General features: G+C 68.6%; 46 protein-coding genes and 1 tRNA gene (1 of these 47 running past the window's edge). 5 read left to right on the forward strand and 42 right to left on the reverse strand.

Annotated features, from left to right (window positions below):
- Nucleotides 1-188: 188 nt before the first annotated feature.
- Both HNQ61_RS21515 and HNQ61_RS21520 read right to left on the reverse strand, forming a co-directional pair.
- Nucleotides 189-1,844, reverse strand: coding sequence for an ATP-binding response regulator (locus HNQ61_RS21515; RefSeq protein ID WP_170035535.1), 1,656 nt, complete (start codon nucleotides 1,842-1,844; stop codon nucleotides 189-191).
- A 660-nt stretch (nucleotides 1,845-2,504) separates the two neighbouring features.
- Complete coding sequence (locus HNQ61_RS21520; protein ID WP_170035534.1) at nucleotides 2,505-4,634, reverse strand: bi-domain-containing oxidoreductase; 2,130 nt, start codon at nucleotides 4,632-4,634, stop codon at nucleotides 2,505-2,507.
- 435 nt (nucleotides 4,635-5,069) lie between these two features.
- Here HNQ61_RS21520 and HNQ61_RS21525 point away from each other — a divergent pair, with 435 nt between their 5' ends.
- Entirely contained in the window at nucleotides 5,070-7,784 is a 2,715-nt protein-coding gene (locus tag HNQ61_RS21525) for an N-6 DNA methylase (RefSeq protein WP_170035533.1), read from the forward strand.
- Nucleotides 7,785-7,997: 213 nt separating this feature from the next.
- On the opposite strand, the gene ychF is transcribed toward HNQ61_RS21525, so the two are convergent.
- The 7 genes from ychF to HNQ61_RS21560 all read right to left on the reverse strand — a co-directional run bounded on the left by ychF (nucleotide 7,998) and on the right by HNQ61_RS21560 (nucleotide 16,483).
- Complete coding sequence (gene ychF / locus HNQ61_RS21530; protein ID WP_170035532.1) at nucleotides 7,998-9,098, reverse strand: redox-regulated ATPase YchF; 1,101 nt, start codon at nucleotides 9,096-9,098, stop codon at nucleotides 7,998-8,000.
- Nucleotides 9,099-9,284: 186 nt separating this feature from the next.
- Nucleotides 9,285-10,592, reverse strand: coding sequence for a PIN domain-containing protein (locus tag HNQ61_RS21535; protein ID WP_170035531.1), 1,308 nt, complete (start codon nucleotides 10,590-10,592; stop codon nucleotides 9,285-9,287).
- Nucleotides 10,593-10,665: 73 nt separating this feature from the next.
- Complete coding sequence (pth, locus tag HNQ61_RS21540) at nucleotides 10,666-11,238, reverse strand: aminoacyl-tRNA hydrolase (RefSeq protein ID WP_170035530.1); 573 nt, start codon at nucleotides 11,236-11,238, stop codon at nucleotides 10,666-10,668.
- A 58-nt stretch (nucleotides 11,239-11,296) separates the two neighbouring features.
- A complete protein-coding gene (locus tag HNQ61_RS21545; RefSeq protein ID WP_170035529.1) occupies nucleotides 11,297-11,899 on the reverse strand; it encodes a 50S ribosomal protein L25 in 603 nt (200 codons plus the stop codon).
- A 70-nt stretch (nucleotides 11,900-11,969) separates the two neighbouring features.
- Nucleotides 11,970-12,920 carry a ribose-phosphate diphosphokinase gene (locus HNQ61_RS21550; RefSeq protein ID WP_240978486.1) on the reverse strand — a complete coding sequence of 317 codons (951 nt, stop codon included), beginning with the start codon at nucleotides 12,918-12,920 and terminating at the stop codon, nucleotides 11,970-11,972.
- 720 nt (nucleotides 12,921-13,640) lie between these two features.
- Entirely contained in the window at nucleotides 13,641-15,140 is a 1,500-nt protein-coding gene (locus HNQ61_RS21555) for a M16 family metallopeptidase (RefSeq protein ID WP_170035528.1), read from the reverse strand.
- Nucleotides 15,140-16,483, reverse strand: coding sequence for a M16 family metallopeptidase (locus tag HNQ61_RS21560; RefSeq protein ID WP_170035527.1), 1,344 nt, complete (start codon nucleotides 16,481-16,483; stop codon nucleotides 15,140-15,142). Before HNQ61_RS21560 ends, HNQ61_RS21555 begins: the two co-directional genes overlap by 1 nt.
- Nucleotides 16,484-17,101: 618 nt before the next feature.
- Between HNQ61_RS21560 and HNQ61_RS21565 the strand changes: the two genes are divergently transcribed.
- Nucleotides 17,102-18,490: a M28 family metallopeptidase gene (locus HNQ61_RS21565; protein ID WP_170035526.1), complete on the forward strand. Its 1,389-nt coding sequence runs from the start codon at nucleotides 17,102-17,104 to the stop codon at nucleotides 18,488-18,490.
- Between the two features lie 266 nt (nucleotides 18,491-18,756).
- Here the strand turns inward: HNQ61_RS21565 and HNQ61_RS21570 are convergent, their stop codons facing one another.
- Nucleotides 18,757-19,221: a hypothetical protein gene (locus HNQ61_RS21570; protein WP_184430771.1), complete on the reverse strand. Its 465-nt coding sequence runs from the start codon at nucleotides 19,219-19,221 to the stop codon at nucleotides 18,757-18,759.
- 293 nt (nucleotides 19,222-19,514) lie between these two features.
- On the opposite strand from HNQ61_RS21570, the gene HNQ61_RS21575 reads away from it, so the two are divergent.
- Nucleotides 19,515-21,659 carry a PAS domain-containing sensor histidine kinase gene (locus tag HNQ61_RS21575; protein ID WP_183685798.1) on the forward strand — a complete coding sequence of 715 codons (2,145 nt, stop codon included), beginning with the start codon at nucleotides 19,515-19,517 and terminating at the stop codon, nucleotides 21,657-21,659.
- A 370-nt stretch (nucleotides 21,660-22,029) separates the two neighbouring features.
- Here the strand turns inward: HNQ61_RS21575 and HNQ61_RS21580 are convergent, their stop codons facing one another.
- Both HNQ61_RS21580 and HNQ61_RS21585 read right to left on the reverse strand, forming a co-directional pair.
- A complete protein-coding gene (locus tag HNQ61_RS21580; RefSeq protein WP_170035523.1) occupies nucleotides 22,030-22,512 on the reverse strand; it encodes a DinB family protein in 483 nt (160 codons plus the stop codon).
- Between the two features lie 91 nt (nucleotides 22,513-22,603).
- Nucleotides 22,604-23,071, reverse strand: coding sequence for a MarR family winged helix-turn-helix transcriptional regulator (locus HNQ61_RS21585; RefSeq protein WP_170035522.1), 468 nt, complete (start codon nucleotides 23,069-23,071; stop codon nucleotides 22,604-22,606).
- 288 nt (nucleotides 23,072-23,359) lie between these two features.
- Between HNQ61_RS21585 and HNQ61_RS21590 the strand changes: the two genes are divergently transcribed.
- Nucleotides 23,360-24,304: a YihY/virulence factor BrkB family protein gene (locus HNQ61_RS21590; protein ID WP_170035521.1), complete on the forward strand. Its 945-nt coding sequence runs from the start codon at nucleotides 23,360-23,362 to the stop codon at nucleotides 24,302-24,304.
- A 109-nt stretch (nucleotides 24,305-24,413) separates the two neighbouring features.
- Here HNQ61_RS21590 and HNQ61_RS21595 read toward each other — a convergent pair whose 3' ends face one another.
- From HNQ61_RS21595 to HNQ61_RS21710, 24 genes are all read right to left on the reverse strand, one after another.
- A complete protein-coding gene (locus tag HNQ61_RS21595) occupies nucleotides 24,414-24,740 on the reverse strand; it encodes a hypothetical protein (RefSeq protein WP_170035520.1) in 327 nt (108 codons plus the stop codon).
- Between the two features lie 46 nt (nucleotides 24,741-24,786).
- Nucleotides 24,787-25,413 carry a hypothetical protein gene (locus tag HNQ61_RS21600; protein ID WP_170035519.1) on the reverse strand — a complete coding sequence of 209 codons (627 nt, stop codon included), beginning with the start codon at nucleotides 25,411-25,413 and terminating at the stop codon, nucleotides 24,787-24,789.
- Between the two features lie 672 nt (nucleotides 25,414-26,085).
- Nucleotides 26,086-26,156 (reverse strand) — tRNA-Gln (locus tag HNQ61_RS21605).
- A 25-nt stretch (nucleotides 26,157-26,181) separates the two neighbouring features.
- Nucleotides 26,182-27,087: a 4-(cytidine 5'-diphospho)-2-C-methyl-D-erythritol kinase gene (gene ispE, locus HNQ61_RS21610; RefSeq protein ID WP_170035518.1), complete on the reverse strand. Its 906-nt coding sequence runs from the start codon at nucleotides 27,085-27,087 to the stop codon at nucleotides 26,182-26,184.
- Nucleotides 27,080-28,141 carry a lysylphosphatidylglycerol synthase transmembrane domain-containing protein gene (locus HNQ61_RS21615; RefSeq protein WP_170035517.1) on the reverse strand — a complete coding sequence of 354 codons (1,062 nt, stop codon included), beginning with the start codon at nucleotides 28,139-28,141 and terminating at the stop codon, nucleotides 27,080-27,082. The genes ispE and HNQ61_RS21615 overlap by 8 nt, the downstream gene beginning before the upstream one ends.
- Before the next feature lie 13 nt (nucleotides 28,142-28,154).
- The gene (locus tag HNQ61_RS21620; protein ID WP_170035515.1) at nucleotides 28,155-29,591 is read right to left on the reverse strand and encodes an Hpt domain-containing protein; all 1,437 of its coding nucleotides are present in this window, start codon (nucleotides 29,589-29,591) and stop codon (nucleotides 28,155-28,157) included.
- A gap of 17 nt (nucleotides 29,592-29,608) precedes the next feature.
- Nucleotides 29,609-30,334, reverse strand: coding sequence for a pyridoxine 5'-phosphate synthase (locus tag HNQ61_RS21625; protein WP_170035513.1), 726 nt, complete (start codon nucleotides 30,332-30,334; stop codon nucleotides 29,609-29,611).
- The gene (locus HNQ61_RS21630) at nucleotides 30,331-31,218 is read right to left on the reverse strand and encodes a Rossmann-like and DUF2520 domain-containing protein (protein WP_170035511.1); all 888 of its coding nucleotides are present in this window, start codon (nucleotides 31,216-31,218) and stop codon (nucleotides 30,331-30,333) included. Before HNQ61_RS21630 ends, HNQ61_RS21625 begins: the two co-directional genes overlap by 4 nt.
- A gap of 6 nt (nucleotides 31,219-31,224) precedes the next feature.
- Nucleotides 31,225-32,508: a GTPase HflX gene (hflX, locus tag HNQ61_RS21635; RefSeq protein ID WP_205761650.1), complete on the reverse strand. Its 1,284-nt coding sequence runs from the start codon at nucleotides 32,506-32,508 to the stop codon at nucleotides 31,225-31,227.
- A 45-nt stretch (nucleotides 32,509-32,553) separates the two neighbouring features.
- On the reverse strand, nucleotides 32,554-32,736 hold the full coding sequence (locus HNQ61_RS29900) for a type II toxin-antitoxin system HicB family antitoxin (RefSeq protein WP_170035995.1): 183 nt from the start codon (nucleotides 32,734-32,736) through the stop codon (nucleotides 32,554-32,556).
- Complete coding sequence (locus HNQ61_RS21645; protein WP_170035509.1) at nucleotides 32,732-32,935, reverse strand: type II toxin-antitoxin system HicB family antitoxin; 204 nt, start codon at nucleotides 32,933-32,935, stop codon at nucleotides 32,732-32,734. The genes HNQ61_RS29900 and HNQ61_RS21645 overlap by 5 nt, the downstream gene beginning before the upstream one ends.
- 33 nt (nucleotides 32,936-32,968) lie before the next feature.
- Complete coding sequence (locus HNQ61_RS21650; protein WP_170035507.1) at nucleotides 32,969-34,741, reverse strand: TonB-dependent receptor domain-containing protein; 1,773 nt, start codon at nucleotides 34,739-34,741, stop codon at nucleotides 32,969-32,971.
- Nucleotides 34,742-34,890: 149 nt separating this feature from the next.
- On the reverse strand, nucleotides 34,891-35,376 hold the full coding sequence (locus tag HNQ61_RS29700; protein WP_170035505.1) for a PIN domain-containing protein: 486 nt from the start codon (nucleotides 35,374-35,376) through the stop codon (nucleotides 34,891-34,893).
- Entirely contained in the window at nucleotides 35,346-35,618 is a 273-nt protein-coding gene (locus HNQ61_RS21660; protein ID WP_170035503.1) for a UPF0175 family protein, read from the reverse strand. Before HNQ61_RS21660 ends, HNQ61_RS29700 begins: the two co-directional genes overlap by 31 nt.
- Complete coding sequence (locus HNQ61_RS29905) at nucleotides 35,615-35,791, reverse strand: UPF0175 family protein (protein ID WP_170035501.1); 177 nt, start codon at nucleotides 35,789-35,791, stop codon at nucleotides 35,615-35,617. Before HNQ61_RS29905 ends, HNQ61_RS21660 begins: the two co-directional genes overlap by 4 nt.
- A gap of 68 nt (nucleotides 35,792-35,859) precedes the next feature.
- The gene (locus HNQ61_RS21670) at nucleotides 35,860-37,812 is read right to left on the reverse strand and encodes an ABC-F family ATP-binding cassette domain-containing protein (protein WP_170035499.1); all 1,953 of its coding nucleotides are present in this window, start codon (nucleotides 37,810-37,812) and stop codon (nucleotides 35,860-35,862) included.
- The gene (locus HNQ61_RS21675) at nucleotides 37,809-38,321 is read right to left on the reverse strand and encodes an LEA/WHy family protein (protein WP_170035497.1); all 513 of its coding nucleotides are present in this window, start codon (nucleotides 38,319-38,321) and stop codon (nucleotides 37,809-37,811) included. Before HNQ61_RS21675 ends, HNQ61_RS21670 begins: the two co-directional genes overlap by 4 nt.
- 444 nt (nucleotides 38,322-38,765) lie before the next feature.
- The gene (locus HNQ61_RS21680) at nucleotides 38,766-39,485 is read right to left on the reverse strand and encodes an ABC transporter ATP-binding protein (protein ID WP_170035495.1); all 720 of its coding nucleotides are present in this window, start codon (nucleotides 39,483-39,485) and stop codon (nucleotides 38,766-38,768) included.
- Nucleotides 39,482-40,720, reverse strand: coding sequence for a hypothetical protein (locus HNQ61_RS21685; protein ID WP_170035493.1), 1,239 nt, complete (start codon nucleotides 40,718-40,720; stop codon nucleotides 39,482-39,484). The genes HNQ61_RS21680 and HNQ61_RS21685 overlap by 4 nt, the downstream gene beginning before the upstream one ends.
- Before the next feature lie 8 nt (nucleotides 40,721-40,728).
- Nucleotides 40,729-42,066, reverse strand: a complete 1,338-nt coding sequence (locus HNQ61_RS21690; protein ID WP_205761641.1) for an AAA family ATPase — start codon at nucleotides 42,064-42,066, stop codon at nucleotides 40,729-40,731.
- Nucleotides 42,063-42,794: a ZIP family metal transporter gene (locus HNQ61_RS21695; protein WP_170035492.1), complete on the reverse strand. Its 732-nt coding sequence runs from the start codon at nucleotides 42,792-42,794 to the stop codon at nucleotides 42,063-42,065. Before HNQ61_RS21695 ends, HNQ61_RS21690 begins: the two co-directional genes overlap by 4 nt.
- A gap of 68 nt (nucleotides 42,795-42,862) precedes the next feature.
- Nucleotides 42,863-43,249 (reverse strand): holo-ACP synthase, encoded by a 387-nt coding sequence (locus HNQ61_RS21700; RefSeq protein WP_170035491.1) that lies wholly within the window; start codon nucleotides 43,247-43,249, stop codon nucleotides 42,863-42,865.
- A gap of 981 nt (nucleotides 43,250-44,230) precedes the next feature.
- Nucleotides 44,231-45,286, reverse strand: coding sequence for a C40 family peptidase (locus HNQ61_RS21705; RefSeq protein ID WP_170035490.1), 1,056 nt, complete (start codon nucleotides 45,284-45,286; stop codon nucleotides 44,231-44,233).
- Complete coding sequence (locus HNQ61_RS21710; RefSeq protein WP_170035489.1) at nucleotides 45,283-46,479, reverse strand: aminotransferase class V-fold PLP-dependent enzyme; 1,197 nt, start codon at nucleotides 46,477-46,479, stop codon at nucleotides 45,283-45,285. The genes HNQ61_RS21705 and HNQ61_RS21710 overlap by 4 nt, the downstream gene beginning before the upstream one ends.
- Before the next feature lie 94 nt (nucleotides 46,480-46,573).
- Between HNQ61_RS21710 and HNQ61_RS21715 the strand changes: the two genes are divergently transcribed.
- Nucleotides 46,574-47,218: a regulatory protein RecX gene (locus HNQ61_RS21715; RefSeq protein ID WP_170035488.1), complete on the forward strand. Its 645-nt coding sequence runs from the start codon at nucleotides 46,574-46,576 to the stop codon at nucleotides 47,216-47,218.
- A gap of 60 nt (nucleotides 47,219-47,278) precedes the next feature.
- On the opposite strand, the gene HNQ61_RS21720 is transcribed toward HNQ61_RS21715, so the two are convergent.
- The 6 genes from HNQ61_RS21720 to recA all read right to left on the reverse strand — a co-directional run.
- Complete coding sequence (locus HNQ61_RS21720) at nucleotides 47,279-48,118, reverse strand: energy transducer TonB (protein WP_170035487.1); 840 nt, start codon at nucleotides 48,116-48,118, stop codon at nucleotides 47,279-47,281.
- A gap of 390 nt (nucleotides 48,119-48,508) precedes the next feature.
- On the reverse strand, nucleotides 48,509-51,211 hold the full coding sequence (locus HNQ61_RS21725; protein WP_170035486.1) for a DUF5916 domain-containing protein: 2,703 nt from the start codon (nucleotides 51,209-51,211) through the stop codon (nucleotides 48,509-48,511).
- Between the two features lie 471 nt (nucleotides 51,212-51,682).
- Nucleotides 51,683-52,435 carry an SDR family oxidoreductase gene (locus tag HNQ61_RS21730; RefSeq protein WP_170035484.1) on the reverse strand — a complete coding sequence of 251 codons (753 nt, stop codon included), beginning with the start codon at nucleotides 52,433-52,435 and terminating at the stop codon, nucleotides 51,683-51,685.
- Between the two features lie 363 nt (nucleotides 52,436-52,798).
- Nucleotides 52,799-54,691, reverse strand: a complete 1,893-nt coding sequence (locus HNQ61_RS21735) for a KUP/HAK/KT family potassium transporter (RefSeq protein WP_205761639.1) — start codon at nucleotides 54,689-54,691, stop codon at nucleotides 52,799-52,801.
- Nucleotides 54,692-54,751: 60 nt separating this feature from the next.
- Nucleotides 54,752-56,647 carry a KUP/HAK/KT family potassium transporter gene (locus tag HNQ61_RS21740; RefSeq protein WP_205761637.1) on the reverse strand — a complete coding sequence of 632 codons (1,896 nt, stop codon included), beginning with the start codon at nucleotides 56,645-56,647 and terminating at the stop codon, nucleotides 54,752-54,754.
- Nucleotides 56,648-56,895: 248 nt separating this feature from the next.
- On the reverse strand, nucleotides 56,896-57,671 hold the 3' portion of the coding sequence (recA, locus tag HNQ61_RS21745; RefSeq protein ID WP_170035483.1) for a recombinase RecA. 265 nt of this gene lie beyond the right edge of the window; only the last 776 of its 1,041 coding nucleotides appear in the window; its start codon lies off the right edge, out of view — the gene reads right to left on this strand; it ends in the stop codon at nucleotides 56,896-56,898.

Raw genomic sequence — 57,671 nt, forward strand, 5'->3', positions numbered from 1 at the left:
GCATCTTGATCAACAGGCAGCTAGGACGACAGCCGCTCGCTTTTGCCGATCTGCTCGGCTGGTGAGAAACTCACACCAAGCGTTTCAGTCGCCCCAGCCTCTTCCATCGTCAACAACGAATCGCCCGGCGGACACGAATGTCCGCCGGGCGATCTCCCATCCCTCCCCTTACATCGATTCAGCCGCGATCACCGCGGCAGGCGGATGCGGAATGTGCTGCCTTCGCCCTCGCGGCTCTCCGCCCAGATCTCGCCCCCGTGCTGCTCCACGATGCTCTTGCAGATGGCCAGCCCCAGCCCCGTACCGCCCTTGTCGCGCGAATCCGACGCGCGCACCTGCCGGAACCGGCCGAACACCGACTTCAGCTGCCCCGCGGGAATCCCCCGCCCCTGGTCGCGCACGGAAAGAACGACGCCGCCCTGCGGCCCCTTTTCCGCCGCCACCCACACGCACCCGCCGCGCGGCGAAAACTTGACCGCGTTGCTCAGCAGGTTCACCAGCACCCGCAGCATGCGGTCCGGATCGATGCACGCCGTAAGCGTCGTGGGCCGCACGATCAGCAGCACATCGGCCGCTTCGGCGGCGGCGGCGACGGTTTCCGCCGCCTGCCCCATCACCTCGGCCAGCTCGTACGGCATGCGGTCCAGCACCTCGCTGCCGGACTCCAGCCGCTCCAGGTCCAGCATCTCGTTCACCAGGCGCATCAGGCGCTCGGCGTTGCGGCTGGCCAAGGCGATGGTCTCCTTGGCGCGCTCCGGCCGGCTTTCCAGCAGCCCGCCATCCAGCAGCGACAGCGCGGCGCGGATGGAGGTCAGCGGGCTGCGCAGCTCGTGGCTGGCCACGGCGATGAACTCGTCCTTGAGCCGCTCCAGTTCGTGCCGCTCGGTGACGTCGCGGGCAATGGCCTGCACCGACGAAATCCCCTGCCGGTCAAAGCTCATGCGCACGCTCAGCCCGATCCACCGCTCCGTCCCGTCCGGCCCGACAGCCGGGAACTCGTTGTACGACAGCGCGTTGCGCTGGCGCTTCTGCCGCAGGTAGAAGCGGCGCAGCGCCGCGTGTGCGTCCGGCCGCACGAACAGCAGGTACGGCAGCCCGCGCAGTTCATCCACCGGAAGCCCCAGGTGGTCGGCGGCGATCTGGTTGACGTAGCGGATGCGGCCCGACGCATCCGTCTCAAAGATCATGTCGCTGGCGTTTTCCACCAGGTGCCGGTACCGCGCCTCGCTTCCCTCCAGCTCGCGCTGCACCGCCTCGCGCCGCGCGATGTCGATCTGCAGCTCCGCGGTGCGAGCGGCCACGGCGCGCTCCAGCGACGCGTTCTGCTCGCGCTGCTGCTGATAGAGAAAGCGGATTTCCAGCAGGTTGCGAATGCGCAGCAGCACCTCGGACAGATCGAACGGCTTGGTGATGAAGTCGCTCGCGCCGCCCAGCAGCGCCCGCTGCCGCGCCACCGCGCTGTCGTCTCCCGTCAGCATCAGTACGGGGTGCAGCGCCCGCTCGGCGCGCAGGTCGCGCACGGCGTTCAGCACCTCGGCGCCGTCCATTTCCGGCATGCGCAGGTCCAGCAGCATCAGGTCCGGCATGCGCTCGCGGTACAGGCGCAGTCCTTCCACGGCGTCGGTGGCGCTGAGCACCGTGGCGCACCCGGAACGCGACAGCATGCGGGTGAGCATGCGCACGTTGGCCGGCTCGTCGTCCACCACGAGCACCGTGGCGCGGGCCAGCAGCGCGCTGGTCTGCTCGTCGCCGCTGGCGCCGGTATCGTGCGAAACAGGTTCGGCCGTGCGCTGCTGCTCGAGCAGTGCCTGAACCTGAAGTGCGCGGCTTGTATCGAGAATCATGTTCGTCGGAGGCTGGGGGTACCCGCTGACAGGGCATACACCGCGCCACGTTTGATTACCATCTAAATCAATATACTACATATACTTAGACCAGTCTACGCGAACCGGTCGAATTGACCGGATTTCGTACAGTCGGGGATGGATGGCAGGCGATACGCCGGATTGCGCGCGAAGAACGGGAGTGTACGAAATCCGGTCACTGTACGTGGATCGGGCAGAGTTGGCGGGGCGCGTGGCGGGAATCGTGAGGGAGATGGGCAGGTTTCGCGGGTGAGCCCCCACCCGGGCCGGAAGCTCGCCGCGGACGAAGAAAATCGTCCCGCGCGAAGTAGGTTGAGCGAATGAATTCGCCGCTCAAACAGCGCTAACCCCCGACACCGGCCGCTGGCGCGTCCGGTTCGGGGCTTCAACGGCGCCAAAGCGTCAGGATCAGGCCGCAGCCAGTGCCCGCGCTGAGGTCTCCCCCTCTCCCGCTTGCGGGAGAGGGGGCCGGGGGGAGAGGGGTGCCCGCCGCCGCGCCACACCCTCCGAAGCAGACCGGAGTGCAGTTCTCCCCCTCCGTGCACAAAGCCGTGGAAAGCCGAAAAACAAAGCAGCCATGCCGCCCGAAGGCCGCATGGCTGCTCGTCATACACCCCGCACGGACCGGCCCGCGCGGGATCAGCCGGCGTCGCGCGCCATGCGGCCGGCGCGGATGGACCAGCGCGACACGTCCCACAGTTCATCCATCGGAATCGGCGGCGGCCCGCCCGCGCGCACCGCATCCATGAACAGCCGCACCTCGGCCGCGTGCCCCTTGTCCATCGTCTTCGCGCGCTCCCACCACGGCCCCGCCACCCCGAAGCGGTGCAGCCGGCGCCAGTTGTCGATCGCCACCGTGCGCCCGTCCCAGAAGCACTCGATGCGCTCCTTGGGATAGCTGCGCGCGCCGTTGGACAGGTAGTGCACCACCGCCGTGGAGCCGTCGGCAAAGGAAAGGGAGATGTGCGCGATATCGTCGATCGCGCGGCCGGTGGCGTCGCGCGCCGGAACCGCGTGCACTCCCACGATGGGCGAGCCGGCCAGGTAGCGGCACAGGTCGATGAAGTGGCACCCCTCGCCGGTGATGCGCCCGCCGCCCGCCTGCGGGTCCTGCGTCCAGTGGTCGCGGGGGATGGCGCCCGCGTTCACCGTCGCCACGATGGACACCGGCCCCGCGCGCCCGCGCAGCATTCCGCGCACTTCGCCCGCCAGCGGCGCAAAACGGCGGTTGAAGCCCACCGTCAGCAGCCGCCCGGACGATTCCACCGCGCCGGCCAGCCGGTCCAGCTCCTCCTCGTGCAGCGCCAGCGGCTTTTCCACAAAGACGTGCTTGCCCGCCGCCAGCGCGCGCTCCGCCAGCCCGGCGTGGCTGTCGTGCCGCGTGAGCACGAAGACCGTGTCGATTTCCGGCGTCGCCAGCAGCGCGTCCACGTCCGTGGTCACCCGCTCGAAGCCGAACTTTTCCCCCGTGACCGCGCCGCTGGTTCCGCCACTGGACGCGATGGTGTGCATTCTCGCCCCGGTGGACTGCAACGCGGGAAGCAGCGTGCGCAGCGCGAAATTGCCCGCGCCGATCATCCCGATCACGCCACGCGAGGCCACGCCCGCGGTGACGAACGGCGCGGAGAGGCTGCGCGACGAGGGCTGCGGAAGCACGCCGCCGCGGTCGGGATAGGTGAGGACGACGCCCAGGCTGGGCGCCGAGCCGGAGATCACCTCGTACGCCTCGGGCGCGCGGTCGAACGCAAAGCGGTGCGTGACGAGCGAGAGCGGATCCACCGCACCGTCTTCCATCAGCTGAAGCACCGCCTCAAAGTTGCGCTGCTCGGTCCAGCGCACGTACGGCAGCGGATAATCCTGCCCGCCCTCTTCGTACGCCGGATCGTAGCGCCCCGGGCCGTAGCTGCACGACACCGCGAACGACAGTTCCTTCTTGAAGAAATCGTCGCGGCGCAGGTTGAGGCCGGTGACGCCCACCAGCACCAGCCGGCCGCGCTTGCGGGCCATGAGCGCGGACTGATGGACGGGATCGTCGGAGTCCGACGCCAGCGTCAGCAGCACCGCGTCGGCGCCCACGCCGCCGGTCTGCGCCAGCACCGCGTCCGCCACGGAGCCCGCGGAACCGTCCAGCGCGATGGCGCCGTACTTTCGCGCCAGCTCCAGCCGCCCCGCGTCACGGTCGATGCCGATCACGCGGCAGCCGTTGGCGCGCAGCAGCTGCACCGTCAGCAGGCCGATGAGCCCCAGCCCGTACACGACCACCGTTTCGCCCAGCGTGGGCGCGGCCAGCCGGATGCCCTGCAAGCCGATGGCGGCCAGCGGGGTGAACGCGGCCGCCTCGTCCGACACGTTGTCGGGGATCAGCGCCGCGAGCGTGTGCGGAACGCGGACGTACTCGGCGTGGTTGCCGTTGGTGACCACGCGGTCGCCCGCGCGAAAGCGCCCGGCGGCGGGGCCCGCCTCCACCACCACGCCGGCGTGGCAGTAGCCCAGCGGAATGGGGGCGTCCAGCTTGGCGCGCACGGCCTCCATCGTGGGGCCCAGGCCGTCGGTGCGCACCTTGTCCAGCACCTGCTTCACCTTGTCGGGCTGGCTGCGCGCCTTGTCCAGCAGGTTGGCGCGGCCAAACTCCACCAGCATGCGTTCCGTGCCGGCGCTGACCAGGGTGGCGCGGGTTTCCACCACCAGGGAGTTGCCCCCGGCGCGCGGAACCGGCACGTCTACCAGGCGCGTTTCGCCGGTGTTCAACTGCTGCAGCAACTGCTTCATTCAGCAATCCGGAAAATAGTCATCTCGGCGCGTCTGCTCTCGCGAAACAGACGCGGACGAATTCGTCGTTGTCAGGCCTTCAGGCGGTCCCATCGCTCGTACATGCGGCGCAGACCGCCTCGCCAAGATGCTGGTGCGCGTGGACGGAGGCAACTGCGGGCACCGGACCGGCCAGCGCCTGCGCAGGACGCTGCCGCTACAGCAAAGAATCTCGCGCACCTCAGCTTGGTGTCAGAGTGCGATACTCCAAAGTCAAAAATCGGACCGGGTGAAACACTCGTTTCCACGCCTGCGCACCAAGATGGCTCGAACCACTCATTCAACTGAGCGACAATTTCCAGATAGTTGCGGCTGATACGCCAGTCCAGTAAAGTTCCGGAGTAAGGCACTCTGCTTTTTTTGACAAACCTATATTTCACATCACCGGAGCGATGCATGCCCTTCCCACCCACTAACTTCTCCTCTCCCGATGAGGTTGCTGCGGATCCACTGGTGATGGAGGCTGTTCGACGAGGCTTCATCACGATCAAGCCAAGACGCGTGACCTACTCGCTCGCTAGCGAGCGCCAGTATGAGTGGACTGATCCGGAAGAGTGGGTACGTTGCTTCTCGATTGCGTTTCTGGTGTTGGTGAAAGAATATCCCACACACCGGATCAAGACCGAAGTGTCGGTCCCTCGTCGTACTCCGAACGACTGGGCGGACATCGTCGTGTACGCCGACGACGCGTGCCGCATACCGTACCTAGTTGTGGAAAACAAGCGGAGTGACGTCAGCGCCTCGGATCGAACACAGGCGATTGAGCAGCTATTTGGCAATGCGAATTCGCTTCGCGCACCATTCGGGCTCTACGATGACGGAGGGGAATCGATTTTCTTTGATGTGGGCAACTTCCCGTCGACCGAGCGGATTGCGAACGAGCGGGGAGACCGGGACAACTTGGCGGCTCAGTACGGAGCCCAGCCAGAGTTCGCTCACTGGGTTGGGCGGGCTGGAGACATCACAGCCGAACCAAGAGCCGTGGTGGAGAGAAAAATCCGCTACGCGCACTCGCGTATCTGGGCCGGAGGCAAACGGGATCCTCTCAAAGCTTTTGACGAGTGGAGCAAGCTTCTGTTCGCAAAGGTTCACGACGAGCGATGGACCCCGCAGGACGGGCCGCGACGATTTCAGGTCGGAACAGACGAAACCAGTGCAGCTGTCGCGAATCGTGTGCACAGGCTCTTCGATCGAGCCAAGGGTGAAGATCCCAGCATTTTCGACGAGAACGTCAAGATCGAACTCCCCGATCGAAAGATCGTCGAGGTAGTTAAAGCGCTTCAGAAGATCTCCTTCGTGGATACCACCGTCGACAACATCGGTGCTGCCTTCGAAGATTTCTTCGGATCCGTGTTCCGCGGAGAACTGGGGCAGTACTTCACGATGCGTCAGATCGCCAGGTTCGCAGTAGCGGTCCTGGAAATCAGCCCAGATGATTACGTTCTGGATCCGACGGCCGGCAGTGGTGGCTTTTTGCTCGAAGTGCTTCTTCAGGTGTGGCACAACATCGACAACACCTATCCTGCAGGACGAAGGGAGCGGCTTAGGAACGACTTTGCCCTCAGCCACGTTTTCGGAATCGAGATCCACGACATCCTCGCGAGGATTTGCAAGATCAACCTCCTCCTCCACCACGACGGCCACACAAACATCGAGGGTGACCGCAGCTGCCTGGACGCAGTGTTTACCAAGGCACGACTGAACCCTCCGCGGGAACAGTTTACGCGAATCGTGGGCAACCCTCCTTTTGGCGACGAGGTGGTGCAGGGCGATGAAGATCAACTTGGTTCGAACACTCTCGAATCGTTCTCCGTAGCTCACGGGCGTGACAGCATTGCATCTGAGCACGCGATTCTCGAACGGTGTGTCGAACTGCTCACGCCGGGAGGCCGACTTGGGTTGGTTCTTCCTGATGGAGTGTTCAACAATCAGGGGGAAACGTCGAACTGTCCACGAATGCGGCGGTATCTGGCCAGCAGCGGCGTGATCGAGGCGATTGTATCGCTGCCCGACCATGCGTTTCGACGCGCCGGAGCACAGAACAAGACCTCCCTCCTGTTCTTCCGGAAATTCACGGAACAAGAGTCCGCCCGGTTTCGCCGTGCGCACTCCGAGCAGTTGGAAGCAACCGGTGAGACAGACATCGCTATACGCGCCGGATTGAATGCGCTCGGCTACTCCGTTTTTTTGGCAGAAGCAACCCACATTGGGTACACCACGACAGGATCACCGAGCAACCGCAACGACCTTTACAAGGGCAGTTCTGGCGGGCGCTTAGACGACGCGCAACCAGATACCATCCTGGGCGAGTATAGAAGGTTCCGCCAGAATCCTGGGACCTATCCCGGCCGGACTTCTCCGGACTGCATGGCGATCAATGCGGCGGAAATGTGGAGCGCTCACCCAAGCCGCCGGCTGGACCCGAAGTACTTCTTGTTCAAGCGAGAAGAGCGCGGGGTAACTCCAGAAGGCTGGCATCGCTCCCCTTTGCGGGACGTAATGCGCAGGCGAGAAACCGTCGTTTCGCCGGAAGACAACCCGGAGGAGCGCGTTCAGGTCATGACGATCTCGCAAACCGGCGAGATTCGACCGCGAGAGGCAGGCAAAGGAAAGAACCCTCCCGAATGGCTGGGTATGTACTTCGCGGAAGGATCGTCCACCTGGTATGCTGCGCGAGAAGGGGACGTCGTGTTCTCCTCAATCGACTTGTGGAAAGGATGCATCTCAGTGGTGCCTCCTGAATTCGACGAAGCACTCGTCACCAAGGAATTCCCCATCTACGAAGTTACTGATAAGAGGTTGGATCCGGGTTTTCTCTGGTGCCTTCTTCGCAGCCGATACTACCAGCGGGCGTTCCGGGCCATCACGACGGGGCACAGCAACAGGCGCCGTACCCAGAAAGAGGACTTTGAGTCGCTGGAAATCGTATTTCCCGAAGATCCTCAGATACAGCGGGCGCTCGTGCGAGAGATTTTCAACGCTCGCCAAGGGCAACGTGATGCTGGAGACCACCTCAGGCGCGCCATGATGAACTTCAGCGACGCGATCGACGGAAGGTTCGGGGAGGAACTCCCCGAACCGGAACTCGCCGGCTCGGAGGAGCAGGACTGACACCATCCGCATTCGGATAGCTATGGACAAGGTTCCCGGCGGACGTTAAGCAGAGAACCAGTGAGCCGGGGAAGGTACGAGGAGCATTCTTCCGGAGTCCGGATTCAGCACGCAATCCAGTCCGGGATTGATCGACAAGAAAGAGCCCGCTGGACCGGTGACGGAAGCGGGCTCTCACCATGTACTGACAGTTGACTCTGCCCAGCGAGCCGATCAGACGTTGAAGCGGAACAGGAGGATGTCACCGTCCTTGACGACGTACTCCTTGCCTTCGGAGCGCATCAGCCCCTGTTCCTTGGCCGCCTTGACGCTGCCGGTCTTTACGAAGTCTTCCCAGCCCACCGTCTCCGCACGGATGAAGCCGCGCTCAAAGTCCGAGTGGATGACGCCGGCAGCCTCGGGGCCCTTGGCACCGACCGGGATTTCCCACGCGCGGACTTCCTTTTCGCCCGCAGTGAAGTACACCTGCAGGCCCAGCAGCTTGTAGCCGGCGCGGATCAGCGTGTGCAGCCCCGGTTCCGTCAGCCCCAGCGACGACAGGAACTCGGTGCGCTCCTCCGCGGGAAGCTCGGCCAGTTCGCTTTCGATCTTGCTGCTGATGGGGACGATGTCGGCGCGCTCACCGCTGGATTCCACCGCGGCGCGCAGGGCGCGCACGTGGGCGTTGTCGCCCTCCGGCAGGTCCGATTCGGCCACATTGGCCAGGTACAGCACCGGCTTGCTGGTGAGCAGGTTGTACGAGCGCAGGATCTTCTGCTCCTCGTCGTTGGCCTCCACCACGCGGGCCGGCTTACCCTCACCCAGCGCCGTGTTCAGCCGCTCCAGCAGGCCCAGTTCGGCCAGCGCGTCGCGGTCGTTGCCGCGGGCGGACTTCTTGGCCTTTTCCAGCCGCTTCTCCACCACGCCCAGGTCGGAGAGCGCCAGTTCCAGGTTGATGATCTCGCGGTCGCGGGCCGGGTCCACGCCGCCCATCACGTGCACCACGTCGTCGTCGTCAAAGCAGCGGACCACGTGCACCACAGCGTCGGTGTCGCGGATGTTGGCCAGGAACTGGTTGCCCAGCCCCTCGCCCTCCGACGCGCCTTCCACCAGCCCGGCGATGTCGACGAACTGCACCGTCGCGCGCTGAACGCGCTGCGGCTGCACCTTTTCCGCGAGCAGGTCCACGCGGGGATCGGGGACTTCCACCATCCCCACGTTCGGCTCAACGGTGCAGAACGGGTAGTTGGCGGCGTCGGCGCCCGCGGAGGTGAGCGCGTTGAACAGCGTGGACTTGCCCACGTTGGGCAGCCCCACGATTCCGAGCTTCAGCATATGGAAATCACCCGAAGGATCATCGGCAAAACGAAGAAGCCGGCACCCCGCCACGGGGAACCGGCCTGCGCAAAACTACCCGCCCGGCCGCCGTTCGTCAACGCGCACGGCGGATCACAGCCCGCCCAGCTCCGCGCGCGTCCCCGCGAACCAGTTGAGGTCCACGTTGCCGCTGATGCCACCAGTCTACCAAACGTGCGCGTCGACCGATGAAATGGGAACAAACTCCCCATCACCTCGGAGGTAACCTACAACCAAACCATTACCTGGCGAGGTACCACCCATCTGCGCTGCCACTTTGGTAATCGCATTGGCTACTCGCGAATCGGGCGCTATAAGCACCACATCAACGGCAAGGTAGCCCTCGTCACTCCTAAGCCCCCGGGACACACTTAGAAGATGATTGATGGTAGCTTCGGCTGCGCTTGCGTCAAGCATGAAGCGAGTCTCTACTCCCATCCACCCAACCTCAGTTTTGACCGTCAAGTCGGGAAAGAATGTATACTCAACATCCCGGTCGGGGTACAAAGTTTCGAGCCATCGCCGCATCAGCGGATATGTCGAGCTTGCCCGCCCTACCGTAATTTCCGGATGTTGGGCCTCGCTCACGCGCACCTCATTCACCACCTCGGGTTGTGCGCCGACGAGTTCCAGAAACTCTGAAAAACGAACTACGTGAAGCGTTTTCCCCCCGGAGATCCGCCGGAACTCCTCAACGAGTTCAAAGCGGGGATAGAGTTGCTGTTTCTCGCTTTGATACCACCAGTCGTTCTTCACATCGTTAGAAACAAAGATCACGTCCAACCCACGTGCTTTCGCAGCAGCCAGGATCGTGTGCCAAATGATCAAGTCACCAACACCCCCGTCAGGTTTGTTGGAATCTTTGAAACCGGGCGGGATCCGATGAGCTTGACGATGCGCCAAATCTTTGCGCAACTCTTCTCTGTCCAACTCAGGATCGAATACCACTCCGGCAGAGAATAGCTCTCGATACAGAGCGCTAACCGGGTCGTTCCAATTCCAGTTCCGGATGACCTTCAGCAATTGGTCGACGCTGCTCCGGTACTCGGTAAGCTGTTTAGCAAGCGCAGCCTCCGCCGCCTTCACAGCTTGATACTGGTCTAAGGACTCGAGCAATGGGTAGGACTGCGATTTCAAATCCACATCCCGCTTCCGAGAGATCTGTTGAAATAGATCCTTGAGCTTATCGGAACGGTTCTTAGCAAATTCTCGTGCGACCTGCCCAGGTACCATCAAGCGCTTCTCTACAACGTAGCGCCGGTAGGTTGAAGCGATCTCGGCGAGGCTATTCTTGCCAGTGTTGTAAGGGAGGAGAAGCACATTTGTGTCCAGTACAATGAGCGACTCCGGCGCGATTACCAGCAAGGGACGCGGCTCGAAAGAGAAGATACTCTCCGCGTCAGGGAAGAGATCTTTTAAAACGAAAGCGTCGTAATCGCTGGATTCGCCACTATTAGCCGGATTCTGGGCCATTGCCGATCAGATGAAGTGCGTGGATGGAGCTACTTATCTTCAGGGATCTTGGACCCGCAGGCTCCGGCGCGGTTCAGCGGTTGTATCGGTCCATCGCGGCTTCCACGCCGTCGCGCATCCAGACTTCGACGGCGTCGCACAACTCCGGCAATCGCTCGTCGATCAGCTTGCGGTCGGGTTTGGGCAACGGAGACAGCACCCAGTCCGCCAGGTCGCGCCCCTCCGGCTTGGCCCCCACGCCGATCCGCAGACGCGGATAATCGCGGGAACCCAGCGCCTGCTCGATGGACTTGAGCCCGTTGTGCCCGCCCGCGCTCCCCGTCGCGCGAAACCGCACGCGGCCGGGCTCCAGCGCGATGTCATCCACCAGAACCAGAAGGTCCTTCGACAGATCCAGCGCCCCCATGCGCTTGAGGCCCACCAGCACGCCGCCGCTGCGGTTCATGTACGTCAGCGGCTTGATGAGGCGAACCTGGTGCGGCTCCACGCGCGTGGTGGCGTTGGCCTGCGTCTTTTCCGCCCGGAACTTGGGGACGCCCCAGCGCTGGGCCAGGGCGTCCAGAAGCCACCATCCCGCGTTGTGGCGGGTGTTCTCGTACTCGCGGCCGGGGTTTCCCAGCCCCACGATCACCTTGGCGCCGGCCACATCGCCTCCATGATCACCCGCGAGCCACGCGCGCACCCGCTCCAGCACGGAACCGAGATCACGCCTCGGCGGCCGCTTCGGCTTCCGCCGCGGTCGGCTCGGCCGTGCGCGGCGCGATCACCGACACGATGGGCAGATCGCCATCCTGCAGGATCTTGTAATCGCCGGTGGCCACGTCGCTCACGCGGATGGACTCGCCCACGGCCAGGCCGGACACGTCCAGCTCCAGCACGTCCGGAATGCGGTCCGGCATCACTTCCATGTCCAGGTCGTACAGCACCTGGTCCATCACGCCGCCGCCTTCGCGCACGCCGGTGGGGATGCCGGTGAGCGACACGGGCACGCGGACGTGCACGCGCTCGCCGGCGTGAACGTGGAAGAAGTCCAGGTGAAGGACTTCCGGGCGGTACGGGTGCATCTGCACTTCGCGCAGCAGCACGTCCTGCGTGGCCTGGCCGTCAAGCTCCAGGCGGACGATGGCGTTCACGCCGCTGGCCGCCATGAGCAGCTCCAGCTCGTGGCCGTCGACCGAAATGCCGAGCGGCTTGTCGCCGTGGCCGTAGACGACGGCGGGCACGCGGCCCTGCTGGCGCAGCTTGCGGGCGACGCCCTTGCCGCTGGCGTCGCGGGCGACGGCCTTGAGGGTCTTGGGACTGGCCATGTTGATACTCCTTCAGACGTGCGCGGCGCGCTTCCGGACCCGTGTGGCCGGAACACGCGAGGCGTCGTGTTTACTCGAACAGGCTGCTGACCGACTCGTTGCTGTGCGTGTAGCGGATGGCATCGCCCACCAGATCCGCCACGGACAGCACGGTCAGGTTGGCGAAGCGCTTTTCCTCGGGCACATGCACCGTGTTGGTGACCACGATCTCCTTGAACGGGGCGCTGGTCAGGCGCTCCACCGCCGGCCCGGAAAGCAGGGCGTGGCTGGCGCAGGCGTAGATGTCGCGCGCGCCGCGGTCCTTCAATGCGCGTGCCGCTTCGGCCATGGTTCCGGCCGTGTCGATCATGTCGTCGCTGAGCAGGCAGTCCTTGCCCTCCACTTCGCCGATCACGTTCATGACCTCGGCCACGTTGGCGGCCGGGCGGCGCTTGTCGATGATGCCCATGGTGGCGTCCAGCCGCTTGGCGAAGCCGCGCGCCATCTTGGCCGAGCCCACGTCGGGCGACACCACCACCAGGTTGCTGAGCCCCTTCTGCCGGAAGTACCGGGTAAAGACGGGCGCGGCGTACAGGTGATCCACCGGCTTGTCGAAGAAGCCCTGGATCTGGTGCTGGTGAAAGTCCACCGACAGGATGCGGTCCGCGCCGGCGCTGACGATCATGTTGGCGATCAGCTTGGCGCCGATGGCCACGCGCGGCTGGTCCTTGCGGTCCTGGCGCGCGTAGCCGAAGTACGGCATGACCGCCGTGACCCGCGCGGCCGAGGCGCGCTTGACGGCGTCGGTCAGCAGCAGCAGTTCCAGAATGCTGTCGGCCGGCGCGGTGGTGCTCTGGATGATGAAGATGTCGCGGCCGCGGACATTTTCATCGATGCGCACAAAGATTTCGCCGTCGGCGAAACGCTTGATGGTCACCTCGCCCAGCGGCACGCGCAGGTGCGCGGCGATTTCTTCGGCAAGCGGGCGGTTGGCCGTGCCGGCCAGCAGCATGGGGCCACCACTCGCGAACGCTTCCGGCATGTCCTGACGGGGTTGCGTGGAGACGGATTGCGAGCCGGGAAGATACCCTGCGCGCACACGCGCCGAAAGTGCGGGGGTGAAAAGACGTGCTGCTACGCGGGATTACGGCCGGTTTGACGAGTCCAAGGAGAGGTCGGACGTGCATCTCGGGATTCCGCGCGTCCGGCGGGGAGGCCCCTCCCCCGGCCCCTCCCCGTGCAAACTGCGCACGGAGAGGGGAGAACCGCGGATCCGTGTGTTCCGGAGAGCCCGGCGCGGCGGCGGGCACCCCTCTCCCCACGGCCCCCTCTCCCGCAAGCGGGAGAGGGGGAGACCTCAGCGTGGATGCCGGCTGGCGCTCGGGCCGGCGGCCATTGTGCCGGCGGTTGAAACCGCGCCTCGAAAAACACGAAGTCCGCCTGCGCGGACTGTGGCGGCGGACCTTATTCATCCCCGCGATGCAGTTGAAGCCCCGAACCGGACGCGCCAGCGGCCGGTGTCGGGGGTTCCCGCTGTTTGAGCGGCGGATTCATTCGCTCCCGGTATCCGCCGCCACGCGCGACTCCGCTTCCCGCACCAAACTCTCCGCCCGCTCCAACCCTCCCCCAGTCCGTTTTGGGGGAGGGTGGGCCGGTGGTGCCGGCCCGGGTGGGGGCCGCCGTGAAAATCGCCCGGAACGACAAAGGCCGGCTCCCGCGCGGGGAGCCGGCCTCCGTTCATCCATCCAGCGTCCGGAAAAGACTACTTCACGAACTCGGACACGTCGCGCACCACCACGGTGCCCACGTTGGCGGCGCGGAGACCCGCCTCCACCTTGCTGCGGTCACCCACCACGACCACCACCGACTGCCCGGGGCGCACGTACTGGTTGGCCACGCGGCGCAGGTCCGCCGCGGTCACCGCCATCGTCCGCTCCACGTACGTTTCCAGGAACGACGGGTCGATGCCGTACGTTTCCAGGTTGCCGTATTGCGCGGCGATGTCGGAGGTGGTTTCCAGCTGGTCCGGCAGGCGCAGCGCCACGTAGCGGCGCGCCTTGTCCAGCTCCGCCTCGGTGACGTCTTCCGTGCGGATGCGGTTGAGCTCCTTGAAGAACTCCACCACCGAGCTGTCCGTCGCATTGGTCTGCACGCCCGCGCGGGCGGTGAACGGACCGGCGCCGCGCAGCATCTGGTAGCCGCTGCTGGCCCCGTACGCCCAGCCGTGCGTCTCGCGCAGGTTGGTGTTCAGCCGGCTGGTGAACGACGCGCCCAGAAGCGTGTTCATCACCAGCAGCGCGTAGTAGTCCGGCGTGTTGCGCGCCACACCCGGGTGCCCGATGCGGATTTCCGACTGCGCCGCGCCCGGCTTGTCGACCAGGTACACCGTGGTGCGGTTCAACGCCGCCGGGGTGGCCGGCGTGGCCGTGAGCGACGGGCCCGTGCCCGTGGCGCGCCACGAGCCGAACGCCTGCTCCACCAGCGGCTCCATCTGCGCCGGATCCACGTCGCCCACCAGGATCAGCGTGCTGTTTTCCGGCCGGTAGCCGCGCGCGTGGAACGCCGCCACCGCCGCGCGGTTCAGCCGCTCCGTGGTGGCCTGCGTGGGATAGCGCCCGTACGGATGCTGCTCGCCGTACACCAGGCTGCTGAACGCGTAGTTGGCGATGGTCGTCGCCTCGTCGCGGGCGCGCGCCAGCTGCGTCAGGCGCTCCTGGCGAAGCCGGTCAACCTCGCGCTGCGGAAAGTCCGGGCGCGTCACCACGTCGGCCATCAGCCGCAGCGCCGCGGGAAAGTTCTGCTTGAGCACGTACAGGTTGGCCTGCGCGGCGTCCACCCCGGCGCTGGTGGTGAGCGACGCGCCCAGCAGGTCCAGCGCGTCGGCCAGCTGCAGCGAGTTCTTTCCGCCCGCGCCCTCGTCCAGCATGCTGGCCGTGAACGAGGCCAGCCCCGACGCGTTGGCCGGCTCGTCGCCGGTGCCCGCACCGCGGGTGAGCATCAGGGCGCTTACGACGGGCAGTTCGCGCTGCTGGATGTACACGACCTTGAGGCCGTTGGGCAGCGTGCGGCGCACCGCGTCCGGCAGGTCGATGCGCGGCGCGGCCGAGGTGGACGGCGCCGTGGTCGGAAACGCCGCGGCCGCCGGAGCCGCGGGCTGCTGCTGCGCGGGCGACGGGGCCGGCGCGGTCTCCGGCTCCTGGGCGGCCGGGGCGCAGGCCGACAGGGCGGCGCCCGCCGCGATCGTCGCGAGAGTCCTCTTCATTACTGGTTCTCCTGGGCGGCGAGCGCCGTCTTGCCGGTGGGCACGAAGCTGATCACCACGTGGTTGCGTCCGGCCAGGTACCGCTGGGCCGCCCGTTGCACGTCGGCGGGGGTCAGCGCGCGGTAGCGGGCCAGGTCCTCTTCGGCGTGGTCCGGGTCGGCGGCGTAGTACAGGTACTCGTTCAGGCGGTCGGCCTTGCCTTCCACCGTTTCCAGCGCTCCCACGAAGCCGGTGACCATGGTGTTCACCACGCGGTCAAGCTCCTCCTGCGAGGGCGGCGTCTGGGCAATGCGGGCCACTTCCTCGTTGACGGCGGCCTCGATGCGGTCCAGGTCCACGTCGGGACGGGCCCGCACGCGCACCCAGAAGTCGCCCGACAGCAGCGACGCATCGTTCCACGCCGAGGTGAAGGCGGCGATCTGCTCGTCGTACACCAGGCGCTTGTACAGGCGGGCGCTCTTGCCCTGCGTCAGCACCGAGGCCAGCGTGTTGAGCGCGGCCTCATCGCCCGAAAAGCGCTTGTCGCTACGCCAGATCATGGTCAGCTCGGGGAGCGTGACCCGGTCTTCGCGCGTCGTGTACGTGGTGGCGGCCAGCTGCGGAAGCGCGATCTGCGGGCGCTCCACGTCGGCGTTGCGCGGAATCCACGAGAAGTAGCGCGTTACCCACTGCCGCACCTGGTCGGTGTTCACGTCGCCCACGATGGAGATGGACGCGTTGTTGGGCGCGTAGTAGCGGCGAAAGAACTCGTTGACGTCGTCCACGCGGGCCGAGTCCAGGTCGGCCATGGAGCCGATGGTGGTCCACGAGTACGGGTGGCCGGCCGGGTACAGCAGCGTGGAGGCCGTTTCCCACAGCATGCCGTAGGGCTGGTTCTCGTAGCTCTGGCGGCGCTCGTTCTGCACCACGCCGCGCTGTCCCTGCAGCTTGGACGGGCTCATGGCGTCCAGCAGGCCGCCCATGCGGTCGGCCTCCAGCCACAGCGCCAGTTCCACGGCGTTGGACGGCATGACTTCGTAGTAGTTGGTGCGGTCGGTGTTGGTGCTGCCGTTGTTCCGGGCGCCGGCCGCTTCCAGCAGGTTGTCAAAGTCGCCCTCGGGGACGTTCTTCGATCCTTCGAACATGATGTGCTCGAAGAGGTGGGCAAAGCCGGTGCGGCCCGGCTTTTCGTAGCCGGAGCCCACGTGGTACCACACGTTCACCGACGCCACGGGCGTCGAGTGGTCCTCCGCCACAATCACCTGCAGCCCGTTGGGGAGCGTAAAGGTGGTGTGCGGGATGCTGACCTGCTGCGCCGCCGCCGGCGCCGCGACAAGGCTCAGCAGCAGGACGATGCGTTTCATCATTCTGCCCTTCAGATAGGGTTGGTCGAATCCGGTCACGATAACGCGCCGCGCGGGCCGGGAACAGGGCGCGCCGGGACGATGCTAAAATATTGGCATTCCGCCGCGCGGCAATGCTTGCGGACAGGTTTCGCTGATACCGTGGATGGAGACGGATGTTTCCGGGAGGCCCCTCCCCGTGCAAACTGCCGCACGGAGAGGGGAGAACTGCGGGTTTGGCGTGCTCCGGACAGTTTGTCCCGGCCGCGGGCACCCCTCTCCCCCCGGCCCCCTCTCCCGCAAGCGGGAGAGGGGGAGACCTCACCCCCGTGGCAGGCTCCGGTGCGCGTCCGCGACTTTCGCTCGACGATCGAATTCGCGTCTCAAAAGATACGATGTCCGCCTCCGCCGGCTGCGGCGGAGCGTTTGGTCGAGTATCCCGCAATGCAGTTGAAGCCCCGAACGGCGCCTGTGGGCGTCGTGTCGGGGGTTCCCGCTGTTGGAGCGGCGGATTCATTCGCTCTCGCGGGGGAAGGGTGGGGCCGCCCTGAAGCCCGTAGCGCTTGCTCGCCCTCCATCCCCCGGCGCATCTTTCCCATCCACTCCCGGTCATCCACTCCACCCGCCTCCATCGCACCCATGCGGAACCGACCGTTGTACCTGGCCCTGGCGGCCGGCGTGATCTGCGCCGCGCCGCTCGCCGCGCAGGGAGAATCGCTCACCACGCGCTACCAGGCGCGCGCCGACAGCCTCATCCGCGGCGCCACCCGCGACAGCACCGCGTGGAACCGCATGGCGGAACTGGTGGACCGCTTCGGGCCGCGGTTCAGCGGCACGCCGGAACTGGAGCAGGCCATCGACTGGGTGGTCGCCCGCATGCGCGAGGACGGGCTGGAAAACGTGCACACCGAGCCGGTGATGGTGCCGCGCTGGGTGCGCGGCCAGGAATCCGCCACGCTCACCTCTCCGCGGTCCATGGAGTTGCACATGCTGGGGCTCGGCGGCAGCGTCGGCACGGCGGCGGAGGGCGTGGAGGCCGAGGTGATGGTCGTCGGCAGCTTTGACGAACTGACGCGCCGCGCGTCCGAGGCGAGGGGCAAGATCGTCCTCTTCGACGTTCCCTTCACCACTTACGGCCAGACGCAGCCGTACCGCGGCCGCGGTGCCATCGAGGCCGCGCGCGTGGGCGCCGTCGCCAGCCTGATCCGCTCGCTGGGGCCGTTCGGCATGCAGTCGCCGCACACGGGCGGCATGCGCTACAACGACTCCATCGCCAAAATCCCCGCCGCGGCGCTGTCGATGGAAGATGCCATGCTCATCCACCGCCTCATCGACCGCGGGGAGCGGCCCCGCGTGCGGCTGCGGATGGGCGCGCAGACGCTGGCGGACGTGCCCTCGCGCAACGTGGTCGCCGAAATCCGCGGGAGCGAGCTACCCAACGAGGTCGTGGTGATGGGCGGCCACATCGACTCGTGGGACGTGGCGCCCGGGGCGATGGACGACGCGGGCGGCTGCGTGGCGGCCTGGGAGGCGCTCCGGGTGATGAAGCGCCTGGGGATGCGTCCGCGCCGCACCGTGCGCGTGGTGCTGTGGACTAATGAGGAAAACGGAACGCGCGGCGGAACGGCGTACCGCGACGCCCACCGCGCGGAGCTGCCCAACCACATTCTTGCGATTGAATCGGACGAGGGGGTGTTCGCGCCCAAGGGCTTCAGCGTGACGGCGACGGAGCCGGCGGTGGCGCAGGTGCGGCAGATCGCGGCGCTGCTGCGGTCCATCGGCGCGGACAGCGTGGAGCTGGGCGGCGGCGGCGCGGACATCGGGCCCATCATGCAGCAGGGCGTGCCGGGCATGGGGCTGATGGTGGAGCAGGAGAAGTACTTCTGGTATCACCACACCTCCGCCGACACGCCCGACAAGCTGGACCCGGTGGACATCGCCCGCTCCGTCGCGGCGATGGCGGTGATGTCCTATGTCGCCGCGGATGCACCGGTGCGCATCGCTTTCGGCCGTCCGCCCGCCAACTGACGCGCGGTTTCGGTGGATGACAAACGGGGCGCGGCGATCTTCGCCGCGCCCCGTTTGTCTTTTCATCCGCTGGATGATCCGCTCTTCATCCGACGGATGATCCAACCCGCCGCAACGCCCGAACGCGGGGGACCCACGCGACACTTTCAGCCACAGTCCGCGCAGGCGGACTTCGTGCCTTTCCAGCGGCGAATTCATTCGCTCCTGGACAGGCGGCCGCGCGGATGTGGTCGAGAACGCCCGGAACCTTCAGCCCAACCCGCGCCTCATCCCGCCGACGACGACGTTCCTGCCACGGCCGGCGCGCCGGTTCCGCGGATCATCTCGCGTGGCGGAAGCAGCGCGGCGATGCGGCGAGACATGCTCAGCATCTGCCGCGACTCCTGCCGAAGCTGCTCCACCAGCACGTCGCCCGGCTCCCCGCCCCGCTTTCCCTCCTCGTCCGCCTGCAGCCCGATGCGCTGGGCGCGGCGCTCCAGCAGGTCCACGTCTGCCCAGGTGAACCCGAACGGCTGCCCGAACAGCGCAAACGCCGCCGCCGCGTGGTAGCACTCCGGCGGAATGCGGGCGTGCTCGCCGTCCGCCAGGTTCAGGGTGATGGCCATGCAGCGGCCGTCCAGCAGCGCGTTCACATCCGCCTGCTGCGCCTCAGGCTCCGCCGCCGAGGCCGGCTCCTGCATCGCTTCCTTCCAGGCCTCGTCCGAAACGGCTGGTTTGAAGTAGTTGACCACGGGAATCGTCCACCGTCTGAGTACGAATTGGCGCGGGAGCGCGCCTCACCGCCCGCCTTCCGCAAGCCGCACTCCACCGCGCCCGCGCCCCGGCTCACCCTCGTCCACGACCGGCAACCGTACGGCGCATTGTACGCGAAACGTCACAAAGCCCGGTGCGACGCACGTGTCTTGCGTTGGACACAGCTTCCATCACGACTCGTCTGGACGGCCGGGTTCCGCCGTCCAGAAACTCACGCGCCAGGGAGCGGCGCCCGACGCGCGCGCGTTCAACCGAACCGGAACTCACCAAAATGCAACGCAGTACGCCGGACCGCCCTTTGAACGACGCGAACACCGCCGGAGAGGGGCCGGACTTCCGCGCCCTGTTCCACGCGCTGCCCGGGCTGTTCCTGGTGGTCCGCGCGGATGCGCCGAGGTTCACCATCGTGGCGGCAAGCGATGCGTACCTGCACGCCACCGTGACCCGGCGCGAAGACATCACGGGCCGCGGCATCTTCGAGGCGTTCCCCGATCGGCCCGGCGATCCGAACGCCACGGGAGAGCGGAACCTGCGGGCCTCGCTGGAGCGCGCCCTGTCTTCCGGCGCGCCGGACGCCATGGCGCGGCAGCCGTACGCCATCCGCCGTCCGGACGGCAGCTGGGAGGAGCGCGTGTGGAGCCCGCTCAACACGCCCCTCACCGACCCCGCCACCGGCCGCGTCACGCACCTGATCCACCGCGTGGTGGATGTGACGAAGGAGGAGCAGATCGCTGCCGACCACGCCCGGCTCCGCGGCGAAAGCGAGGAAGCCGACCGGGCACGCCGAGGCGCGGAGCAGGCATACCGGGAGCTCTCCCGCGAAAGCGCGTCGCTGCAGTGGGCCAACGCGCAGCTGCAGGACCAGGCGGCGGAGCTGGAGATGCAGTCGGCGGAGCTGCAGGCCACCGCCGCGCAGCTGGAGGAGCGCACCGAAGAAGCGGAAGAGGCGCGCCGCCGCACGGTGAGCATCCTGGAATCCATGGCGGACGCGCACTTCGAGCTGGACTCCGCGTTCCGCATCGTCGCGGTGAACGGGGCCATGGAGCGAGGGAGCGCGCTTCCGCGCGCGGAACTGCTGGGCCGCGTCTTCTGGGAGATGTTTCCCGGCGCCATCGGCACCGGCTTCGAGCGGCACTACCGCGCGGCCGTGTCGGAAAAGAAGGAGGCGCACTTCATCCACGACTACAGCGACGGGCGGCTGGAACTGGTGGTGGAGGTCGACGCGTACCCCACCGACCGCGGCGTCGCCGTCTTCTGGCGCGACATCACCCTGCGCATGCGGGCGACGGCGGAGCGTGAGCGGCTGCTGGCGGTAAGCGAGATGGCGCGCGGCGCGCTCGCCATCAGCGAAGAGCGCTACCGCACGCTCTCGGAGGCCGTACCCGTGCAGGTGTGGACCGCGCGGCCGGACGGGGCGCTGGACTTCGTAAGCGAGCGCACCGCCATCTACTTCGGCGCTTCCGCGGAGGAACTGCTGGGGGTGGGATGGGGCGCGTACGTGCACCCCGACGACCTGGACGTGGCGCTCAGCCGCTGGTCACGCTCGCTGGCGACGGGAACGCCGTACGAGGCCGAGTTCCGCCTGCGCGACGCCAAGGGGGAGTACCGCTGGCACCTGGCCCGCGCGCTGGCGGAATTTGATGACTCGGGCACCGTCACCGGCTGGGTGGGCAGCAACACCGACGTGGAGGGCGAGCGGCGCGCCCGCGGCGAGGCCGAGGCGGCCAACCGCTCCAAGAGCGAGTTCCTGGCGGTGATGAGCCACGAACTGCGCACCCCGCTCAACGCCATCGGCGGATACGCGGAGCTGCTGCAGATCGGCGTGCAGGGGGCCGTGACTCCGGAACAGGTCGATTACCTGGAGCGCATTCAGCGCAGCCAGCGGCACCTGCTGGGGCTCATCAACGAGGTGCTCAACTACGCCAAGGTGGATGCAGGGGCGGTGCAGTACGATCTGGGCGCGGTGGCGATGGCCGAGGTTCTGGCGGGATGCGAGGCGCTCACCGCGCCGCAGGTGCTGGCCCGACAACTCGATTTCCGCCACGTGCCGGCTAGTCCATCGGTGAACGCGCACGCGGATTCCGCCAAGGTGCAGCAGATCGTGCTCAACATGCTGAGCAACGCGGTCAAGTTCACCGAGCCGGGGGGCAAGGTGACGCTGGAGTGCGTGGCGGACGGCGGCCAGGTGCTGGTGCGCGTGGGCGATACCGGGCGCGGCATTGCCCAAGACCAGCTGGAGCGCGTGTTTCAGCCGTTCGTACAGGTGGATGCCCAGCTCACGCGCGCGTACGAAGGAACCGGGCTGGGGCTGGCCATCAGCCGCGACCTGGCGCGCGGGATGGGTGGCGATCTGGTGGCGGAAAGTACGCCCGGCGTGGGCAGCACCTTTACGCTCCGCCTGAACCGCGCGGCCTGACGCTGGCCGGAAGAGTGGGTTGATGATGGATGACGAGACGAGCCCCGAACCGCGCTGCCGGTCCGGGGCTCATCTCGCCGATGGCGCAATCCGGATCGATGAATCGCCCGAATCTGCGTCTCACCTTCCGCGGAGCCAACATCGCGCAACGCACGCCCGTTCTCGCGGACAGCCGATCCTTCGTCGGCGCCAAAGGACAGGGCGGCGGCAGGTGCATCCGGCGCCTCCTCAAGATCACGCCGATGGAGTTGCGTCCGCCTCCGGGCGTCTTTGTCGGTCCCCAGCGGGAAACGCGATCACGATGACGCCGACGGCGTAAAAGGCGAAGGCCCGCAGGCGGTTGTCCGCTGGCCCTCACCCGGAAGCTCGCTCAGGAGCGATCGTAGAACGCGGGCGGCTCGATCCCCAGCGCGCGCAGGTACACGAAGCCCTGCCCGCGGTGGTGGATCTCGTTGTCGATCACGTACAGGATGGTCTGAAACGCCGGGCCCGCGTACTGCCCGAACGCCATCACGTTTTCCTGCCACTTCTGGGCCGGAACCTGGGCCCAGAGCGTGTTGATCTCCTCCGTCGCCTCGTCCCACAGCGCCAGCAGTTCGGACTTGGTAGGCGGCACGTCGCGCGTCCCCATGGTCCAGTCACCGTTCACCAGGCCGCGCAGACACGGCACGGCCATGCTGATGACTTCCATCGCCATCTCGCCGAACGGCCGCATTCCGCCGAGCGAAAAGTTGCGCAGCTGTACATCGGAGAACGCCTCGATGGCGCGCCGCGTGACCCGGCGGTGCCCCTGCCAGTGCTCCAGCAGCTGTTCGGGGGTGATAACGCTCGCGGTCGTGTCCTGAATCGGCATTCGGTACCTCGATGGATGAGGAAAGAGACTGTAGAAGACCATGGGGTCGCGTCCGGCGCGAGTGGGGTCCGGCGGTACCCGGACCGGAGCGTCACGACCCGGATTCCGCCAGCGGCGAGTCCGGTTCCAGCGATTCGCGGATGCGGCCCATCGTGCGCACGGTGGCGCGAAGCGCCTCCAGCGGCAGAGCCTCCGCCAGACGGTTGGCCCACGCGGCCTGCCCGGCGGCGAGCCGTTCCATGGCCGCCAGCCCCAGGTGGGTGATGCGCATCAGGCGGGCGCGGCGGTGGCGCGGGTTCTCCACGAACTCCACAAAGCCCTCCGCCTCCAGCAGCGCCGCCGTTTCGCGCACGCTCTGCCGCGTGAGCCCCATCGCCCGCGCCACGTCGGCGACCGGGATGGGGCCGTGCTCCACCACGCCCAGAACCTGCCACCGCGCGGTGCTCAGCCCCGCCGGCGCCGACAGCTGGTCGCCCGCGTCCTGCAGCAGCCGGTTGACGCGGAATACCTCCAGCACCAGCGCGGTGAACGCCGCTCCGTTCTCGGTGTGCTCGCTCATCCCCGCATTCTAGGCAAATGACAGGCACCTGTCAACAAACCAACGTTCGCCTGTCATCCATCCCTCCCATCCAGCGGCCCGGACGCCGAGCGAGAGCCCGCGGACGGCCATCCATCGAGTGCTCCCCATGTCCGGAAAGGCGGGATTCGCCCCGTCGGACGACCCCGCTGGACGACGGGACCGCCGCGCCGCATCCCAATCCGCCATCCCCGGTGCTGGCCCGCGGATGGAACCCCGCTTGCGTTGCCCGGCATGCCCAGGCACCACCCCACCGCATCGCGAAACGGGATGAAAACCAAGGGAACGCTGGACCTGCTCAAGACCACCTTTCAGGAGTTCATGAAGGACGAGTGCCCGCGCATGGCGGCGGCGCTCTCGTACTACACCGTGTTCTCGCTGCCCCCGCTGATGATTCTGCTGCTGCTGATCGCAGGCACGGTGTTCGATCCGCAGCAGGTGCAGGCCGCCATCCACGAGCAGATCGGGATGCTGATGGGCTCCGCGGGCGCGGACGAAATCGCCGCCATCATCAACCAGGCGGAACGGCCAGGCGGGCGCGGGATCAAGGCGGTGCTGGGCGTGGGCGCCATTCTGTTCGGCGCGACGGGTGCCTTCATTCAGCTGCAGAGCGCGCTGAACGCCGCGTGGGAGGTGGAGCCGGACCCCAACCAGGGCGGAATCAGAAACTTCATCTTCAAGCGCCTGCTCTCGCTCGGAATGATTCTGGGGATCGCCTTTCTGCTCCTTGTCTCGCTGGGAATCAGCGCGGCGCTGTCGGCAATGGGTGGGGCGCTGGGCGGATTCTTTCCCGGCGTTCCAGAGCCGGTGCTCTACGCCGTGAACCTGGCGATCTCCTTCGTGGTGATCACGGCGCTGTTCGCCGCCATGTTCAAGGTGCTCCCCGACGCGCGCATCGCGTGGCGGGATGTGTGGGTGGGCGCGGTGGTGACGTCGCTGCTCTTCCTGGTAGGCAAGTTCGTGCTGGGCTTCTACCTGGGCCGCAGCAACCCGGGCGAGGCGTTCGGCGCGGCGGGCTCGCTGGCGCTGGTACTGGTGTGGATCTACTACTCCGCCATGATCCTGCTCGTCGGCGCGGAGTTCACGCAGACGTGGGCCGTCACCCGCGGTGGCGGCATCCGGCCGGAGAGCGGTGCGCGCTTCAAGGCGACGGAGCCCGTGGACCCGCGCGACACGCCGTCCGGCAAGGCCAGGGAGCAGGCGAAGCACCCCTGACCGCCCATCCGCTTCCCGCCAGCGGCCGGTCAACTCCGCCGGGACGGCAAGAACGCAGAGACCCCTGATCCGCCCGGATCAGGGGTCATGTCGATGGCGGATGGCGCGGTCAGCGCCCCGGCAGCAGCGTGGGGAGAAGAAGCTGGATCCACACCAGCGCCGGGATCATCAGAATCAGCCACGTGGGGGGAACGCGGTTGTTGCGCACGCCGTGGTACGCCGCCCACCCGATCAATCCCCATCCCGCCAGCAGCAAGACTTTTCGCGCGGTGCCCACCGGCGAGCCCGTCCCCCCGATTCCCGCCGTAAGCGCCACCCAGAACACCGCGTGCGCGCTGTTGGCGATCCCCACGATGGAGGCCACGCCCAGCACCAGAAGGATCCGCCGGAACGCCTGCCCGCCGGCCGTGTCGGGAATCTGCCGTGTGTGCATCATGAAAGTTCTCCGGTCATGAAAAGCGCGGCCCATCGGACCGCACGGCCTACGCGGTCGGCGCAAAGACGGCCGCGCTGCACGCCAGCGCCGCGCCGGCCAGCGCCCACCCGCTGATGGTGGTGGCCGACGACATCGCGGCGCGCGCGTCTTCGCGGCGCTGAATGGCCATGTCCAGCCGCAGCTGGTAGATGGCGAACATCTCGGCGGTTACGCTCTCCGGGTTGGCGGCCATCGCGTCCATGATGCGTTGCGCGGAAGTCACGTCCCGCTCCGCGTAGTACCAGGTGGAAAACAGGTCGGCGACCTGCGTAACGCTCAGTTCCGCGCCCACGATGGTGACGATGCACGCCGCCCAGAGCAGCGGCCCCGCCTGCTGCGGGGCCGGCCCGCCGCCTCCTCCACCCCCGCCGCTCCCGCCGCCTCCTCCTCCGCCCGGACAGTTTCCGTCGTAGAAGCAGTTGTAGGCGTAGTCCACGTCCACGGGCGTGCCGCAGTTGGGATAGATGCCGACACCGCCCATGCATGCCGTCGCCGTTACCGGTGCCAGCGGGCATCCCTCTTCCGGACACGAGAGGGTGCTGTAGCTCTCCGCGTCGCGGCGCGCGCTGAACATGCGGTCCATCCGCCGCGCGGCACGGTCCGTGGCGGGAATGGCGCACGCGGCCGTCTGCACCAGCTCTCCCCCCGCGCCGCCCCGGTACAGGTACGCGCGCCGCGCGCCTCCAGACCGCAGATCCGACGCAGGAAACTTTATCTCAATCTGTCTGAATTGGAAAGCCCCGTTTTGGCTCTTCCATCCCAGAAGGCAGGAATACGGCACCGCGGACCCGTTCACCTGCGTATTCCGCACCGCCGCCGGAGCCGCGTCCCCGGTGGCGGCCACGGGCCCGAGCACGGAGTTGTCCGCACAGCGCGCGCAGCTCAGAACCAGCAGAAACGCGGCCACGATCCGCCGGTGAGCCCCCACTTTTCTCGTCATCGCCTGTCCCTGTCGCATGAAGAAACCCCTATGATCTCCCAGGGCGCCGTACATCCAGAATTCCGGTGTTGAGGCGATCCGGCCCGTGGCCGAAAACAACCGGTACTGTTCCGGCAACGGCGCCAGAGGAGCTGTTCGATGCGCAATCCTAGATCGTTCACAGGATGGCGGAAAGAGCGAATACCGGTTCCGCCACAACACCGCCATCAGGTGGATAAAGTAGACACGAAACCGGAGAAAGTGGCGGATGACGGGTCCGCCTCGTGGTGTCATCCGGACGGGAAGGTGAACGACGACACGGCCCGCGCCGACGGTGCAGGACGCAAAAAAGCCCCGGCCGGGGCTTTCGCCGCGGTCCGGGGCCAGTTGCCCCTGGAGGATTCGAACCTCCACTAGAAGTTCCAAAGACTCCTGTGCTGCCATTACACCAAGGGGCACCACCACATTGGCGCTGGCAAAAAACTATCCGGACGCGGCACCGGGGTCAACCCGCGCCACCGGCTCCGCTTCCATCGTCTGCGCGGCCCACGTCTTCATCCGCAGCCCGCGGATCCGCTCGCCCGCGTCGTCGCGCTCGTCCTCCGAATCAAAGACGCCAAAGACCGAAGAACCGCTTCCCGCCATCATCGCGATCCGCGCGCCGGAACGCCGCATCGCCGCCACCGCCAGCCCCACGAACGGAATACGCTCCTCCACCACCGGCTGAAAATCGTTCTCCGCCACCGCTGCGACCGCCTCCCATGACGACAGCCCGTCTGCCGGCAGCGCGCGCGCCCGCGGCGTGTACCCCCCGCCCCGCCGCTCGGCGATGGCGCGAAAGGCTTCGGGCGTGGGCATGGCGACGCCGGGATGCGCAACCAGCACGGGACGGGCGGGAAGCGGGGAAAGGGCCATCAGCCGCTCGCCCCGGCTCCACGCCAGCGCCAGGGGCGAGCCGCAGAGAAAGAACGGAACGTCGCTCCCCAGTTCAATCGCAAGCTGCAGCAAGGCCGCGCGATCCAGCGGTTCGCCGTGCAGCGCGTTCAGCGCCCGCAGGGTCGCGGCTGCGTCCGACGAGCCGCCGCCCATGCCCGCCTGCGCCGGAATCCGCTTCACCAGTTCGATCTCCACCGCCGCGGGCGCGCCGATCCGCGCGTGAAACGCCTCCGCCGCACGCACGGCCAGGTTGCGCTCCGCTGGCCCGGTATCCACCCCGCCGTCCACCCGCAGCCGCACCCCCGTCCCGCCGCGCCGCACGGTGACGGCATCCGCGAGGGAAAGCGCGCAGAACAGCGTCTCCAGCCCGTGGTAGCCGGACGCTTCGCGCGCCAGCACGTGCAGAAACAGGTTCACCTTGGCCGGCGCATCCACCGAGACGGAATCAGACACGTCCCGCACGCCCCGCCACCGCCTCGCCGCTTTCGACCGCTTCCTCCACGCGCGTGTCGCTCCCGCGCAGGTCCCGCAGTCGCACGTTCAACCGCAGGGCGTAGAAGGCGCCCAGCCCGGTGACCGCGAACCATCCGCCCAGGTGAAATCCGATGGCGAACGACACGGCGCGCGTACGGTCCACCCCCCACAGCCCCAGCCCCCACACGCTTGCCGCCTCGAACAGCCCAAAGAACCCCGGCGCCGCGGGGATGGCCACCGCCAGCGCGATACAGGACTGCAGAAAGATCGCGCCCAGGTACCCCGGCTCGGTGATGCCGAACGCGCGAAAAGCGAGCAGGAATGAGACGGCCAGAAACGCCCACTGCCCCACCGCCCACGCCACGGAGATGGCCAGCAGCCTGGGCGACCGCAGCACGTCCAGCCCGCTGAGGAACGCGTGCAGAGCATCCAGCACCGGCCGCCGCACCCCGGCGGGGAGGATGCGTACCACCTTTTCCGCCAGCCGCACCGCGGGAGCGGGCGCAAAGGTCATCCACAGCAGCCCGGCCAGCATCACCGCCGTCACCGCGGCCACGAAGCGCACGGGGCCCTGGATGTCCACGTTGCCTACGGTCGTCAGCGCGGGAAAGCCCGGCAGCGACATGGACCCCAGCAGAAACGCGATGATGACGATGCCGTCCAGCGCGCGCTCCATCACCAGCGACGCGAAGGCGGCGGTAAGCGGAATTCCGGTCTGCCGGGCGAGCACCCACGTCCGCGCGAACTCGCCCAGCCGGGCGGGAAAGACGTTGTTGGCGCCAAAGCCGATGCACACGCCGGCGATCCGCGGCCGCCACGCCACCCCGGGCGCCACCGGCTCCAGCAGCGGCTTCCACCGCAGCGCGCGGACGTGCATCCCCAGCGCCGACAGCACGACGGCCGCGGCCAGCAGCGGCAGGTTGGCGGCGCGCACGTTGGCGAACACGTCCGCCCACTCCACGCCGCGCAGCGCCAGCCAGAGGAAAAAAACGGTCGCCGCGATGCCGGCGACCGTCTTCAGATGTCCCTTCATCCGCCGTTCCCCGTCATGAAGCGCCCGCCGCCACCTGCACCAGCCCGAACAGTTCGTCCAGTGCATCCCCCAGCGGCGTCCCCGGCGCGGCGCCGGCCAGGTCCTGGATCAGCCCACGGAGCGCCAAGGCCTCGCGGAGTGCCGCGTCCGGCGCGTAAAGAATGGTTTCGATCGGCACCACCCCGTCCTCCGCGTCCAGCGACGACGCTTCCGGCGCGACGGGCCCGGGCTCCGGAGGCGCCAGGCTGATGGAGGTCGCCGCCTCCACTTCCGGCACCGGCGCCGCGCCGGAAAGCGCGACCCGCAGCGCACGCAGCGCGTCGCGGGCCTCGTCCGGCGAAGCGGCCGCGCTCAGCCGCGTAGCCGCGAGTTCCGCGGAGGCCGCCATCCCCGCGACCGAATAGGTGCTGGCCAGTTCGCGCACGGACGCGGCCAGTTCCGCCACCTCGCGCGCGGTGCGCGCAAAGCGGCGCGGGCGCGCGGGAAGGCTGGCCAGCGAAGCCTCGGCGCGGTCCAGAAATCCGGTTCCTTCAATGCGGAGGAACTGCTCCACCTCCGGCGTCACCGTCCCGTCCTCCGCCGGCATCGGCGCCAGCGGCGACGACACCAGGTTCCGCGTCCCGCCGTCCAGAAACAGGCGGCTGACCGGGATGACCTCGGAGGCGCCCTCGGCCCCCGCGGCCTGGTCCGCCTGGTCGCGCAGTTCGCGGAACGCCACCAGCTGCGCCGATTCCCCCGGTGCGGAGCCGGTGGCCAGCACGGCGCCCGCGTCGCGCAGCGCCTCGCGCGCGGCGGAAAGCAGCGACAGTTCCACCGGCAGCACCGGCGACGCACGGCCCAGGATCTCGTGGGCGGCGTCCTCGATCCCTTCCAGCACCTCCAGCACGGGAGCGAGCACGTCCATTCCCGCCACCCCACGCACCGGCCGCATCCGCCGCAGCACGATCCGCAGCGGCTCGCGCACGGCGGGCTGCGCCGTCAGTTCGGCGAGGACCCGGTCCATCTCCGCCACCACCCCCGCCAGTTCCCGCTGCACGAACGGGAACAGCTCGTCCGCCCCGCCCGGCGAATCGTTGCGGCGGCGGCCGCCGCGCACGTCGCTCCACCGGTCCGCGGCGGCACGGGCGCGCAGGTCGTCGTCCGCGCTCCACCCCGCCCCGTGCCGCTCCACGAACGAACGCAGGTCCGCCGCCGTCGCCCGCGCACGGTCGCGCACCTCGGGGCTCCAGGCGAGAACGCCATCCCGCAGCGCCCGGGTCGCATCCTCCAGCCGCTCCGCCACCTCGGCAATGGCGTCTGCGCCCGCGAGCTGCGCGCTTCCGCGCACCCCCCGCGCCAGGCGAAAGAAGCGCATGAGATCGGGCCGCTGCTCGCCCGCGAGCAGACCGTCCATCTGGTCCAGAAACTCGGCGGCTTCCAGCCCGAAGTACTCGCGGAGGGGTTGCGACATGGATGGGTGTGCGGAGGTCAGCGGCGGGCGTGGCGGAGAATGCGGGCCATGTCGGCCACGGCGCGCTCCAGGCCGGTGAAAACGGCGCGGCTCACGATGGAGTGGCCGATGTTCAGTTCTTCGATCTCGGGAACCGCGGCCAGCGGCGCGACGTTCTCGTACGTAAGCCCGTGCCCCGCGTGCACGCCCAGCCCCAGCGCGCGTCCCAGCGCGGCGGCGCGCGCCAGCCGGGCAAGCTGCTCGCGCCGCTCTTCGCCGCGCGTGTTGGCGTACTCGCCGGTGTGCAGTTCGATGGCGTCGGCGCCCAGGTCGCGCGACGCACGCACCGCCTCCGGGTCCGGGTCGATGAACAGCGACGTGCGAATGCCCGCGTCGCGAAGCCGGCGCACGGCCGCGCTCAGCCACGTGCGCGTATCGTCGCCCTTGAGCGTAAGACCGCCCTCGGTCGTCACTTCTTCGCGCCGCTCGGGGACCAGCGTGGCCTGGTGCGGCCTCCACTTTTCCGCCAGCGCGAGCACGTCCGAAGCGGCGGCGAGTTCCAGGTTCACCACCGTCCGCGCGGTCTGCATCAGCAGGTGAACGTCGCGGTCCTGAATGTGGCGGCGATCCTCGCGCAGGTGCACGGTGATGCCGTCCGCGCCGCCCAGTTCCGCCAGCACGGCCGCGCGAACCGGGTCCGGCTCGTCGGTGCCGCGCGCCTGCCGCACCGTGGCGACATGGTCGATGTTGACGTAAAGCCTCACTCCGCCTCCCCCAGCAGATCCGCGAGCCGTGCCGCCGCCGCGGAATCCAGCCCCGTCTGGCGAGCCAGGTGCAGGGCCTCGCGGCCGAGCGAGCAATATAACGGGCGCTCCGCCTCCGACAACCGTTCCAGGTGCAGTGCCACCGTTTCCACGTCGCCGCGCGCAACGGGCCCGGTCAGCGCGGCAACGGGGCCGGAACGCGCCACGTTCTCCACCGCGCCGCGCGCGAGCCCCGCCAGCGCGGTGCGGGCCTCATCCCCCGCCACCCCCGCGGCATCCATCAGCCGCTCGGCCACCGCGAGCAACGCGACCGCGTAGTTGCTGGCGAACACGGCCGCTGCGTGGTACACCGGCTTGCCGCCGGGGGCGATGGCCAGCATCCGCCCCTCGCACGCGTGGACGACGGCTTCCGCCAGCGTGCGCGCGGCCCCGGTCCCCTCGATCCCCCACGCCACACCGCGCAGCCGTTCCGCGCCGGACACCGGATCGGCGATGGCGGCCAGCGGGTGCGCCGACCCCACGGGATGCCCGCGTTCGGCCAGCCCGCCCAGGACGTCCGTGGACCGGCTGCCGCTGGTGTGCAGCACGGGGGTGGAAGCGAGCACCGGGAGGGCCGCGATCCGGTCCGCCACTTCGCGGATGGCGCCGTCCGGCACCGCGATCACGATCCCGTCCACCGCATCCGGCACCGCGTCCAGCGAGCGCCGGTACTCCGCGTCCGCCGGAAAGAGCGGGTGCGCGGGCGCGGCGGGCCGGCGCCCGGTGATGGTCAGCCGCTCCACCGCCGCGTTGCGGTGAAGAAGGAGGCCCAGCGACAGCCCCGTGCGCCCGGAGCCGATGATCCACAGATGCCCGATCCGGCCCAGGGCACGTTCAGGAGCCAACGCGAATCAGCCCCAGCCGTAGATCTTGACGCCGCGCCCGCGCAGCCGGCCCAGCGCCGCCGGGGAAAGCCGCGCGCGCAGATGCACTTCGGTGCCGTGGTCCGTCCGCTCCAGCACTTCGCCTTCGCGATAGATCTCCGAAACCAGCGCCCCCTGCGCGGACGAGAGCGTAAGCCGGACCTCCGGGCGGATCTTGCGCAGTTCCGCGTGCAGAAGCTCGCGCGCGGGCTGCAGCTGGCCCTCTTCCACGGCGGAAACGAAGAGCGCGGGCGTGTCGCCGTAGCTGCGGTCGCGCAGCGCCTGCACGCCCTCGGGCGACAGCCGGTCGATCTTGTTGAACACCAGCACCGTGGGGTGCTCGCCCAGTCCCAGGTCGCGCAGCACGTCTTCCACGACCTCCTTCTGTTCCTCCCACTGCGGATGCGAGGAGTCGATCACGTGCAGCAGCACGTCGGCCTCGCCCGCCTCTTCCAGCGTGGCGCGGAACGATGCGACCAGGTGGTGGGGGAGCTTGCGGATGAAGCCCACCGTGTCGGTCAGCAGCACCTCGGCGCCTTCTTCACCCACCTCGATGGTGCGCGTGGTGGGATCCAGCGTGGCGAACAGCCGGTCCTCCACGAACACCTCGGTTCCCGACAGCGCGCGCAGGATGGACGACTTGCCGGCGTTGGTATAGCCGACGAGCGCGGCCCGCATCTGCCCCGTACGTCCCTTGCGCTGCGTGGCCCGCGTGCGCGCCACCCGCTCCAGGTCTTCCTTGAGCTTGGCGATGCGGTGGTCGATGAGCCGGCGGTCCGTTTCCAGCTGCGTTTCGCCGGGGCCGCGCATGCCCACGCCGCCGCGCACGCGGGAAAGGTGCGCCCACATGCGGGTCAGGCGCGGCCGCAGGTACTGAAGCTGCGCGAGTTCCACCTGTGCGCGCGCTTCGCTGGTGCGGGCGCGCGTGGCGAAGATGTCCAGGATCAGCTCGGCGCGGTCCATGATGCGCGTGCCGATCAGCTGCTCCAGGTTGCGCCCCTGCCGCGGCGACAACTCGTCGTCCATGATGATGAGCGTGGCGCCCTGCTCATCCACCTGCTGCTTCAGCTCCTCGGCCTTTCCCTCGCCGATGTACAGGCGGGGGTGCGGCGAATCCAGGCGCTGGACAAAGGTGTCCAGCACGTCTACGCCGGCGGTGTCGGCCAGACGGCCGAGCTCCTCCAGGTGCTCTTCGGTGACTGCGGCCGCCTGCGACTTGGCGGGGGCGCCCACCAGGATCGCCTTTTCCCGCGGCGCGGCCAGTTCGATCAAGTCTCGCGTGACGATGGCTCTTGCTCCAGCAATGAGGTCTGCCGATCAGGCGTATATCCGTCTGCGGCCCTTCGGCTCAGGAACAGCTCGTCCCAGTTCGCGCGCGCGCTCTACCCAGAGAGCGGCCGCGTCTTTGGAATTCGCGAGTGCATCTTCCTGGGACTCGCCATGGGCTGTGCAACCCGGGAGTTCAGGAACATCCGCGACAAAGACGCTGTCTTCGTCAATGGATGGTGACGTGCAGCGGGTTCAGCACCCCGCTCCGGCCGCGTTCGATCCTGCCGGCGCGGATGTGCAGGGCGAGTGCCCGCGCGTTCGCGATCGCGTCGTCTGGATCTCGGTCATACACCAGAACGCCAGGAATCGAGTGGATCTCCGCGATCCAGCGGCCGTTCACCTCACGGTCCAGTTCGATGTTGAAATCCATCGTCCATCCTGGGATCACCAGAAACGAAGCCGGCTACCGGCCGCTGGACCACTCCAGACCCACGAACAGGGCGCGCCCTGGCGCGGACAGGCGCGTGATGTCGGCGTACTGCTCGTCCGCCGCGTTCTGCAGGTCCGCGTAGAGGCGAACGCCGCGGATGCGGTACGCGGCGCGCGCATCCAGCCGCAGATACGCATCTTCCCCGGTACGGCGGGCGTGGCGGCCGAGCACTGACAGGGTCAGCCGGTCCGCAAAGACGCGGCGAGCGCCGACCGACACGTTCTCCACGATGGGCCGCAGCGCGGACTTGGAGACGAATCCCTCCGCCGCGCCGGTGCTGAACGAGAGCCAGCTTCCGGTCGCGCTCCACACCACGTCCAGCGGACCGTCCCACGCCGCCTCGGCTTCGACGCCGCGGAAACGCGCGTCCTGCACGTTGCGGGTGCGCCAGGGCTCGTCCGGAGATGAGGCCGGCTTGGCCCAGTCGATCAGCTGGTCCGCCTGCCGCACGAAGGCCGCCGCGCCAAAGCGCAGGCCCCGGGCCACAAAGGCGTTCGCCCCCACCTCCGCGCTCCACGACTGCTCCGGCTTCAGGTCCGGGCTGCCGATGTTCGCGGGATCCTGGTAGTACCGCTCCGTCCACGTCGGCGCGCGGAACGCCCGTCCCGCCGAGGCCCGCACCCGGATGCCATGCGCCGGCCACCACGCCAGCGCGGCGGACGGCGACCATACCGAGCCGTAGCGCTCATGCCAGTCCGCGCGCGCGCCGGCCGTCGCCGCCACGCGCCCTACCTGCCCCAGCGCGGCCTCCACCAGCCCGGCCGCGTGCTGTTCCGCGCGGTCGCCCAGCCGTGCGCTCCGCAACTCGTCCGAGTACCACTCGCCTCCGCCCGCCAAGCGCACCCCGGCGGGCGCGCGCCAGCGGCCCATCAGTTCACCGCCCCAGCGCAAGTTGGTGTGCTGGTTCCGGTACCCCTCCGGCTCATTGCGGCGCAGCAGATAGTCGTCGCCGTGCCGGCGGAAGCTCACCGTCGGTTCGATGGCGAACACGACCTCCGGCGCGCGGCGCATTCCCAGGCTCGCCGTCGTGGTCCGCGTCCGCTCGAAGGACGGGAACGCGCCGTAAAAACCTTCCGCGCCGAAGTCCCGCGCGGCGTGCGCGCCGTCGGCCCGGATCGTCCACTTCCCCACGGGCGCGCTCAGGGCGGCGCGGCCGCTCCCCATCTCGTAGTCCGTCCCGGACCGGTGCCCGTCGGAGCGCGCGTACTCGCCGCCCACGTCGGCGCGCACGCGGCCCGCGGTTCCCGCCCAGGAAAGCGCGGCGGTGCGCGTATCCCACGTTCCCGCTTCCGTGCGGGCCCGCACGCCGCCACCCTCCCGCCGCGTGACGATGTGAATCACGCCGCCCACCGCGTCCGCTCCGTACAGCGCGGATGACGGACCGCGCACGATCTCGATCCGCTCGATCTGGTCCAGCGGAACGGCCAGGTTCATGTCGAAGTGGCCGGTCTGCGCGTCGCTCGCGCGCACGCCGTCCACCATCACCAGCACCTGCTCGAACGAGCCGCCGCGGATGGCGATGTCGGCCAGCGCGGGGGAGCGCGGTGTCACGTCCACGCCCATTGCCCACTCCAGCACCTCGGCCACGGTGCGCGCCGGAAGGGTGCGGATCTGCGCGGCGGTGATGACCTCCGTGCCGCGCGTGGCGGTGACGAGTTCCGCGGCCGCGCGCGAGGCGGCGGTCACCTGCACGGTATCCAGCGGAACCGCCGGCTCCTGCGCCCGCGCGGCGGCGGGAACGATCACGGCAACAGCAACCAGCGCACGAACACGCATTACGCCACACACAAACGGGAACGCCGGCGTGAGCACACCCGCCACGCCGGTTCAGGTCAGGGAGAAGGGCGGCAAGATACCGAACCGCACCACGGTCGCGCCACGCCGGACCCTCCTCCTCACTCCCACTCTCCGCAAGCGCGAAGCGTCCGCTCGTACAGACCCGCCTTCAGCCGGAAGAGAACCAGCGCAAGCATTCGGTCCAGCAAAGGACGGATCGCGGGAATCAGCCCCATGGTTTTGGCTTCCCCGAGAATTCCCAGCACACCCATGACACGGAATCCCAAATAGATGGCTAGCTTTCGCGCCCTGATCTCATCCAGCAGGATCAGGTCGGCGGCAAGCCAGATCGCCAGCGCAATCGCTTCCGCCTCCCCGGGATTCATCTCGTTCCGCAGCACCAGCAACTGAGAGTCGTCAGGTGCCTCCGTGACCCGAATCCAATGCTCCGACGTCAGAGACTGCACACCGTGAGTTTCGCCGCGAACAACCTCGTCCCATACAGAGGGAGGAACATGAACTTCGTCGAACAGTTCGCGGAGGAGGTGCAGATGGCCAACGGAAGCAAGGGCGATCAGCGGTGAAGCGTCGCAGACGACGGCCACTGCTTCCTCAACTCGCGAAGGGTTGCCAGATCTGCCTCGAACTCGTGCACATCGTAGTTGATCGGCACGCCGCGCAACGCCATGATCTGCTGGAGAGCGCACCTGTCCAGCTTGGCAAAGCGCGCAGCCTTGCCCAGCGAAACGCGATTCTGCTGGTAAAGCAGGATCGCGACCTCCACAGCCATGGCCTGCTCCGAGAGCTTGGCGGCGCTCAGCAGGTCGTCGGGAATGATGAGGCTCATCGGCTTCCCCGCGCGGCAAGGATCTCCGAGAAATGTCGGCGGGGAAGGCCCGCGATTTCAGCGGCCTTTCCCTGGGACACGCGGCCAGCTTGGAAAAGGTCGATTGCGTGTTCCAGACGCGGCTCCGCCGGGGTGGCGGTGCCCAGCCGGGCATTGGCAGCAGATACACTCATGGCAGCCTCCGTTCAGGTGACGAACGGAAGCTAATCGGTCGACCTCGAGTTGTCCATATTGTATCTTTTTACGCCACGGACACGCCAGAAAGCTCCTCGCCGACGCGCTCCCACAGGGTATAGGCATCCGCCAGTTCGCCCGTGAGCCGGTCGCGCTCGGCGGCCAGGGCCTGGGCGCGCGCGGGGTCGGTACCCGCGCCGTAAAGCGCTGGATCGGCGAGGGATGTCTCGGTTTCGCCGATGCGCGTTTCCAGCGAGGCGATCCGTTTCTCCAACTCGGCGAACTCGCGCTCGCGGCGGCGAAGCTCGTTCTTGCTGATGGCGGGCCGGTCCGTGCTTCCGCCCGCGGCGGGCGCCGAGGAGTTGCGCGGCTCCGCGGCGCGTGCGCTCGCGGCGGTGGAGGCCTGTTCCGCGCGGCGGCGGGCGCTCCACTCGATGTATTCGTCGTAGCTGCCGCTGAAATCCACGAAGCGCCCGTCCTCATACGCCCACACGCGCGTGGACATGGCGGAAAGCATGGCGCGGTCGTGGCTGATGAGGATCACCGTACCGTCGTAGTTCTCGAGCGCTTCCTCGAGCACCTCGCGGCTTTCGATGTCCAGGTGGTTGGTGGGCTCGTCCAGCAGCAGCAGGTTGGCTTTTTCCAGCGTGATGCGGGCGAGCGCTACGCGCGCCTGCTCGCCGCCGGACAAGTCGCCCACGCGCGCCTCGGCGTCCTCGCCGGAAAAGAGGAAGCGGCCCAGATGGCTGCGCAGCTCCGTGATGGTCATCCCAGGCGCCGCGGCGCCCACCTCTTCGCGGATCTTGTGATCCGGGTTCAGGTGCGTGAAGTCCTGGCGATAGTACGCCGTCCGCACCCCCGTCCCCATCGTCACGGACCCGCGCGCGCCCTGGGTCACGCCCGCCAGCACGCGCATCAGCGTGGACTTTCCGCAGCCGTTGGGGCCCACGATCACGATCCGCTCGCTACGCGCGACTTCGGCGGAAAAGGGGGCGAAGAGCACGCGCGGGCCGTAGGCGCACTGCACGCCGTCCACCTTCATCACCACGCCGCCGCTGCGGCCGCCGCTGGCGAAGCGCAGCCCCATCGCCCGATCCTCTTCCGACACGCCCGCGACGCGCTCCAGCCGGCTCAGGAGGGTGCGGCGGCTCTTGGCCTGCTTGGTCTTCTGCCCCGCCAGGTTGCGGCGGATGAAGTCTTCGGTGCGGTTGATGTACGCCTGCTGCTGCTCGAACTGCTTGCGCTGCAACTCTCTGCGCGCTTCGCGCTGGTCCAGGAAAGACTCGTATCCGCCGGTGTAGGCGTACGCCGTCTGTTCCTCCACGTGCAGGATGTGGTCACACAGCCGCTGCAGAAACACGCGGTCGTGGGAAACCACCATCACCGTTCCGGGATAGCCGCGCAGGAACTCCTCCAGCCACTCGGTGGAGCGCAGGTCCAGGTGGTTGGTGGGTTCGTCCAGCAGCAGCACGTCGGGCTGGGCCAGCAGCGTCTGCGCCAGCCGCAGCCGTCCCAGTTCGCCGCCGGAAAGCGCGCTGATCGGCTTGTCCCACGTGTCCGGCGGAAAGCCGAGGCCTTCCAGCGTGGCGTCGGCGCGGGAGCGCATCTCGTATCCGCCGCGGCGGCGGAACTCCTCCACCTGCCGGTCGTACGTCCGCATCAGCCGGGCGGCCTCGTGCGGGTCGGCCGTGGCGCCCATGGCGTCCAGGTCGCGGCCGATCTGCGCCTCCATCTCCACCAGATCGGCAAAGGGCTCCAGCGCCGCCTCGTGTACCGTCGCCGTGCTGCGTTCGCCCCGGTTCTGGCGCAGAAGGGTGAAGCGCAGACCCGGATGCCGCCAGATCTCGCCCTCTGTCGTCTCCTCATCGCCGGTGATGGCCTTGAAGAGCGTCGTCTTGCCGACGCCGTTGCGGCCGACGATTCCCCAGCGTTCCCGGTCGCCGACGGCAAAGGATACGTTGCGAAAGATCCAGCGGTCCCCGTACTGCTTGCCCGCGTCCTGCAGCCGGACGATGCTCATCGGCCGCCGAGCACGTTGACCGAGCCGTTCTTGCGGAACGGAACCTGGCGGCTGGCACCCGCGGCGCGGACGCGCACGGTGCCCGTCGCCCGGTAGTCCAGGCGGCCGGAGCGCAGCACGGAGCGGAAGGCGGGCCCGAGTTCGGCGTAGCTGAAGTCCACGGGAATCGACACGGTTCGCGTCTCATTCGCGCGGATCGTCACGTCCTCGTCGTACGTGCCGTCGGCGACGGGAATCCAGTTGGCGTTGCGGCTGGAGGAGGCCGTGTCGCCCGGCGCGCGCAGGGAAAGCTGATAGCGCAGGTCCTCGGCGCGGACGCCGACCGGGTTGGGGTTGGTGACGCGCAGGTTCACCATCAGCGAGCCGCCGGTAAGCCCCAGGGTGCCGATGGACACGTTCTCCAGTTCGATCTCCGGCTGGCGGAAACCGGCGCACGCGGATGACAGGGCCAGCAGCAGCATCGCGGCAACGGCCAGCGCGCGGCGGGGTTGGTTTCGGTTGATGATCATCAGGCACTTCTCCTCAGAGTTTTGATGCAAGCGCTTTGATCGCATGTGGATCGAGCGCGTGTCCATGCAGGTTCCGGCCCTCACCCCGCGGCCCTCACCCCGCGCGCTGCGCGCGACGACCCTCTCCCACGAACGGATGTGGGAGAGGGAGCACACCCCATTCCCGCGCAGGCGCCGGACTCCTCGCCGCCCGGACCTGCCCCGCGGGTCATCCGCGTCCGTGGACATACGGAAATTCGCGCGGCCGCGGTACTCATCGCCGGTCCGCGCGAGCGGACTTTGTGCCCTTCCAGCGGCGAATTCATTCGCTCCTGGATGCCGGACCTCGCAACCGTGGAGGATCTGATTCGCCCCTGGACGGCCGACGCGTTGATGCCGGCCGACCGCACCGATCCCGCCGCCGCAGTCCACGAAGGTGGACTTCGCGCCGTTGTTGCCGCGACTTCAGTCGCCCCAGCCCGCCCGCAGCGACGGCGCGCGCTTCCACTGCTCCCACGCCTCGCCTTCCAGCATCGTCCACCGCGCGCCCGGCTCCAGCATCAGCCCGCGGCCGCACCACTCGCCCACGAACTCCAGGTCGTGGCTGCTGATGAGGACGGCCGCGCCCTCCGCCCGCCGCGCATCCAGTTCCGCGATCAGCCGGGCGGATGATGGGCGGTCCAGCCCGTTCAGCGCCTCGTCCAGCAGAATGGCGCGCGGGCGGTGCAGCAGCGCGGCGATGATGGCCGTCTTGCGCCCCATCCCCTGCGAAAGCTCGCGGCACAGCGTACCCTCCGCCCCGGCCAGGCCGAGCAGTTCCAGCAGCCGCGCCGTCTCCGCCGCGGCGCCGCCCTCGTCCATAGCGCGCGCCGCGGCGACGAACTGCAGCATCTCGCCCACGGTGAGTTCGGGATACAGAAACGGCGTCTCGGGAACAAAGCCCATACACTGCGCCGCCGCGGCGAGGTCCGAAAACGGATCGTGGCCGCACAGCCGCACCCCGCCGCGATCCGGCACCCGGTCGCCCGTGATGCAGCCCAGCAGCGTGCTCTTTCCCGCGCCGTTGCCCCCCAGCAGCGCCACCGCCTCGCCCGCGCGCAGGGCAAAGGTCAGGTCGCCCAGCACGGGCCCGCGCCGGTACGCCTTGCGCAGTCCGTCGACGGAAAGCGGCGCCATGTCCGTCATCGGCCGGCGGCGGCCAGGGACGCACCCGCGGCCAGCACGGCCGCGGCGGCCGAGGCGGCGGGCCACATCCATCCCGAACTGTCAGGCACGATCATCCCCCACACGATTCCCACGGAAGCGGACAGCGGAAGCGCCATCCCGAATGCGGCCGCCCAGCGCCCGGCCAGGCGGTCGCGCGCGCGCAGGCCGGCGGCGCGGTCCATCCACCGGGCCCCCGCGCGTTCCAGCCGGCCCAGCGCGATCACGGCCACGCCCTGCATCGCCAGCACCAGCGCGCCCGCGGCGGCCACCCACCCCTGCACCTCCACGCGTTCCCCCGCGCGCAGCAGCGCCAGCACGCACACGACGGCCACGGGCCACGCGATGCGCCCCGCCCAGCGGAACCGGCGCGACACCACGGCCGCGTCGCGCGCGCGCACGGCTCCGGCGCGCGCCGGCAGCACCCGCGCCAGGCCCCGGCCGATCACCAGCCCCGCGTCCCCCGCGGCGGGCGGCGGCGCGTACGACATCTCGTTCGCCTGCGGGCCAAAGCGCGGCAGCGCGCGCGCGAAGCGGCCCGCGCCCAGCCACGCCAGCCCGCACGCGAGGGCGGTGACGATGGCGAGGGCCACGAGCGCCGCGTCTCCCGCCACCACGCGTGCGGAAAAGGCGCCCAGAATCACCGGCGGCAGCGGCGCGAACACCAGCGGTCCCGCGTTGGCCAGTTCCCGGTCGAAGCCCATCGAAGCGCCGCTCACGCCCGGACGATGGTTCGGCCGCGCGATCCGCTCCGCCGCGCCGGAGAGGGCGAACAGCGCGCACCCCCACGCGCTGATCCCGCCACCGAGCGCGGCGGCGATCGGCAGCACGCCCAGCGTTCCCGTGGCGGCGAACGGAACCATCAGCAGCGCGACGACAGCCAGCGTGAGCGCCAGCAGCCGCAGCGCGCGCAGGCCATAGGACGCGCCGGACGGTACGCCCAGGCGGCGCAGCAGCGCGTCGTCCGCGGGACGGAAAAGGATGGGATAAGCCCAGAACGCGACCGGCGACGCCGCGAGCAGCCCCAGGCCGATCGCGCCGTCGCCGTCCCGCGGATCGGCGCGCACCGAGTCCGCGCCGAACCAGAGCGCCGCCACCCCCACCGCCAGCGGCAGCAGCATGGCGATCAGCGCGCCCGGCCGCGGATGCCGCACCGAATCCGACAGCCGCCGCACCTCCAGCCGCAGCAGCAGCGCGAGCGGGCTCCCCTTTCGCACGTGGCCGCTCACCCCGGATCGCCGCGTTCGCGGATGCGGGCGGCGAGCTTGGCTTCAAAGCCGCGGTCCGTGGGCTGGTAGAAGCGCTCGTCCGCGATCTCGTCCGGCAGCGTCTGCATGGGCGTATATCCGCCGGGGAAGTCATGGGCGTACTTGTATCCTTCCCCGAAGCCCCACTCCTTCATCAGCGACGTCGTGGGATTGCGCAGATGCAGCGGGATGGGTGCGTCCGGATGCTCCTTTGCCGCCCGCGACGCCGCACCGCCCGCCATGTACGCCCGGTTGCTCTTGGGCGCGTTGGCCACGTACAGAATCGCATTGTACAGCGGAAGCATTCCCTCCGGATGCCCCAGCCGCTCGTACGCCAGCATGGCGTTCACGCACACGATTCCCGCCTGCGGATCGGCAAGTCCCACGTCCTCGTACGCGGCGGCGATCAGGCGGCGGAACACCGTCTTGGGGTCCTCGCCGGACTGAATCATCCGCATGGCCCAGTACAGCGCGCCGGAGCCCGTGCTGGCCCGCAGCGACTTGTGGAACGCGGACAGCATCTCGTACATCAGCGAGGTGTCGTACCGCGCCGTGGGCCGCTGCAGCGCCTCGCGAACCTCCTCCGGCGTAATCCGCCCCCCGTATCCCGCCAGCCGCGCGGCAATCTCCAACCCCGTGAGCGCCTGCCGCGCGTCGCCGCCGGTGTGGCGCACCAGCACGTCTTCCGCCTCGTCGTCGATCGTCAGCCCGGTGCCGCCCAGCCCACGCTCCTCGTCGGCCAGCGCCCGGCGGACGACGGAACGCACGTCATCCTCCGAAAGCGGCTCCAGCACCAGCACGCGCGAGCGCGACAGCACGGCGGGGTTGATCTCGAACGCCGGATGCTCCGTGGTCGCCCCGACGAGCGTCATCAGCCCCGACTCGATGCCGGGAAGAAGAAAGTCCTGCTGGCCTTTGTTCAGCCGATGGATTTCGTCCACGAACAGCAGCGTGCGGCGGCCGGCGCGGCGGCGCGACTCCGCCTCCTTCACCACCTCGCGCAGCCGCGGAACGCCCTCGCTCACGGCGTTGAACGGGACGAACGAGTATCCGCTGTCCCCGGCGATCACGCGGGCCAGCGTCGTTTTTCCCGTCCCCGGCGGGCCGTGCAGAATCAGATTGGGCAGATGGCCGGTCGCCAGCAGCTTGCGCAGCGTGCCCTCCGGACCGGCCAGCTTGGGCTGTCCCACGATCTCGTCCAGCGAGCGCGGACGCATCCGCTCCGCCAGCGGCGCGGACGGGGCCGCGGGGGGCGGCGGATCGTCGCGGTGGTGAACGCCGGGATCGGCGTCGCCAAACAGGGACAGGTCGCTCACGGTTGCACGTACCGCCGAAGCAGCAGATAGGTGGCGTAGAACAGGCCCGCGCCCGCGAAGAGCGCGATGGCGCTGGGCAGATCGCGCTTCTTCTGCACCTCGGGCACCAGGTTGCTGGCGCCCACGTACAGCGTCACCCCCGCGCTCAGCGCAAGCCCGGTGCTGGCCAGCAGGCGCACGTGCTGGGTGAGGATCACCCCCGCCATCGTCGACACGCCCAGCAGCAGCACCGCGCCGATCGCCCGCCGGCGCGAGTTGCCGCTGGCGAGCATGATGGACGCAACGGTGACGCCTTCCGGCATCTTGTGCAGCAGGATGGCGACAAAGACGAGCAGCCCCAGCCACTCGCCCACCTGAAAGCCGCTGGCGATGGCCACGCCGTCAAAGAAGGTGTGCAGCAGCAGGCCCAGCAGCGCGGCCGTGCCAACCGAGCGGTCCACCATGGCGTGGGAGTGCGTTTCCTCGCCGAAATGGAAGTGCGGCGTAAGCACGTGCTGCGTCAGGTGGACGAGCAGGTAGCCCACCAGCACCGCCAGCACGCCGCGCTCGCCGGATTCCACGGCGTGTGGAACCATCCCCACCAGCGCGGTGGCGATCATGAAGCCGGAGCCGAACGCAATCATCAGGCGCTGCGTGGCCCGGCCCGTAGCCGACGGCGCCGTGATGACCAAGCCGCCCAGAAGGTTCGCTCCGGCCGCGGCCAGGGCGTAGAGTAGCGCGGTGTGCAACGTGAAAGTGTCCGCGTCCGGAGAAGTGCGAGCGAGCGCGGCAAAGTGGCCGCCGCACGGGAACGCTGTCAACCGGCGGCGGACTCCAGCACCACAAAGGCGGCGGCGGTGTCGTCGGTGTGCGTCATGGAAAGATGGATGCGGTCGATTCCCCGCTCCGCGGCCAGTTCCGCCGCACGGCCGCTCAGGCGGATCGAGGGCGCGCCCGACGGGGCCGACACCACCTCCACCTCCGTCCACCGGCCGCCCAGGCCCCATCCGGTGCCCATGGCCTTGAAGAACGCCTCCTTGGCCGCGAACCGCGCCGCGAACGATTCGCCCGGCGACTTGGACGCGTGGCAGCGCTCGGCTTCCGCCGGGGTAAAGAAGCGGCGCAGCGCGGCATCGCCCTTTCGGTGCAGCAGTTCGCGCACACGGGTGATGGAAACCATGTCGGTTCCAATGCCCGCGATCATGGCGCCGGCCTTGCGCGAAGGGGCGCGGACCGGCAACATGGCCCCGCCGCGCCCGGCGCGGCACGGGTCTGGCGAATTGCCGGCGCGCCGCCGGCCGAGCGCGGCTTCACCCCTGTTGAATGACGAGGAGACGTGGCGCGTTCCCCCTGGAAAAGCCGGTTCCGCCTGGGCGCGGTGATTGCCGTGGGTACTGCCGCGGGCATCGCCATGGGGTGGCTGCTGGTCCACCTGCTCATCAAGAACTAGCCTCCACCGTTCGGTTTTCGTGGATGACGGGCGATGGACCTGCATGGTCCGTCGCCCTTTCGCGTTGCGGATGCGCTTCTGCCTGCGGAAACAGGCCGGTGCGCCGGAGGTTCGGATCCAGGCGGCCGCCCATCCCCGGCGCGGCCTCGGGCAGCCGTTTGCTAAGCGGAGTCACTCAACTGACGCGCGGCAGGTGGTGCGTCGGTCAACTCTGCGCGCGGCGGGACAGATCCGCGCCGCCGCACGCTTCTTGGGCATTCGGTCGATGACAAGCAGCCCGCACCGCCGCGATGTATCCGCCGGAACCCCGAAAGGTGTCCCTCCCGAAAAACGCGGATGAACTCAGCGCGAGCGCCGGCCGGCAGTACCGTCCGCCCCTCTCGCTCAGCATCCCGATGCCGCTCCTGAATGCCGCACGCGCCAAGCTCCCCGACCCACCCCGAACCGTCCGGCCCAGTCCGCGCAGGCGGACTTCGTGCCTTTCCAGCGGCGAATTCATTCGCTCCTGGATGGCGGGCGCGGCGAAACCCCTTAGAAGACGTGGGAAGCCTCCCCCAAACTCCTGGATGGCGGACGCGCCAAAACCCTCGACGACGTGCAGAGCCTGCCCCCCAGTCCGCGAAGGCGGACTTTGCGCCGTTGTTGCCGCGACTTCAGTCGCCCCAGCTCACCCGGACAATCCCGCCCTCTCCAACTCTCCCCACCCCACACCGGACCCGCCCGGCGCCCTTCCCCTCACCGCGGCAGAATCCGCCGCGCCCACAGAAAAATCCGCCGCAGTTCCCGCTCGTAGCTCCGCCGCCCTGCCATGTCGTTGCGCCCCACGCCCGCGTTCCCCAACGACGAGTGGATGATCTCCGATCCGCCCAGCGACATCGTCACGTGCGTGCACCGCCCGGGCTGCTCCGCGTAGAACAGCAGGTCACCCGGCAGCAGCTTCTCGAAGTTCTCCCCCGGATCCACCGACTCCCCCGCCCGGCTCTGCTGGTCCGAATCGCGCGGAAGCGTGTGCCCGTGCATGCGGTGCAGCGCCTGCACAAAGCCGGAGCAGTCCACCCCGCCCATCGTGATCCCGCCCCACAGGTACGGCACCCCCAGCCATCGCGGCGCCGTCTCGCAGATCGCCGTGGGATCCGTCGGAAAGCCCAGCTGCCGCGCGCCCAGCGGAATCACCTCGCCGCGGATGTGCCCCGTGCGCCCGTCCGGAAGCCGCGCCAGCCCGCTCCCCAGCCGCGTGATGCGCGCGTTCCACGGCAGCCGCGCCATGATGGCGCCGTCGTCGTCCAGCACCTCGGCACCCAGCGAAATCCACACGTCGCCGTCCACGCCCATCTCCCACGCCCGCGCCCCCGCCTCGTCCATCAGCGCCACGTAGCCGGCGTGAATCCACCCGATGTACCCGTCCGGGCCCTTGCACTGCAGCCACCGCCCCTCGCGGCGGAAAACGACAAGGCGGCTGCCGAGGACCGCCTGAGACACCTGCGTGGAGGCGATCCGCGGCCCGCCCATCATCGGCGCCAGCGCGGCGGAGACCACGGCGTGCACAAGCTCGTCCGGGGCGGCTTCCGGAAGGAGCTGCACCCGGTCCGCCACCTCCGTCCACTGCGTGAGCCCCGCGGCCCGGCGGTGCAGCTCCTCCGCCGCCGCCGGCTCCGAGGTGAAGCCCACGAACACCACGCGGTCGCCGTGCACCTCCACGTCCACCTCGAACACCGCCATGCGCGGGTCCGGCGCGTGGGCGTCGCGCACCTCGTGGACGAGCGTCTTGAGTTCCTCGGGAGAGCCTTTCATCGGGGCAGACATCCGTCCAGAACGTCCATCAAGCGGGCCATGTCTTCCGGCTGGTTGTACAGATGCGGCGCGAGACGGATGGCGCCCTCGCGAACCACGCATCCCACGCGCGCCCGGTTCAGCGCGGTGAACGTGCCGCGCACGTCAAACGGGCGAAAGGAAAAGATCCCCGACCGGCGCTCCGGCCGCAGGTCGCTGGTGATGGGAATCCCACGCCCGTGCAGCCACTCCGCCAGCGGATCGATCAGCGCCGCCACGTGCGCCTGAATGCGCGCGGGGTCCGCCTCCACCACCAGCTGCAGCGACTCCGCCATCCCCGCGTAGTCCTGAAAGGGCTGGGTCGATACCTCAAAGCGGCGCGCCCCCGGCAGCCACTCCATCCCGTACTCCAGCACCTGCTCCAGGTCCGCCGATGCGGTCTGCGACGTCCACCCCACCACCGCGGGCTCCATCCGCTCGATCAGTTCCCGCCGCACGTAAGTGAATCCCGTGCCGAACGGCGAGCACAGCCACTTCTGCGCGCCAATGGCCATCAGGTCGATCCCCGCCGCGCGCACGTCCACCGGCAGCTGGCCCACCGCCTGGATCCCGTCCACCACGAACCATGCGTCGTGCCGGCGGCAGGCGCGGCCCAGCGTTTCCAGGTCCGCGCGCCATCCATCTGTGAACTGCACCGCGGAAACCGCCAGCATCCGCACGTCGCCGCGCGCGATCTCCTCCATCAGCCGCGACTCGTCCGGGTGCCCCTGCGAGTCGGTGGGAACAATGGTGACGGTGATCCCGGCCGCGCGCTCCAGCGCCATCCACGGGTACACGTTGGCGGGAAACTCGCGGTCGCTCACCACGATGCGCGAGCCGCGCTCCATGGGCAGGCAGTGCGCCGCCAGGTTCAGCCCGAAGCTGGTGTTGGGCAGGAGCGCGATCTCGTCCGCGTCCGCGCCCACCAGCGTGGCGGCCAGACGGCGGCAGCGGGCCAGCGTGGGCTCGAAGTCGTCGCCGCGCAGCGCGTGGATGTCGGCGCGGCGCAGCGTGTACGCGTCGATGGCGCGGCGCGCGCGCTCCGGCAGCGGCCCCATGGACGCCGCGTTCAGGTACGGCGACCGGGCGATGTACGGAAACTCGCGGTCGCGCAGCGCCCGAAAGTCGTCGGGCGCGGCGGGCGCGGGGACGGCGGAAGCGGAGTCCAGCGGCAAATTCTCGGTCGATACGGGTTTCGGGAGATGGCCGGCGCAAGCATAATCCCCCGGTCCCCACGCCGACAAGGCCGCGCCGCACCGCAGACGACCGATGAAGATCACCAAGCTGGAACCGCAGAAGCACGCCGCCGAACGGATCAGCCTGTTCATCGATGGCGTGTTCCGGATGGGTCTGGCCCTCGATATCGCCCACGCCGCGCACCTGCACGTGGGCGAGGAGATCACCGAGACGCGCCTGCAGGAGTTGGAGCGCCAGGACCGGGGATGGCAGGCGCGCGAATCCGCCCTCAACCTGCTGGCCGTGCGTCCCCGCAGCGTGGCCGAACTCACCCGCCGCCTGCGGATGAAGGGCTACGAGCCGGAGGTGGCCGCCGAGGTCGTGGAGCGCATGCGGGAACTGGGGATGATGGACGACGCGGCATTCGCGGGAATGCTCGTCCGCGACCGCCTGCGCCTGCGCCCCCAGGGCACGCGCAGGCTGGAGAACGAGCTGCGGGCCAAGGGGGTGGATTCGGAGACGGCCCGCGACGCCATTCGCGAAACGCTGGAAGGCGAAGGAACGGACGACCACGAACTGGCCCTGCGCGCGGCGGAAAAGTGGAAGCCGCGCGCGGGCGAGGAGCCGGACCGGGCGCGGCGGCGGCTGCACGGCTACCTGGCGCGCCGCGGTTTTGGCGGCGAGACGATCCGCGAGGTGATGGACCAGGTGATGCCGCGGGACGGATACGACGGATAACGAGTGGGCCCGCCGCGATGCTCCGCGGCGGGCCCTGTTGTCTTCCGTCGATGTACGTCCTCAGACGGAAACCGTGATTTCCGTTTCCGCCTCCACCGGGCGATTGGTATCCAGGTTCACCGCGGGGCGAAAGACCAGCTCGCTGGCCCAGCGCCGAACCCGGTCGTCGTAGCCGCGGTTTCCCGTGCTGGTCACCAGCCGCGCGTTCTTTACCCGCCCGCGCACGTCCACCAGCAGGCGGATGGCCACGTCCTGGCTGGCCACACCGCGCGGGCGGTCGGGCGGAATCAGCAGCAGGTCCGTTTCGGGAAGCTTGATGCGGCTGCCGCCGCCCGTGCCCGGCCCGTTGCCGGACCCGATTCCTCCACCGCTTCCCCCGCCCGATCCGCCGCCGGAGCCCGGTCCCACGCCGGGGCCGTCTCCCGGCCCCTGCCCCGTGCCCTGTCCGCCACCGGTGCCCGCCCCCGTCCCCGCGCCCACGGCGGGAGCGGGTGCGCGCGGCGCCGCGGGGGCCGGCGCTGCGGGACGCGGCTGCTCGGGCTTGGGCTGCTCCACCGGCGGAGTCGGAACCGGCGGCGGCGTGGGCTCGGGCGGAATCAGCGCGTCGACTTCCGGCACCACCACGGGCGGAGCCTGCGTGGCGGGCGCGGCCGGAGGCGCGATGTCGATGTACGATACCAGTTCTTCGCCGCCGCTTCCCCCGCCGCCACCGCCGCCGCCCGCGTCGGGAAAGCGCAGGTCCGGCCCGTCGCCCGGAGGCGCGATGGCCAGCAGAGCGGTTGCCCGGCTGAGCCAGATGAAGAGCACGAGCAGCAGCACGTGCGCCACCCCGGCGGCGGCCGCCGCCTGAAGCTGCCCGCGCCTGCTGGGTTTCTTTTGCCCCCCCGCGTACTCAAACACCCGGTCCTCGCTCCTGTCCAGTGCCCGCGCAGACTGCGACGTAGTTCCTCTGATACCGCGCAACGGGCGGCGATGATCCCGGATACGCAAAGAGGCCGGCCAAAGTTGCGCCGAGCCTCGCCCGCGCACGCCGCGGCATCGGCCGAGCTCGCCTCAGGGGAACGCCATCGGTCAGGGGCGGAGATTCAGTCAGTGATCGACCAGACGCCTCCGGCGTCATCCTGAGGGAGCGTGCGCCGCTCTTTCCCTCACGCCGAGTTACGCGCGACCGAAGGATCTACCATCCGCCGAGCCAACGTCGCGACGAGCACGGCCCACGAGGCGACACCATCAAGGACGCAGAAACGCGGGCGCCCCTCGAGGAGAAGCGCCCGCGTTCGGCAGTGCTGGTCAGCGGCCGATCCAGTAGCTGGCCTTGATGACGAACACGTTGTCCGGGCGCTGGCGAAAGATGGCGTTCGCGTCGCGCGAAAGCTCGAAGTCGCCGTACGCCTGCGCACCCGACCGCTGCTGCTGCCACACAAAGAACAGCGTGGAGCCCGGGCGGTACTCCCACCGCACCACGGCGTTGCCGCGCAGGCTGCGGAAGTTGAAGTCCGGGTTGGCGAACGCAAAGTTCGGCGTGGCCTCGGTGCGGTCCGGGTCCAGCGAGTAGCCCACCCGGCGCCCGTCCTGCACGATGGGCGAAATCTGCTGCGCGTCGAACTCCCGCTTGTCCAGCGTGCGCGTGGCGGTGAACTCCTTGAAGCGGTCAAACTCGCCGGTGGCGATGAACGGCTGCGCGAACAGCTCCAGCGTCAGCGTGGGCGAGAACGTCCAGTTCAGCCGCGTGTTCATGGACAGCGTGCGCTGGTGCAGGTCCGAAAACACCGTGCGCTGGCCAAAGAAGTGGTCCGCCGTGGGGTCGGCGAAGTCATCCACGTACTGCTGCGTCGTGTACGAGGCCGAATACGCAGGGCCCAGAGAAAACTGCACGTTGCTGGCGGGTTTTACGCGCATGCTGAGGTCCGCGCTCCAGTTCCATCCGCCGTCCTCGTCGGTGCTGTACCGCGGGCTCGAGCCCAGCACCACCATGCGGCGCGCATCGGTGCTCACGTTCAGCGCCATCAGCAGGCTCGCGGGAGTGCGCACCACGGGGCCGCCGCGTGTAAGCCGGTCGTCGCTGGCCTGCGTGTTGACGATGCTGAACGCGCTCACGTCCCACCAGTTGGCCAGCTGGCCGCCCACGTACGCGTGAAAGTCGCGCCCGGTCAGGTCGCTGTCGAAGTTCACCTGCTGCTGGCTCCCCACGATCACCGCCATGTCGCGGTACAGTTTCGTGGGCCGGTTCCACACCCGCAGCAGGTTGGCGTTGCCCCACACGTAATCCGCCTGCGGCAGGTATCCCAGGTCGTTCGTCTCGTACCCCGGGCTGCGGAAGTCCAGCGCCGCCTCGTACCGCCACGTCCCGGCGTCCTTGGCCACCCGTGTGTATCCGCCAATACCGCGCAGCGAGCGGGCGCCGGTGTCCAGCCGGTCAGAAAACACGCCGTTGGCCCCCGGGTCGCGGTCCGGCCGCTGAAAGTAGCGCGCGGGCGAGTTCTGCAGCCGCAGGATGGCCGCCGAGTCGCCGCCGGCCTCCGACACGACCAGGTTGCCGATCCAGCCGTACGTGCGGTTCTTCCAGTAGACATTCCAGTCCATCCCCACCGCCTCGGCGCGCGAGGGCAGAAACCCGCGCAGGGGCTCGGAATCAAAGCCGCGGATCACCGACGTGCCCAGCGCGCCGATGGTCACGTTGCCGCCGCGCATGTTCTTGCGCAGCCGGCCCACGAAGTAGTTGGTGGCCGGCTCCACCTCTTCCGTAAAGCGGTCGCCTTCCGGGGAAATGGCCAGCGCGCGCTCGCGCCGCGTCACGGCGTCCAGCACACCCACCTGCAGCCCGCCGGGAAGGCGGCCGGTGACCTTGGCCGCGCCCAGGATGTTGCTGCTTTCCGGCGAGCGCGTGAAGGTGGCCGACTGCGTCACGAAGCCCTGCGGCGTCCGCCCGATGCGGCGCGAGTAGAAGGGCTGGATGGTGCTGACGTTGCTGCAGAACTGGCAGCTGAACTCGCCGAAGTCGAACAGCCCGCTTCCTTCCACGAAAAAGGGCCGCTTCTCGGAAAAGAAGACCTCGAACTGCGACAGGTTCACCACCGCGGGGTCCACCTCCACCTGCCCGAAGTCGGGGTTGATGGTGGCGTCCAGCGTAAGCGTGCTGGTGAGCAGCGCCTTTACGTCGCCGCCCACGCGCACGTCGCCGGAGCGGCGGTCCTCGAACGGGCTTCCCGGCTGCAGCGGCTGCACGAACGAGCCGCGCGCCAGCACGTACGGCAGCAGTTCCACGCTGCGGCGGTGGCGCGGCGCCCGCAGCCCCGACACGTGCCCGAACCGGTTGGGCCCGCCCGCCTCGTTCTGCCCCCAGAACGACCACATGTCCCGCTCGTTCTTACGCTCGATGAAGCGCCACACCTGCATGCCCCACGTCTGGTCCGTCCCCGCGGGGTAGCGCAACTGGCTGAACGGAATGCGGAACTCGGCCGTCCACCCCGCGGAGTCCACCCGCGTGGCCACGGTGTAGACGGGGTCCCACGACGGGTCGGCGTACGGCGAGGCCTGTCCGGCGTCGTACTTGACCCCCGACGGGTTCACCTGCAGCACCGTGCGCCCGTTGTGGTCGTGGTAGGTGTCAAAGATCAGCTGCAGGTAGTCGCCTTCCAGCGATTGGTCGCGGCGGCCCAGACGCGTACGCACCCCGGCGGCCCCCGTGGAATCGTACATCCGCGCGCCGATGTACAGCGCCTGGTCGTCGAAGGCCAGGCGGACTTCGGTGCGTTCCGACGCGGGCTGGCCCTCTCTGGGCACCTGCTGCCGGAAGTCCGTGGCGGGCTGCGCGGTGGTCCACACGCCCTCGTTCAGCCGTCCGTCGATGTTGATGGGCTCCTCGCCGCGCACAGCCTGCATCTGCGGCGTGGGCGCGGCGGAGTGCGCCGGCTGCGGCTCCTGCGCCCATGCGGCGGGCGCGCACGCGAGGGCGGCGGCAATACAGGCGGCGGGCAGGCGCCATGCAGACATGAAATACCGTCGTGTTTTGAAGGGATGAGGGCCGTGCGGTCACGCGCCGGGGGCGGGCGCGGAGCCCTGCCCGGCGGGATGCCACCCCCGTGCGGCTGGGGAGCGGTCCGGCCTGATCGCGGGCGTACGGCTTGGATGCTCGCCGGCATCAGAAGGTTTGCGCCCCGTGCAGAACGGATGGCGGCCGCCGCGGGTTTCAGCCACTCTGGTTCGCCGCACCGGCGCGGCGGATCGTCCCGGCCGATGGACGCCAGTCCCCGGTGGATCATCCGGCGGAGCGGCGGCGAAACGGGTGGCGTGCGCGGCGGAACTCCGGACCGCGCGCCGGGCGGCGGAGGGAGAACGCGCCTTTCACGATCAAGTATGATAAAAGAGCGGCTCCGCGGAAAGTGCCGCGGGGCCGCTCTTCATCATCTCATCGACGGCGCTGGACCGAGCCGCCGGTTCTGCATCACGCGCGGCCGGGGCCCGTCACCAGGGAAGCGGGCCGTCCTCGTTGGAAAACGTGCCCGTGGGTCCGTTGGGACCCAGCAGCGCCAGACGCACCGGCTCGCGGGCGGCTTCTTCCACCGAGCGCGTGCCCTGAAAGTCGTTCAGCTCCGTGGACGTGTAGCCCGGGCAGACGGCGTTCACCTTGATGGGCGTGGACTCCAGCTCCATGGCAAAGGCGAGCGTGACCGCGTTGAGCGCCGTCTTGGACGGGCCGTAGCTGGCGCCGCTGGCCCCGCGGTACGGATTGGCCGTATCCGCGTTCATCGCCAGCGACGCGAGTGAGCTGGAGACGTTCACGATGCGCGCGGCGGGCGCCTCGCGCAGAAGCGGGAGCATGGCCTGGGTGACCGCGATCACGCCGAACACGTTGGTCTCGAACACCGAGCGCACCTCGTCCACGGACACCACGCTGGCGCGCCCCGACCCGATGATCTCTTCCAGCGACCGCCCCGGAGCTCCCGCGTGCGAGATCCCCGCGTTGTTTACCAGCACGTCCAGCCGGCCGAACTCGCCGCGGATGCGCTCCGCCGCGGCGGCGATCGAGTCAGCGTTCGTCACGTCGAGCTGAACGGCGCGGGCATCCGCGCCCACGCTCGCCGCCGCCGCCTCGCCCTGCTCCAGCCGGCGCGACCCCACGAGCACGGTGAATCCGTGCCCCGCGAGATCCTTGGCGATCTGAAGGCCGATTCCCTTGTTGGCCCCGGTAACCAGGGCGACAGGCTTGTCCTGCATGGTCGTTCTCCGTCTTCACCCGAATGTGCTGCCGGCGTCACGAACAAAGCCGGCACAAGTGGAACCATACTCCGATTATAACGGAACCCGGTTCCGCTTGCAAGCGGGATGAGTGCCCAAGTCCCAAGTGTTACGATCCGCATGCTGCCGTGCATGTTCCTGATCGCGGTTCGGAACGGACCGGAATATCAGCCACAGCCCGCGAAGGCGGGCTTCGTGTTTTTCGAGGCGCGGTTTCAACCGCCGGACCGGAAGCTCGGGTCGCCGGTGAACTCTCCGTGGCGCTGACGGATCATGTACCGACGACGAAAAAGCGGCCCCGCGGACAGTGCCGCGGGGCCGCTCATCGCTCCACCGGAAGAACTACAGCTCGATCTGGGCGCCGAGCTCCACCACGCGGTTGGGCGGCAGGCCGAAGTAGGCGGTCGCCGGCCGCGCGTTGCGCGACATCACCGAAAACAGCTTTTCTCGCCAGATCGCCATCCCCGGCGTGCGCGAGGCGATGAGCGTTTCGCGGCCCAGGAAGTAGCTGGTGCTCATCGTCTTCAGCGGCAGGTCCGGCCGGTTCACCAGGGCCAGGGCCTGGGGAATGTCGGGATCCTCCTTGAAGCCGTAGCGCAGCCCCACCCGGAACACGCCGTTGCCGATCTCCTTGACCGTCACCCGGTCCCCGGCGTCCACCACCGGGATCTCCTCCGTTTCCACCGTCAGCAGCACCACGCGCTCGTGCAGCACCTTGTTGTGCATCAGGTTGTGCAGCAGCGCGGGGGGCGTGCCGGCCGCGTTGCCGTACATGTACACCGCCGTTCCGGGCACCCGCACATACGTGCTCTCATTCAGATCGGCCATGAACAGGTCGATGGGGAGCACGTTGTGCTGCATGCGGTCCGCCAGAATCTGCCGCCCCTTCTTCCACGTGGTGAACGCGGTGAAGAAGACGGCCGCGATCACCAGCGGAAACCAGCCGCCGTGCGGAATCTTGACCAGGTTGGCGCCCCAGAAGCCCAGGTCCACGAACAGGAACGCCGCCGCCAGCGCCACCACGCGCCACATGCTCCAGCCGAACTTGTCGCGCGCCACGAAGGCGAACAGGATAGTGGTGAACACCATGTCCGTGGTCACCGCCACGCCGTACGCCGCCGCCAGGTTGCTGCTCGTCCGGAACCCGAGAACAAGGCCGATGCACGCCAGCATCAGCAGCCAGTTGATGGAGGGGATGTAGATCTGCCCGATCTGCCGCTCCGACGTGTGCTCGATGCGCAGCCGCGGCAGGTACCCCAGCTGCACCGCCTGCCGCGTGAGGGAAAACGCGCCGCTGATCACCGCCTGCGAGGCGATCACCGTGGCCATGGTCGTCAGTCCCACCAGCGGATACAGCGCCCACTTGGGCGCCATCAGAAAGAACGGGTGCTCGATCGCCTTGGGATCGCCGATGATCAGCGCCCCCTGCCCGAAGTAGTTCAGAAACAGGCAGGGAAGGACGATGAAGAACCAGGTGACCTGAATGGGCTTCTTGCCGAAGTGCCCCATGTCGGCGTACAGCGCTTCGCCGCCCGTCACCACCAGGAACACGGAACCGAGAACCAGAAAGCCCGGCCACCCGTTGCGGATGAAGAACTCCGCGCCGTGCACCGGGTTCAGCGCCAGAAACACCTCCGGCCGGCGCACCACCTGGTTCAGCCCCAGCGCGCCCAGCGTGGCGAACCACAGCAGCGTCACCGGCCCGAACACCCGCCCGATCCCCGCCGTGCCGCGCGACTGCACCGCGAACAATCCCACCAGAATGGTGATGGTGATGGGCAGGATGTACGGGCGAAAGAGCGGCGTGGCCACCTCCAGCCCCTCCACCGCGCTCAGCACGGAGATGGCCGGCGTGATCATGCTGTCGCCGTACAGCAGCGACGCGCCGAACAGCCCCACCAGCACCAGCGTCCACCGCCGGCTCCCCACCCGCATGCGCCGGGGCGGCGCCACCAGCGCCGTCAGCGCGATCATCCCGCCCTCGCCGCGGTTGTCCGCCCGCATCACGAAGAGCAGGTACTTGATGGAGATGACGATGACCAGCGCCCAGAAGATCAGCGACAGCACGCCCAGCACGTTGTCGCGCGAGGGCGACAGGCCGTAGTGCTCGCCCAGCGCCTCGCGGATGGCGTAGATGGGACTGGTGCCGATGTCGCCGTACACCACGCCCAGCGCGGTGAGCGCCAGCACGTAGAAGTACCGCCCGGAGGGCTCGGGATGATGGCTCTCGGACACGCGGTCCAGGGATGATGGGTGGGGCGGCGGGAAGGTCCCGCCGCCGGTGACGCCTGCGGGCTACAGCCGGATCTGCGCGCCCAGCTCCACCACCCGGTTGGGCGGCAGGCCGAAGAAGGCGGTCGCGGGCCGCGCGTTGCGCGACATGAGCGCAAACAGCTGCTCCCGCCACTTGGCCATCCCCGGCTCGCTGCTGGGAATGAGCGTTTCGCGGCCCAGAAAGTACGTGGTGCGGCCGGGGCTCAGATCCAGCCCGTCCACCTTGATCGTGGCCAGCGCGGCGGGAATGTCGGGCTCCTCCATGAAGCCGTACCGCAGCGTGATGCGGTAGAAGCCGTGCCCCAGCTCCTGCACCACCGTGCGCTCCCCGCCCTGCAGGTGCGGTACCTCTTCCGTCATCACCGCCAGAAACACGGTGTGCTGGTGCAGCACCTGGTAGTGCTTCAGGCTGTGCAGCAGCGCGGGAGGCGTGCCGTTGGGGTTGCCGTACATGAACACGGCCGTTCCGCGCACCCGGTGCGGCGGGTTGTTCCCCACGTCCGCCAGAAACATGTCCACCGGAAGCGTGCTGGAGGCCATGCGCTCCGCCAGAATGCCGCGCCCCGTCTTCCACGTCGTCATCAGCCCAAAGATCAGCGCGCCCACCACAAGGGGAAACCAGCCCCCGTGCGGAATCTTGACCAGGTTGGCGCCCAGGAAGGCGAAGTCGATGGTCAGGAACACCGCCGTGAACGACCACGACGCCAGCCGCGGCCACTTCCACTTTTCCCGCTCCACCGTAAACAGCAGCAGCGTGGTCACCACCATGGTCGTGGTCACCGCCACGCCGTACGCGGCCGCCACGTGCGTGCTGTCGCGAAAGCCAAGGACGAGGCCGATGCACGAAATCATCAGCACCCAGTTGATGGCGGGAATGTAGATCTGCCCCCGCTCGCGGGACGAGGTGTGCTCGATCTGCACCCGCGGCATGTACCCCAGCTGTACCGCCTGCATGGTCAGGCTGAACGCCCCCGTGATCAGTGCCTGCGACGCGATCACCGCCGCCATCGTGGCGATCACCACCACCGGGTACAGCGCCCACGGCGGCACCATGCGGTAGAACGGGTTGTCCACCGCGGCCGGGTTGTGAATCAGCAGCGCGCCCTGCCCGAAGTAGTTCAGCAGCAGCGCGGGAAGCACCACCCAGTACCACGCCAGCTTGATGGGCTTGCGCCCGAAGTGCCCCATGTCGGCGTACAGCGCCTCGCCGCCGGTCACGCACAGGAACACGGAGCCCAGCACCAGAAAGCCGTTCCATCCGTTGTGGATGAAGAAGCGCGCGCCGTACAGCGGGTTCATGGCCCACAGCACGCTGAAGTCGCGCACCAGGTTCATCACCCCGAGGACGGCGATGATGACGAACCACAGCAGCGTCACCGGGCCGAAGATGCGGCCCACGCCCCCGGTGCCGTACTTCTGCACCCAGAACAGGCCGATCAGGATGGCGATGGTGATGGGGATGATGTAGGGCGAAAAGAAGGGCGTAGCCACCTCCAGCCCCTCCACTGCGCTCAGCACCGAGATGACGGGGGTGATCATCCCGTCGCCGTACAGCAGCGCCGTGCCGAACAGCCCCAGCATGATGAGCACCCAGCGGCTGTTCTTCTTGAGCGCGCCCACCGGCGTCACCAGCGAGGTGAGCGCCAGAATGCCCCCCTCGCCGCGGTTGTCGGCCCGCAGCACGAAGATGGCGTACTTGATGGAGATGACCAGCAGCAGCGCCCAGAAGATGAGCGAAAGCACGCCCAGCACGTTGTCGCGCGTGGGGTGAAGCCCGTGCGTGTGGTGAAAGGATTCGCGGACCGTGTAGAGTACACTGGTTCCGATGTCGCCGTAGACGACGCCCAGCGCGGAAAGGGAGAGCAGCGCCAGGTAGCGCCCCTTGGGCTCGGCGTGTCCGTGCTCGTTTGCGCTCACAACCGGATTCCGTGGTCAGTGGCGGCGGCGCCGGGCGACAGATCGCCCGTGCGCCCCGCGCAACCCGCGGGTGCATGTGCAACCGCGGTGCCGGACGTCAGTACAACGCGGCGAGCGACAAGGTCGGGGTCGCGGCGGGGCGCGTCAACGGATGCGGCCCGCGCCGCGGGTTCGGCCGAGGCGGGCCGCGGAACGCGAAAGGCCCCTTCCGCGGTGGAAGGGGCCTTGTTGCGCCGTGGCGCGGTACGTCAGTCGTCGCTCTCGGGGGCGGCGGCGGCGATGCCGTTCATCCCCAGTACTTCCTTGACCTGCACCTCGATGGCCGCGGCCACCTGCGGGTTTTCCTGCAGAAAGGCCTTGGCGTTCTCGCGCCCCTGCCCCAGCCGCACGTCGCCGTACGAGAACCAGGCGCCGGACTTGTTGATCACGTCCTGCTCCACCGCCAGGTCCACGATGATGCCGTAGTGGTCGATGCCCACGTTGAACATGATGTCGAAGTCCGCCTGCTTGAAGGGCGGCGCCACCTTGTTCTTGACGACCTTGACGCGCGTCTTGTTGCCCGTGAGCACGTCGCGGTCCTTGATGCTGCCGATGCGGCGGATGTCCAGCCGCAGCGAGGCGTAGAACTTGAGCGCCCGGCCGCCGGTCGTCGTTTCCGGGCTGCCGAACATCACGCCGATCTTTTCACGGATCTGGTTGGTGAAGATGACCGTGGTCTGCGTGCGGTTGATGGCTCCGGTCAGCTTGCGCAGCGCCTGGCTCATCAGGCGTGCCTGCAGGCCTACGTGGCTGTCGCCCATTTCGCCTTCGATTTCCGCCCGGGGCACCAGCGCCGCCACGGAGTCGATGACGATGACGTCCACCGCGTTGGAGCGCACCAGCACTTCGGCGATCTCCAGCCCCTGCTCACCCGTGTCCGGCTGCGACACCAGCAGGTTGTCGACGTCCACGCCCAGCTTGCGCGCGTACTCGATGTCCAGCGCGTGCTCCGCGTCGATGAACGCGGCCACGCCGCCGATCTTCT

Source organism: Longimicrobium terrae (assembly GCF_014202995.1).
Lineage (GTDB): Bacteria > Gemmatimonadota > Gemmatimonadetes > Longimicrobiales > Longimicrobiaceae > Longimicrobium > Longimicrobium terrae.

Bases quoted from the DNA above. Each gene is read 5' to 3' on its own strand.
- HNQ61_RS21515 (WP_170035535.1), bottom strand. From the start codon at position 1,844: ATGATTCTCGATACAAGCCGCGCACTTCAGGTTCAGGCACTGCTCGAG.
- HNQ61_RS21520 (WP_170035534.1), bottom strand. From the start codon at position 4,634: ATGAAGCAGTTGCTGCAGCAGTTGAACACCGGCGAAACGCGCCTGGTA.
- HNQ61_RS21525 (WP_170035533.1), top strand. From the start codon at position 5,070: ATGCCCTTCCCACCCACTAACTTCTCCTCTCCCGATGAGGTTGCTGCG.
- ychF (WP_170035532.1), bottom strand. From the start codon at position 9,098: ATGCTGAAGCTCGGAATCGTGGGGCTGCCCAACGTGGGCAAGTCCACG.
- HNQ61_RS21535 (WP_170035531.1), bottom strand. From the start codon at position 10,592: ATGGCCCAGAATCCGGCTAATAGTGGCGAATCCAGCGATTACGACGCT.
- HNQ61_RS21545 (WP_170035529.1), bottom strand. From the start codon at position 11,899: ATGGCCAGTCCCAAGACCCTCAAGGCCGTCGCCCGCGACGCCAGCGGC.
- HNQ61_RS21550 (WP_240978486.1), bottom strand. From the start codon at position 12,920: ATGCCGGAAGCGTTCGCGAGTGGTGGCCCCATGCTGCTGGCCGGCACG.
- HNQ61_RS21555 (WP_170035528.1), bottom strand. From the start codon at position 15,140: ATGAAGAGGACTCTCGCGACGATCGCGGCGGGCGCCGCCCTGTCGGCC.
- HNQ61_RS21560 (WP_170035527.1), bottom strand. From the start codon at position 16,483: ATGAAACGCATCGTCCTGCTGCTGAGCCTTGTCGCGGCGCCGGCGGCG.
- HNQ61_RS21565 (WP_170035526.1), top strand. From the start codon at position 17,102: ATGCGGAACCGACCGTTGTACCTGGCCCTGGCGGCCGGCGTGATCTGC.
- HNQ61_RS21575 (WP_183685798.1), top strand. From the start codon at position 19,515: ATGCAACGCAGTACGCCGGACCGCCCTTTGAACGACGCGAACACCGCC.
- HNQ61_RS21580 (WP_170035523.1), bottom strand. From the start codon at position 22,512: ATGCCGATTCAGGACACGACCGCGAGCGTTATCACCCCCGAACAGCTG.
- HNQ61_RS21585 (WP_170035522.1), bottom strand. From the start codon at position 23,071: ATGAGCGAGCACACCGAGAACGGAGCGGCGTTCACCGCGCTGGTGCTG.
- HNQ61_RS21590 (WP_170035521.1), top strand. From the start codon at position 23,360: ATGAAAACCAAGGGAACGCTGGACCTGCTCAAGACCACCTTTCAGGAG.
- HNQ61_RS21595 (WP_170035520.1), bottom strand. From the start codon at position 24,740: ATGATGCACACACGGCAGATTCCCGACACGGCCGGCGGGCAGGCGTTC.
- HNQ61_RS21615 (WP_170035517.1), bottom strand. From the start codon at position 28,141: ATGAAGGGACATCTGAAGACGGTCGCCGGCATCGCGGCGACCGTTTTT.
- HNQ61_RS21620 (WP_170035515.1), bottom strand. From the start codon at position 29,591: ATGTCGCAACCCCTCCGCGAGTACTTCGGGCTGGAAGCCGCCGAGTTT.
- HNQ61_RS21645 (WP_170035509.1), bottom strand. From the start codon at position 32,935: ATGGATTTCAACATCGAACTGGACCGTGAGGTGAACGGCCGCTGGATC.
- HNQ61_RS21660 (WP_170035503.1), bottom strand. From the start codon at position 35,618: ATGAGCCTCATCATTCCCGACGACCTGCTGAGCGCCGCCAAGCTCTCG.
- HNQ61_RS29905 (WP_170035501.1), bottom strand. From the start codon at position 35,791: ATGAGTGTATCTGCTGCCAATGCCCGGCTGGGCACCGCCACCCCGGCG.
- HNQ61_RS21670 (WP_170035499.1), bottom strand. From the start codon at position 37,812: ATGAGCATCGTCCGGCTGCAGGACGCGGGCAAGCAGTACGGGGACCGC.
- HNQ61_RS21675 (WP_170035497.1), bottom strand. From the start codon at position 38,321: ATGATCATCAACCGAAACCAACCCCGCCGCGCGCTGGCCGTTGCCGCG.
- HNQ61_RS21680 (WP_170035495.1), bottom strand. From the start codon at position 39,485: ATGACGGACATGGCGCCGCTTTCCGTCGACGGACTGCGCAAGGCGTAC.
- HNQ61_RS21700 (WP_170035491.1), bottom strand. From the start codon at position 43,249: ATGATCGCGGGCATTGGAACCGACATGGTTTCCATCACCCGTGTGCGC.
- HNQ61_RS21705 (WP_170035490.1), bottom strand. From the start codon at position 45,286: ATGAAAGGCTCTCCCGAGGAACTCAAGACGCTCGTCCACGAGGTGCGC.
- HNQ61_RS21715 (WP_170035488.1), top strand. From the start codon at position 46,574: ATGAAGATCACCAAGCTGGAACCGCAGAAGCACGCCGCCGAACGGATC.
- HNQ61_RS21725 (WP_170035486.1), bottom strand. From the start codon at position 51,211: ATGTCTGCATGGCGCCTGCCCGCCGCCTGTATTGCCGCCGCCCTCGCG.
- HNQ61_RS21730 (WP_170035484.1), bottom strand. From the start codon at position 52,435: ATGCAGGACAAGCCTGTCGCCCTGGTTACCGGGGCCAACAAGGGAATC.